This window comes from Agarivorans sp. QJM3NY_33 (genome assembly GCF_050870865.2).
GTDB lineage: Bacteria > Pseudomonadota > Gammaproteobacteria > Enterobacterales > Celerinatantimonadaceae > Agarivorans.
The window spans coordinates 3,605,041-3,662,711 of the sequence record NZ_CP194039.2; the positions used below are offsets into that span (position 1 = coordinate 3,605,041).

Below are 57,671 nucleotides of genomic sequence, written 5' to 3' on the forward strand. Positions count from 1 at the left end.
ATCTGAGCATGCACTGAAATAACAGACACAAAAAAACCTCATCTAGATGAGGCTCTTGTTTAGTAGTGGCGGAGTGGACGGGACTCGAACCCGCGACCCCCGGCGTGACAGGCCGGTATTCTAACCAACTGAACTACCACTCCGCATATACTAAAAGTCACATGGTATTACTCATTCAATGCTGGCGGAGTGGACGGGACTCGAACCCGCGACCCCCGGCGTGACAGGCCGGTATTCTAACCAACTGAACTACCACTCCTACGCATTAAATTGTTTCGTCGTTGGCGGAGTGGACGGGACTCGAACCCGCGACCCCCGGCGTGACAGGCCGGTATTCTAACCAACTGAACTACCACTCCGCAACATCGAAACATGCACACAGAAACAGACTTGGCGGAGTGGACGGGACTCGAACCCGCGACCCCCGGCGTGACAGGCCGGTATTCTAACCAACTGAACTACCACTCCGCAGAACCATCTCGTCTGGTGCGGCGCAGATAATACGGTTATGGCTATGGTGAGTCAACAAAGAATTGTCTTATTTCTTTAAAAACCCACTTAAGCGCCGATGTTTTAGCCAATGCACTCAAAAATCACTCAGAAGGTATCTTTAAATCACTTGAGTCTTCCATTTTAGGCTCTACTTCGGGTGTTGCTGGCGGCGCATCTCGCGCTTGTTTTAAGGCTGCAGCAAATGCCTTACGTTTACGCCACCAAATCACCAGGAAGATGACCCCTGCGAAAAGTGCAAAACCTAATATACCTAACAAGATAATCAACCACAAAGGCGTTGGTGGTTCAGGAATCACTACTTTTTCAACCACTGGCGGTGGCGGCGGTGGCGGCGGTGGCAAAATTACAAAATCTTCTTCCGGTAACTCAATCACCAGTTCCCGGTTTTGTAAAGTCGTTGCCAACAAAGTTCCACTGACTCGATAACGGCCCTGCGACGCAGGGGTCGGTAAATCGATGGTGAATTCGTGAGTATCGGCATAAGCCTGAAAGTCTTGCTGCCAACCAACGTTATTAAATACCTTTCCTGTAATCACCACAGTTTCTGGTCTCAGTTCATCGGCATCTATCACTAAGGCCATACGAGCCTGACGCTGCTCATCTTTAGGTGAAAGGACTCGAATCGCTACCGGGTTTGGATAAATCAACACTGATGTGGATTGGGCTCGAGTAAAAATTTGGTTTAAAGTACTGACGATCATTTGGTATTTGCCAGGCTGGGTATCTAAACTCACATAAGTCGTAAATACGCCATCATTGGCAACCTCATCATAGTTTTTACCATCATCGGCAAACTTACCCAAACTTTCCTGCCTAACCTGTAGGGTTTGATCATCCAATAGCTGTTCATGGCTTAAAGCCACATCAAGGATCGCATCTTTAAGCATCACCCCCAAATCGATCCGCTCTCCTTTATTCATTAAGCGAGAACGGATCCGTAAACGTTCACCGCGATAAAGCTGATGAGGAATGGGGTCAGTCACCATCTCTACATCACTGAGAATACGAACTCGGTTACGGCCTTTATTTTCAGCTACTGCCTGCCATGGCCCGCGCATTGGCTTTTCGATGGTGACAATGTCTAACTCATCGGTTTCTAACCAGCTCACATTGCTCGGTAATTGCCAAGCGTAAATTTTACTACCATCGGGCCGGACCAAGATCGCCGCAGGTGAGCCTGGTGAGCGATAAAGCAAAAAGGTCACCTTATCGATGCTTTCATCGAGCCGAAAACGATTATCGATTAACGGAATATCTCGATTCTCAAAAATCGTACTCGCCTGTAAGGGTAAAACTAGCCAAAGCAATAACCACAAAAATTTTTTTATCATTGAGATGAGTCGCGCCAGCGGCACTGACCTCCTTTCTTTTCGACTAAGTCTAATCGTTGTTGGTGACTCTGCAGCTCTTGTTCAGTCGCGAATACAACTTTTAAGGGCGTGCGCTCTGCGCTAATGGGCCTCACGCCCAAACCATCACCGCTCCCCTTTTGTTTCAAGTTCAGCTTATTTTGCCCACCGGTCATCTTTAAGAAGACATCGGCTAACAATTCCGCATCCAGTAAAGCGCCGTGATAAGTTCGTGACGAGCGATCGACCCCATAGTAATCACTCAAGGAATCCAAGTTCTTTCGTGATGGAAGTGGCTTATTGCCAGCTAACTGGATCTCACGTTTATTGTATTCTCCACGACGAGCCACCAACAATGAATCGGTGATAGTACAAATATCGGCACAATTTGGCAGCGCTTTAATCAAGCCTCGAGACATCATGGAAAACTCATGATCAAGGAAGCTTATATCGAAGTTTGCGTTGTGCGCCACCAACTCAGCACCGCGAATAAATTCAATAAAATCTGCAGCGATCTCGCGAAACAAAGGCTTATCGGCAACAAACTCATCAGTGATGCCGTGAACCTGAATCGCTTCAGGATCGATCAGCTGCTCAGGATTGATATAAACATGGAATGTATTTCCGGTAAATTTTCGGTCAATCACTTCCACACAACCAATTTCAATCACTCGATGGCCCTGATAAATAGGACCGCCACTATCATTCATCCCAGTGGTTTCTGTATCAAATATAACTAAGCGATGGTTCTTCGATTGGTTCACAACAGCTCCTATGCGACACTAAGCAGATATATATTCTAGTTTAACAAAGATATGGTAAAAGAAGTTCACTTGTTTACCGATGGCTCCTGCTTAGGTAATCCAGGCCCTGGCGGCTATGCCGCGCTATTGATTTATCAACAGCATCAAAAAGAATTAAGCCAAGGTTATCGGCTTACCACCAATAATCGCATGGAAATGCTCGCAGCCATTGTCGGTTTAGAAAGTCTACGGCAGAGTTGCAAGGTGATACTAACCACCGATAGCCAATATCTGCGCCAAGGCATTACACAATGGATCCATCATTGGAAAAAGCGCGGCTGGAAGACGGCAAGCCAACAAGCGGTCAAAAATGTCGACCTATGGCAACGCTTAGATAAAGTCAGCCAAATCCACCAGATAGAGTGGCGCTGGGTGAAAGGGCATGCAGGGCATATTGAAAATGAACGAGTCGACCAACTCGCGCGCAGTGCTGCCACTGCACAAACGCTACAAATAGATTGCGACTACGAACAATTACAGCCTATCCCCCCACCGACGAAGTCACCGGGATCCGTCGTTTAACTCGCCAAGCTTTTTTAATCGGTGTTAAGGGGGCCCGACGTTTTCGAGCGACAATGAAATAGGCCGATGCTGTGACACGAAAATAGCGTTTTCCCCAGCGCTCAAACCATTGCGGTGCAGGTCTGCTATTCACAAAAGAAGTATACCCAAAACGCTCATCATTAAGCACTTCAAAACCCAGTAAATTAAGCCAATCTTTTACCCTTGCTGGTGTAAACATACGGCACGACCAAGGGAGTCCTCGCCGCCTAAACGGAAAGTAACGCCTTAGCCCCAATAAGCTAAAAGGATTAAATCCACTAATAATCAGATAGCCATCGGCAGTTAAGACTCGCTCAACTTCACGTAATACTTGGTGGGGATCTTTCGAAAAATCGAGGCTGTGGGCCAACAAGCAAAGATCTAAACTGCTTTCTTGAAAAGGCAACTGTTCAGGCTCTGCCCTCAAACCAATTAAATGACCGCGTTTTGCCACATTCAGTTGATGACGGATCATCGAAGCATGACAGTTAAGTTGCGCGCTCAGATTTCCTAATTTTAGTAGATGATAGCCAAATACCGCAGGTAAATATTGATCAAGCAAACTTTGCTGTTGATCCATCAACCAATCACCTAAGGGCAGTTCCTGCCAAAAGTCGGGGCTGTCAATTACGTCACGAATTTTCGCGGGCTTCATCAATTCCTCATACCAATCTACTGCAGTTAAGGCAATAATGCGTCATCGACTTTAACGACAGAGATAGCATAATGCAAATCATCCATATTCCAGCATTCAGCGATAATTATATTTGGTTAATCAAAGAACCCAATAGTGATGCCTGTACGGTTGTCGACCCAGGCGATGCGGAACCAGTACTGCAACGTTTAGCGGAAATAAATGGCCGCCTGAGTAACATCCTCATTACCCATCATCATCATGATCATATTGGCGGCGTCAATCAACTTCTCAAGCATTACCCAGAAGCACAAGTATTTGCACCGAATAACGCCAAATATCAATTTGCTCACACCATCGTCACAGATGCCATGACAATCCACCCCACAGGCTTGTCGCAGTCATTCACGGTTGTTGCATTACCAGGCCATACTTTAGACCACGTAGCCTACCAATGTAATCAGCATATTTTTGTTGGAGACACTTTATTTTCAGCCGGTTGCGGTCGATTGTTTGAAGGCAGCGCCGAACAAATGCATCACTCACTAAATAAATTGAAAGCTTTAGATCCGCAAACCTTATTGTATGCCGCCCATGAATACACCCAAGCCAATTTGCAGTTTGCTTTAAAGGTTGAACCCGATAATAAGCGATTAATCACATACCAACAAGAAGTTAGTAAACAGCGACAAATGGGCTTACCAACCCTGCCCACAACGCTTGAACAACAACTAGCGATCAACCCTTTTCTACGCTGTGAGCAAACTAGCATTAGCAGCGCCGTAAGCTTAGCGCAGATGCAAGCACTCACCAATGAAGTGGCGGTATTTACCAGTTTAAGATCATGGAAAGATCGCTTCTGACTTGCTAATTCATCTAGACCTAAATACCATTGTCAGCTATTTGAAACGAACGGATCACTCATGAAAGCGCTCATCATTAGCCTTTTTTCTTTATTATTGGGCGCTTGCCAACTTATTACACCTAGTTCCGACAACGGTATAGCACAGCAACCAGGCGCTGATACTCGGTCCGAATCAACTTCGCAAGCGTCAGAAATTGATAGGCCTTCGAGTGAAAGCTTAATCGCACCACAAATCGCAGCAGCGGCTGAGCCAGTGGTACCGATAGTATATGATGATTTATGGCAACGAATTGAACAACAATTCGAGCTTCCACTACCACAAAAAAATAAGCGCCTACAAGCCCAGCTCAATTGGTTTTTAAAACACCCAGATTACATGGCTCGGGTATCCAAACGTGCAGCCCCTTACCTGTACTTCATTGTAGAAGAAATCGAACGCCGAGACATGCCGCTAGAATTGGCGCTATTACCCATTGTCGAGAGCGCATTTCAGCCCTTCGCATACTCGCATGGCCGCGCTTCAGGTATTTGGCAAATTATTCCCGGCACCGGGACTCGCTTTGGCCTTGAGCAAAATTGGTGGTATGACGGACGGCGAGATATTTATGCCTCAACCCGTGCCGCGCTTGATTATCTCGAGTATTTAAACAAGTTTTTTGATGGTGATTGGCTACATGCTTTAGCGGCATATAACTCCGGTGAAGGTCGAGTACAGCGGGCGATTAGAGCCAATAAAAAGAAAGGCAAACCAACCGACTTTTGGTCTTTAGACTTACCCAGAGAAACCCGTGCTTACGTTCCAAAATTATTAGCACTGAGTCAACTATTACAACATCGTATCGAGTATAAGATAGACGTGCCCGCCATCAGCAATAAACCCTACTTCAGCCAAGTCGATACCCACAGTCAAATTGATCTCGCACTCGCCGCCGAGTTAGCAGATATCAAACTGCAACAACTTCACCAACTCAATCCAGCATTTAACCGCTGGGCCACAGCACCTAATGGGCCACACTATTTATTAATACCAAAAAAGAAAGCGGCTAATTTTGAATTCGCGCTTGCCTCTTTAACCAAACAAGACCGCATGCAATGGGCTCGCTACAAGGTTAAATCTGGCGACAGTTTGAGTGTCATCGCTAAACGTTATAATACGACGAGCAAACAGATCAAAGAATTAAACAAACTCAGCAGCAATAAGATCAAAACGGGTCAGCACCTATTAGTCCCGGTATCATCACGTAAACAAAGCGCTTATACACTCAGTCAAACGCAACGCTTAGCCAGTAAACAAAAAACACCGCATGGCGATATCAAACTAAGCTATCGCGTAAAATCAGGTGACAGTTTTTGGAGTATTGCCAAAGCCCACCAAGTCAACCATCGTGACATCGCGAGCTGGAATGGTATGGCCCCTAGCGATATGCTAAAACCAGGTCAAAAACTGATAATTTGGCAAAAAACTAAACTAAATGACCAGCGGATCCAAACCATCACCTATCAAGTGCGAAACGGTGATTCCTTATCACGGATCGCCCAAAAATTTAAGGTCTCGGTATCAGACTTGCTCAAGTGGAATAAACTCAACAAAAATAATTATTTAAAGCCAGGGCAAAAACTAAAGTTATATATTAACGTAGCTGAAGTGAGTGCTTAGTAAAACTAAACTTTGCCCATAATGCGTTGTGATCAGAAGCATCGCTCACGATACTTTTACTCTGATCAAGCTTAAGCCCTCGGTAAAAGATATGATCTAAGGCCTGACCATAAAAGCGACTCCGCTGATCGGGCCTAAAGATTACTTCATTCAACTGATATTGATGCGCGAGTTGCTTCAGCAGGGTTAAACGTTCAGAACTCCAAGTATTAAAGTCTCCGGCTAAAATCATTGGCCCCTCATAGCTGGCTAACCAAATATTAAGTTGTTGTAATTGTTCACGGTAATCCTGTTCGCCCCAAGTAAAATTAATGCTATGGATATTCACTAACAGCAAATCTTTGCCCTGCCAATGATAATGCTGAATCAAAGCAGATTTCGGTACTCTTATCCATGGCTCAGCTCTCAGTACAACACAACTATCTAAGCTCGCCTGCTTGGCTAGGTTCATGACACCAAACCCATCGCCGAGCCACTCAAAGGCGATTGCCTGATAACGATACCACTGTTGCCGATCGGGCCAAAGCCTCATTTGTTTACGGCTCGCTTCCTGTAATAAGATGAAATCCGCTTGCTGACTCAGCTGACTCAGCGTAGCCAACCAGGAGTGCTGCTGCCCTTTATAACTATTCCAAACCAATAAAGAAAATGACGTTTTATTGGGAGGCCTTGGCGCAAATTCAGCGGAAGCAGCTGTATATTCTAAGCTTTGATTTTCACAGCCAGTCCATAAGGCTTGAGCTTCGATAGAGCAGAACAGCAAAATCACAGTAAAACACCGAATCATGGTAGCAAACCAGAAAGTCTTCAGTTTGTTCGGCGATTTGTGCAGCATAACTTCTTTGTTGAGTCCATCATTGGTGGTCATATAATGCCCTTGAATTCCATCAAACTTGTGGGCCTTTACGCTAAAAAGAAAGTCTAGCGATATCAGAAATATGCGACATACTTTAGCTATCATCTGCCAAGGAAGATCCGAATGCAATCAGCAAAACCGAAGATCTTAGTCCCAATATTTGCCGGAGGTGGGACTCGCTTACCCGCCCATATTGGCATTCTGGCGGCCCTAAAAGAACTGAATGTCCAGTTTTCGCATATTGTCGGAGTATCAGGCGGCAGTATCATCAGCGCCTTATTTGCCAGCGGCATGACAATTGAACAGATTAAGGCTATCGCACTAGACACCGATTTTGAACAATTTAAGGGATTCTCACTACTGAGCTTATTACGTAACGGTGGATTGTGCTCAGGAGACAAATTTGAAGCTTGGATAGATGATTTACTCGGCGGAGTCACCTTTGAGGAACTCCCCGTGAAACTACACGTGGTAGCCACCGATGTTCGTTCCGGTTCACCGGTCGTGTTCGACGCGATTCAAACTCCCAAAGAAAAAGTATCTCGAGCGGTGCGATTTTCTATGTCGATCCCCCTTATCTTCTCTTTTAAGCCCTATCGAGAACACTTAATGGTCGATGGAAGTATCCTATCCGAAGACGCTTTACATCAAGACTGGGCGACCGACGGGACGCCAGTGATCTGTTTTCGCTTACGTGGAGACAATGACATCAAACCCCTGCAAACCAACGGTATATTTCCTCTAGCGGCTTATATTTCACTGCTTATTCGAACCTTCATGACCACCATTTCCCGCGAATATGTCAATGAGAAATTTTGGCATCGAACTATCGTAGTCAATACCGGAAATACCTCACCAGTAGACTTTCACCTTACCGATGAAGCCAAACTCAAGCTATTTGATAGTGGCTATCAAACTGCAATTCAAATCGTACCGACCAAGATTTGGCATCAACAATGCCCACTCCCCCAAACCCAACATAACCACGACTAGCTCAAACTTTCCAAAAAAAATACACTTTATTAACATTCACTTAACTTTGGCTGTAATCTAAAAGCTACACTAGAATACAAAGTTGTATCAACAAAAGAGAGCAGCATTATGTCACTCACCATCAAACATCGGTTAATATTCTTAGCCCTCGCGCCAGTGCTTATCTTGGCCACCAGCATGCTCGCGTTGACCATTTCTGAAACGCAAAAACTCAGCCTCGCTCAATCGGTTGCTACTAAACAAAGTATGCTGCAAATGAAAAAAGCTGAGCTCAAGTCCTATATGGATATGAGTTATTCTGCCATCGCCGAAATATACGAAAATGGAGGAACGCTCGAACAGGCTTTACCAATCCTGAAACGCCTTGAATATAGTAACAGTGGTTATATTTTCGGCTATACCAACCAAGGTGTTCGCGTGTTCATGGGCGGGGTGGATAAAGGGATCGGGGATAACTTTTGGGATCTGCAAGACAAACAAGGACAATACTTAATTCAAGGCCTGATTAAAGCATCAAAAAAAGGCGAGTTTTATACTTACTATTTTCCCAAACCGGGAAGTGATATCGCCCAGCCCAAACTAAGCTACGCCATTTATCTTGAGCGTTGGCAATTAATGCTTGGTACCGGTTTTTATACCGATGATGTTGATGCGGTTGTTTCCCAATTACAACAACAAGCAGAACAAAGCCTAAAATCTTCCATTACTTTTATAACAATTACTGCATTGATCTTATTAGGTCTAGCGCTACTGATTGGCTATCTTGTCAATAGGAGCATCATGACCCCACTACAAGACCTCAATCACTCCTTTAAAAAACTCGCCAGTGGCGATGCCGACTTAAGTGCTCGCCTGGAAACACACTACGTGCATGAGTTTGGTCAATTAGCAACCAACTTCAACGCTTTCATGTCTTTATTACATGAAATTATTAACATGGTTGGCAAAGTCGCCCGTGATGTCGCAGGAGAAACAACCTCTATGTCCAAGCGTGCAAATTCCGTTGACCAATTGTTAACAGAGCAGCGTGAAGAAACTGAACAAGTGGCCACTGCAATGACCGAAATGACCGCTTCTGCACACGATGTCTCAGACAATGCCACCCAGGCGGCAAGCTCAGCCCATCAAGCGGATGTTAACGCAGAGCAAGCAATGAACACGGTTGGTAGTGCGGTAGTAACGGTAAAAGACCTGGCAGAAGAAATTGCCCAAGCCAGTGAGGTCATCAGTAAACTCGAAGGTGATGTACAAAATATTTCTTCAGCTTTAAGCGTAATTCAAGCGATTGCCGAACAAACCAACCTACTCGCTCTCAATGCAGCGATTGAAGCCGCGCGAGCTGGCGAACAAGGCCGAGGGTTTGCCGTTGTTGCCGATGAAGTCCGCCAGCTTGCCAGTCGCACCCAACAAAGCACCGGCGAGATCCACACCATGATCGAACGATTAAAAAATGGCTCTGATGCCGCGGTTACGGCCATGGACACGAGCCAACAACGTAGTACTGAAGCCGTCACTGGTGCCGATGCTGCCAATAATGCATTACTCTTGATTAAACAATCCATTCAACACATCATGGATATGAATGCATTGATCGCAACTGCCACCGATGAACAAAGCCACGTAGGGCAAGAAATATCACAACGCATCGTACATATCGCCGATAAATCCAGCCAGTCGACAGCACTCGCTCAAGAAAACCGCAGTGGTAGCAGCAAATTAAAACAACGAGCGGAACAATTAGAAACCTTAGTAAATCGCTTCACCTTATAAAAACTACAAACCCATATGTTTAACCCTAAAGATTGAGGAACGAAGCTAAGCACAACAGAACTAGAGACTTTCCAAGGCCAATATATCGACCTTGGAAAACTCATCTCATAAATAGCCAAATAGAGCTATGAACTCCATTTGGCTATCCATGAGATGAAAATAAACACAAGTTATCGATCCCCCCAAGAAAACTCAGAGTCATGCCATCATCTAGCAACAGTTAATTATAAAACAAACAGTAAATATATCCGTTATTTATACTACAAAAGCCTAACATAGCTGCCGATAAATCGATTATGCTGGCATTAATCCGTAATCTAAATAACTCATCATTAAAACATCAAGTTGAGAACCAGGAAGGATCCACGTATGTCTCTAACTATCCGCCAACGTTTATCGGTGTTAGCTCTAGCGCCGGTGTTACTCTTAGCTGCGAGTATGTTGCTACTCACTTATCACGAAACCCAGAAACTAAACCAATCTCAAAGCATTGAAACCGAGGCCAGCTTAATTGAGATGAAAAAGGAAGAGCTCAAAGCCTACCTCGATCTCAGCTACTCAGCAATCGTTCACATCTACGAACAGGGGGGAGCTTGGAGCAAGCCGCGCCTATCCTAAGAAATATAAAATTTGGCAAAAACGGCTACTTATTTGCCTACGATTCAAAAGGCAAGCGCTGGGTACTCGGACAGAGTGATAAAGGACTCGGTGATAACTTTTGGAACTTGCAAGATAAAAAGGGCCAATACTTCATCCAAGGTCTAATAAAAGCTGCCAGACGTGGCGAGTTCTATACCTATTACTTTCCAAAGCCTGGTAGTGATGTTGCTCAACCGAAGCTTAGCTATGCCATCTACCTTGAGCGCTGGGATCTAACCATCGGAACTGGTTTTTATACGGATGATGTGGATACGCTCATCTCAAGCTTAAAAGAACACTCCGAACAAAGCCTACAATCATCGATGTTATTTATCAGCTTAATCGGCCTGGCCTTGCTGATCGTTGCCACAGTAATTGGGTATGTAATCAACCAAAGTATCATGGCACCTTTACAAGCCTTAAATCAGTCCTTCGCTAAGTTAGCCAGTGGTGACGCCGACCTAAGTGCTCGCCTAGAAACCGATTACGTCCACGAATTTGGTCAATTGGCAACGAACTTCAATTCCTTTATCGCGTTATTGCATGAGATTATCGGCATGGTTGGAAAGGTCGCGCATGATGTCGCCACAGAGACCGCCTCAATGTCTCAACGAGCCAGCTCAGTTGACCAACTACTGGTTGAACAGCGTGAAGAAACCGAACAAGTCGCTACCGCGATGACCGAAATGACAGCCTCAGCCCATGATGTCTCCGATAACGCAAACCAAGCGGCACACTCAGCTCAAGAAGTCGACAGCAATGCCGAACAGGCGATGAACACCGTTGGTAGTGCCGTCACCACCGTACAGTCACTCGCCGATGAAATCGCCCAAGCCAGTGAGGTGATTAGTAAACTCGAAGGTGATGTACAAAATATTTCTTCGGCCTTAAGCGTAATTCAAGGGATCGCCGAACAAACCAACTTACTCGCCTTAAATGCAGCGATTGAAGCCGCGCGAGCCGGTGAGCAAGGCCGAGGATTTGCGGTGGTTGCCGATGAAGTCCGCCAGCTTGCCAGCCGCACTCAACAAAGCACTGGCGAGATCCACACCATGATCGAACGTTTAAAAAATGGCTCCGATGCCGCAGTTTCTGCCATGGACAGTAGCCAACAACGCAGTACTGAAGCGGTGAGTGGTGCCAATGCTGCCAGCGATGCACTGCAATTAATTAAACAATCGATCCAGCACATCATGGATATGAATGCACTTATCGCAACCGCCACCGATCAACAGAGTCATGTCGGACACGAAATATCACAACGGGTCGTGCAAATTGCCGACCAATCCAGCGAGTCTGCTACTTTGGCCCAAGAAAATCGCAGCAGCGGTCTCAACCTGAAACAACGCGCCGAAGAACTCGAAGCACTCGTGAAACGCTTTACTTTATAAGCCACTCGCTTAAGGCAAGCCAATCGCGACATAAAAAAGCCACCTTACGGTGGCTATTTTATCAACGAGCGCTTTAACCTACGTTAACCCGTGCGTTGCGGAAGATCCGCATCCAAGGACTATCTTCACGCCAATCATCCGGGTGCCAGGAGTTGGCAACCGTCCGGAACACCCGCTCTGGGTGAGGCATCATAATCGTCACTCGACCATCGGCAGTAGACAGCCCGGTAATACCTAAAGGCGAACCATTCGGGTTGGCTGGGTATTGCATGGTCGCATCACCATAGTTGTCCACATAACGCAGTGCAACCGTACCACTTTGCGCCAGTGCGTCGAGGTGAGCTTGGTCACGCACTTCCATCCGCCCTTCACCATGCGATACAGCGATGGGCATTTGTGAACCCGCCATCCCATTCAAAAAGATTGATGGCGATTGCTGAACTTCCACTAGACTAAAGCGAGCCTCAAAACGCTCTGATTCGTTGCGCACGAAACGTGGCCACAAATCAGCGCCTGGAATTAATTCACTTAGATTAGACAGCATTTGACAGCCGTTACAAACCCCCAAAGCGAAGGAATCATTGCGTTGGAAGAATTGACTAAATTGCTCACGAGCCCGCGAATTAAACAGGATGGACTTCGCCCAACCTTCACCCGCGCCCAAAACATCACCATAAGAAAAACCGCCACAGGCCACTAAACCTGCAAATTTATCTAAGCTGACGCGCCCTGCCAGTATGTCACTCATGTGCACATCCACCGCAGCGAAGCCCGCCCGGTCAAAGGCGGCGGCCATTTCGTGATGCGAGTTCACTCCTTGCTCACGCAAGATAGCCATTTCTGGTTTTAAACCTTTAAGGATATAAGGCGCAGCAACGTCTTCATGGATGTCGAAGCTTAAGCCCACATTTAAACCAGGGTCGGCAGCATCTAGCTTGGCATCAAATTCTTGCTTGGCACACTCAGGGTTGTCACGTAAGGCTTGCATCTGATGGGTGGTTTCCGCCCAAATGCTCCGATAATGAGTGCGAGTATTGGCAAGCACCACTTCCCCATTGCGAGTAAAGCGGATCGCATCATCGCTATTGAGTGAGCCAATCACATGACTACAGCTGGCTAAACCATGACCAGCCAAGATATTAAGTACCGCTTCTTTGTGTTCAGTTTTCACCTGAATCAAAGCGCCTAACTCTTCACTAAATAATACATCAACCACTTCACCTGCTAACAAATCAAGCGCGATATCCACGCCACAGTGACCAGCAAAAGCCATCTCTGCAACCGTGGTAAACAAGCCACCATCACTCCGGTCATGATAGGCTAGCAATTTCTGTTCTGCGGTTAATACCTGAATCGCATTAAAGAAACCTTTTAATAACTCTGGCGAATCCACATCAGGAACTTGATTACCCAGCTGCTTATAAACCTGAGCCAAACAGGATGCGCCCATGCGGTTTTTACCCTGACCTAAATCAATCAAGATCAAGTCGCTATCGCCTTGGTCATTACGCAACTGCGGCGTGACCGTTAAACGAATATCGTCAACTTTAGCAAAAGCACTAATAATCAGTGAAAGTGGTGCCGTAACCGACTTCTCTTGGCCATCTTCTTGCCAAGCAGTCTTCATCGACATCGAGTCTTTGCCCACCGGAATAGTAAGCCCTAGCGCTGGACATAACTCTTCGCCCACCGCTTTGACTGCTGCATAAAGTCCCGCGTCTTCGCCGGGGTGGCCAGCAGCCGACATCCAGTTAGCCGATAACTTGATATGATTCAGTGAACCAATGTTTGTAGCTGCAATATTGGTTAAGGCTTCGGCGACCGCTAAACGCGCCGAGGCGGCATGATCAATCAAGGCCGCAGGGGTACGCTCGCCCACAGACATCGCTTCACCATGATAGCTATCGTAACTGGCGGCCGTTACGGCGCAGTTGGCAACCGGCACCTGCCAAGGGCCAACCATTTGATCTCGCGCCACCAGTCCAGTTACACTGCGATCACCAATGGTAATCAGAAAGGTTTTCTCAGCAATCGTTGGCAAACGCAATAAGCGTTCAGCCGCTTCACCTAGCTCAATTTTTGCGGTATCAAAAGCGGGACCGTTAAAGCGAGCGCTTTGCACATCGCGATGCATCTTCGGCGCTTTACCCAGTAAAACTTCCAAGGGCATACGGATCGGATCATTAGCAAAGTGCGAATCATGCAAAACAAGGTCACGCTCTTCGGTCGCCACGCCAATCACTGCGTAAAGTGCCCGCTCACGCTTACAAATCGCGTCAAATACCTCGAGGTGTTCCGGAGCAACCGCTAACATATAGCGCTCTTGTGATTCGTTACACCATATCTCTAAAGGTGACATGCCAGGCTCATCATTCGGAACCGCGCGCAGATCAAACACACCGCCACGGCCACCGTCATCGACCAGCTCAGGACAAGCATTGGATAGGCCACCAGCACCAATATCGTGAATGAAGGCAATGGGATTATCGTCCCCCATTTGCCAACAACGATCGATCACTTCCTGACAACGGCGTTCCATTTCTGGATTTTCTCGTTGCACCGAAGCAAAATCGAGATCTTCGCTGGATTGGCCAGAGGCCATCGAAGAGGCTGCACCGCCGCCAAGTCCAATATTCATAGCTGGGCCACCCAGCACGATGATTTTGGCTCCGACTGGAATTTCGCCTTTTTCTACGTGATCTTCGCGAATATTCCCCAAACCACCAGCCAACATAATGGGCTTGTGATAACCGCGAACTTCTTGGCCGTTAAAACTTTCCACTTGTTCTTCGTAAGTACGGAAGTAACCTAAAATATTCGGTCGACCGAACTCATTGTTAAAGGCCGCGCCACCTAATGGCCCTTCAATCATAATTTCTAAGGCGTCAACGATGCGGCTTGGCTTACCAAAATCACTTTCCCAGGCTTGTTCAAAACCAGGAATACGCAGATTACTGACGGTAAAACCAACCATACCAGATTTAGGTTTTGACCCTCTGCCAGTTGCCCCTTCATCACGAATTTCACCACCAGAACCGGTTGCGGCACCAGGATAGGGAGAAATCGCCGTGGGATGGTTATGAGTTTCAACCTTCATCAAAATATGGATTGCTTCTTGATGGTAGTTATATTGTTTAGTTTCACTATTCGGGAAAAAACGCCCAGCCACCGAACCAGTCATTACCGCGGCGTTATCTTTGTAGGCAGATAACACATAATCACTATTCAACTCATAGGTATTTTTGATCATTTTGAACAAAGACTTAGGCTGTTTCACCCCGTCAATCGTCCAATCTGCATTAAAGATCTTATGGCGACAGTGTTCCGAGTTTGCTTGCGCAAACATCATCAACTCGACGTCATTCGGATTACGCTTCATCTTCTCGAAATTTTCCACTAAGTAGTCAATCTCGTCATCCGCAAGCGCCAAGCCCAAGGCTTGGTTGGCTTGCTCTAAAGCAGCCTTACCGCCACCAAGAATATCGACCGATGCAAAAGGCGCTGGGCTAGCATGTTCAAATAAAGCCGCCACCGACTCCATTTCAGCAAATACAACTTCCATCATGCGATCATGAATTAAAGCCTTCACTTGGCTCAACTGAGCTTCGTTTAAAGTCTCAGTTGACTCAATATAATAAGCTATCCCGCGTTCTAAACGTTGCACATTGCTTAAACCACAATTGTGCGCAATATCGCTCGCTTTTGAGGACCAAGGAGAAATAGTGCCTGGGCGAGGAGTGACTAATAGTAATTGCCCTGCAGGTTGATGTTCCGCAATAGTCGGACCATAGGTCAACAGCTTATCCAATATTTGCTGCTCGACATCGCTTAAATCATTAGCAATATCAGCAAAATGCATAAACTCAGCATAAATAGAACTAATGTTCAGATCTTGCTCTGCGCAACGTTTTAGCAATTGCGCAACTCGAAACTCAGACAGTGCAGGTGCACCACGTAGTACCAACATATTAATGTGCTCGCTTTTCCAGATGGAGGTGGGAGGGGGAAAATTGCGCGTATTATAGATAAAAACCGCCACAATGGTAAACAAAACGTTAGCTTAACGAGGAAAAGCAAGCTTAATGCTAGACAGCTAGCCAGATATCCATAAAATCAAAGCTAATTATAGAAATAGGAAGCACATTAGATGATGAAACAGCAGCGCTCAGCAATCTTATTAGCGTTGCTTGCCTTATTGTTTTTACAAGGCTGTGACCCAAAACCCTTTAGTTCTGAGCTGGAGCAGATCCGTCAACGTGGTAAACTGCGAGTCGGCACCTTATATAATCAGCAGGTATTTTATTACGACCAGCATGAACAACCTGCTGGTATGGAATATGAGCTGCTGGAAGGTTTTGCTACCTACTTAGGTGTCGAGTTACAGATGGTGCCACTCTATAATCAAACCGAACTGTATCGTGGATTACAGCATCAACAGGTCGACTTACTGGGCGCTGCGCTTTCCCCAACACCGGCACTCGCCGAAAACTTTCGCTTCTCACCAGAAATTTACCAAGTAGATGCCAAGGTGGTTTATAAAAAGAACACCTTTAGACCACGAGATATTAGCCAGGTGGATGCGCCCATATGGATCACCGCGGGAAGTTACCATCAACCCTTGTTAAACGCTTATAAAAAGGACAATCCCGAACTAGAAATTGAAGTCACTGATCGTCTGGATAGCAGCGAATTACTAAAAAGCATCGTCGATGAAGAGATCCGTTTTGCCTTGGTCGACAATACGACCCTCTCCCTACATCAACGCTTTTATCCGGATTTAGCCGAAGCCTTTACCCTTCATCAGGGCGCTCCCGTGGTATGGATGGTGAAACGCTTCAGTGATGACAGCCTCTATAGCGCGTTAATCGAATACATCGGTCAAAAGCACGCAAACGGCGATATTACTCAACTCTATGAACGCTATTTAGGCCATATTCAGCGATTTGACTATGTCGATACCCGAGCCTTTTTACGAGCAACAGCATCTCGCCTACCTAAATATAATAATTGGTTTAAACAATATGCGGGACAGCTAGATTGGCGTTTGTTAGCCTCTGTCTCCTATCAAGAGTCTCATTGGCGACCTCAGGCTAAATCATTTACCGGCGTGCGTGGTATGATGATGCTCACCCTCCCCACAGCAAAATCGGTGGGTGTGACCAATCGACTCGACCCCGAACAAAGTATTCGCGGAGGTGCGCAATACTTAGAAAAGCTGATTGAAAAAGTTCCCGATAGTGTTCATAACGAAGATCGGATCTGGTTTGCTTTAGTGGCCTATAATATTGGTTTTGGTCATATGCTGGATGCCCGCAGAATCACTCGCATCCAAGGGGGCGACCCAAATGCGTGGGTAGATGTCAAAGAAAGTCTACCCTTGTTAATGCGCAAGAAGTGGTACCAACAAACCCGCTACGGCTATGCACGAGGACAAGAAGCCTATAACTACGTGAATAATATTCGGCAATATTACCAAAGCTTGTTATGGCTAGAAGCGCAGAAAAAAGAAGAACAGCGCCAACAGCAATTAATACAAAATATGCAGCCCCCCTTAGACGATAACTTCGAAGATGAGCATAATATTCCGAACAAAATAGAGGTAAGCACCAAAGATTAGAGAATCATCTTGACGAAATGTCATAATTTTGTCATGTTTTACACTTAATCTTGCTTAAGATTAAAATGTAAAAGCGTCCTAGAGAGGATAGTATGATAAGAAGAAAACGTGTTACCCTTCATTCGCCACGTCGCCGTATTCAATTGGCTCGTCAGCATCGTAAGGTTTTATTAAGACAACGCTCTTATGCCTTGTCAGAGATGGAGTTCGTCAGTTACGCTGAATAACTCACTTTAACTGTTGTTTTTTTCGCAACTTATGTTGTTCACGACGACCGCGAAAAAAACGACTAAGTTTCTCACTACAACACTCCGCTAATATCCCTCTTTCAATCTCAACACGATGATTTAACTGTTCTGTGTCGACAATATTAAACACACTACCAGCAGCCCCCGTTTTTAAATCCTGAGCACCAAATACCAGGCGTTTTATTCGGGCATGAACCATTGCACCAGCACACATCGTACAAGGCTCGAGAGTGACGTACAGGGTTGTATCAAGCAGCCGGTAATTCCCAATTTTTTTTCCCGCTTCACGTAGCGCCAATATTTCAGCGTGAGCCGTGGCATCATTCAGAGTAATGGTTTGATTCCAACCCTCTCCAACCACTTTCCCTTGATGCACGACCACAGCCCCCACTGGCACTTCACCTTGTTGTTCAGCTCTATCGGCTAAAGCCAAGGCATGCTTCATCCAGTCTATATCTGTCGTATCCAAAGGCTTTCTCAGCTTCAACAAAATCGGGTCGCTATTGTAAACCTGAACCACTATAAGTTGAAAGACACTCTGCCCTTTGTTTTTATAACAGGAGATTAATATCAATTTGATGAATAATATGATCAACTTATTGCACAGAATAAATCGGCCAGCCACGAGGTATAAAGTGCTGTCATTGGTCGCTCTAATTACAAGGCGTATAACGCTACTACGGCGATTTAGGCCCGTAAAAATGAACAGATAATTCGTCATACCGAAAGCCATTAAAGCTCAACGAACAGCGCATCCTCATGCCAACTAGGCACACTTACTCTATAACTTGATTTTTTGGCAATAAAAAAGCCGACCAAGGTCGGCTTTTTTCGTTCAGTAAACCCGCTTATTCAGCAGGGGTTTCCACGGCGGCTTCAGCTGGTGCTGCAGCTTCTTTAATGCTCAAGCGAACGCGACCCTGGCGGTCTACTTCCAACACCTTAACTTTAACGATATCGCCAACAGTCAAGTGGTCCGAAACGTTAGCAACTCGCTCTTGAGAAATTTGCGAGATGTGAACTAAACCATCTTTACCTGGAAGAATTTCAACGAATGCACCGAAGTCTGCAAGACGAACCACTTTACCTTCGTAGAATTGACCCGCTTCAACTTCTGCGGTGAGCTGCTGAATACGCTTAATCGCTTCTTGCGCTTGCGCGTTGTCAGTTGCGGCAACTTTCACGGTACCGTCATCTTCAATTTCAATAGTGGTGCCAGTTTCATCGGTCAATGCACGAATAGTTGCACCGCCTTTACCGATCACATCTTTGATCTTCTCTGGGCTGATCTTAATGGTGTGAATACGTGGTGCAAATTCTGAGATCTCTTCACGAGAAGTACCAATCGCTTGGTCCATCACACCCAAAATATGTAAACGCGCGCCTTGTGCTTGACGTAGGGCGATTTCCATAATTTCTTTGGTGATACCTTCAATTTTGATATCCATCTGCAATGCAGAGATACCTTCAGAAGAACCCGCTACTTTAAAGTCCATGTCGCCTAGGTGATCTTCATCACCTAAAATGTCAGAAAGCACAACAAAGTTATCGCCTTCTTTCACCAGACCCATTGCGATACCCGCAACCGAAGCTTTAATTGGAACACCAGCATCCATCAATGCCAATGAGCTACCACAAACCGAAGCCATTGAGCTTGAACCGTTTGATTCAGTAATTTCTGAAACTACACGTACTGTATACGGAAACTCCTCAGAACTTGGCATTACCGCAGCAACACCACGTTTTGCCAGACGACCATGACCAATTTCACGACGTTTAGGTGAGCCAATAAAGCCAGTTTCACCAACACAGTAAGGAGGGAAGTTGTAGTGCAACATAAAGCGAGAGGTTTGCAAGCCAGCCAATGAATCAATCATCTGAGCATCACGTTCGGTACCTAAAGTACAAGTCACTAAGGCCTGAGTTTCACCACGAGTAAAGACCGCACTACCGTGAGTCCGCGGTAATACACCAGTCATCACGTCCAGTGCGCGGATCATATCAGGTTCGCGACCATCGATACGAGGCTCGCCAGCAATAATGCGTGAACGCACTACATTTTTCTCTAATTTACCGAGTTCATCGCCAATATCTTGTGAGTCAAGTTCAACATCTTCGGCACTAATGGCTTCGATTACTTCTTTCTTGATTTCGCCAACTTTCGCATAACGCTCAGCTTTATCGGTAATTTGATAAGCGGCAGTTAATTTTGCTTCAGCAAGTACCGCGACTTTATCTTTAAGTTCAACGTTAACTGCCGGCGCTTGCCAATCCCATGCGGGTTTAGCTGCTTCTTCACATAGTTCTTTAATCGCAGTAATGACTGCATTCGATTGCTCATGACCGTAGACTACCGCGCCTAACATCACTTCTTCAGATAATAGCTCAGCTTCAGACTCAACCATCAATACTGCACTTTCAGTACCCGCAACAACTAAATCTAGTTTGCTTTCTGGTAGTTCTTCGGTGGTTGGGTTAAGAATGTAATTACCATCAATGTAACCCACTCGAGCCGCGCCAATCGGGCCATTGAATGGAATACCAGAAAGGCTTAACGCTGCAGAAGTACCAATCAAAGCCACAATATCAGGCTGCACTTGTGGGTTGACAGACACCACGGTCGCAACAACTTGAACTTCGTTGACGAAGCCTTCAGGGAACAGTGGACGAATTGGACGGTCAATCAAACGTGCGATTAAGGTTTCATCTTCTGAAGGGCGACCTTCGCGTTTGAAGAAACCGCCAGGAATTTTACCTGCTGCGTAAGTACGTTCTTGGTAGTTCACAGTCAACGGGAAGAAATCTTGGCCAGGCGTAGCGGTTTTCTTACCCACTACCGATACAAATACTGTTGTATCATCCATAGTTACCATTACAGCAGCGGTTGCTTGACGAGCGATTGCGCCAGTTTCGATGGTGACTGTATTCTCACCGTATTTAAACGTTTTTACGATAGGATTCACGTGAATTTCCTTTAATTTATGTGCTCTTTTAATTCGCGCTAAAGTATAAAACAATGCTATGCCAAAAGATAACTTTATCCTTACTAAAACCGTTGTTATCGGGCTGGTTTTATGAATTTTATTAAGCGAACGAAAAAGGGAGCCATTAGGCTCCCTTTAGATATTCTGTTTTGCTAAGGTCTATGATTAGCGACGTAGACCTAATTTAGCGATCAATTCAACATAGCTCGCTTGATTTTTACGCTTCAAATAGTCAAGCAATTTACGACGTTGGCTAACCATACGTAGTAGACCACGACGACTGTGGTGATCGTGAATGTGCTTCTTGAAGTGACCTTGCAAATGGTTGATTTGTGCAGTTAACAAAGCAACTTGAACTTCAGAAGAACCAGTGTCTCCTGCTTCACGCGCGTATTCTGCAACGATTGCTGCTTTTTCTGTGCTACTTAGTGACATACTAACTCCTAAAAATTTAAATTTACTCATCGCCAATCACTAACTCAGCGATGAAGGACGCGCATTATATAGCGCTAAATTTGTAGTTGCAAGCGAAACACTTAACTATCGACGCTCTGAATTAAGCGCTTCGGTGCGACCAAACCATCATCATTCAGCTGGCCTATTCCCACAAAACGAGCAGGCTCACCAATGGTGATTCTAAATACATCATTCAGCGGCGCACCGGTAACTTGTAGTGCTTGTCCCTGCATTAAGTAGCCGCCTAAGTCTTCAGGAATGTTTACCTCAGCTAAATGCGCAACCGCCGAATCCATCGGCAACAATAGCGGGTCTAACAACTCTTTAGGTGCAATCTCGCTTTGATTCGCTTGCTCTAACAGCGCATCAAGCTGCTCGGGAGTCACCATCCGCTCACTTGGGTAATCAGCCACCTGTGAGCGATGTAATTTCACCACATGCGCACCACAGCCAAGCATCTCACCTAAATCATCAATAATGGTACGAATATAGGTACCTTTACTGCAATGAACATCCAGAGTCAGCATATCCCCATCAAGCGCAATTAAATTATTCTCGTAAACCGTAATCGGTCGAGCCTCGCGCTCAATCGTGATCCCTTCCCGGGCATAACTATATAAAGGCTTACCATTATGTTTTAGGGCTGAAAACATCGATGGGACCTGATTAATGGGTCCGCGAAATGAAGCTAAAGCCTGCTCAATTTGAGTTTTAGTCACCTGAACTGGGCGCGTGTCGACCACTTCACCATCCGAGTCTGAAGTATTGGTTCGAACACCTAACTGAGCCGTCACCTGATAACGCTTATCTGAATCGAGTAAAAACTGAGAAAATTTAGTCGCTTCACCTAAGCAAATCGGTAACATACCGGTAGCCAGTGGATCAAGTGCGCCAGTGTGTCCAGCCTTCTGGGCGAAATAAATACGCTTCACTCGCTGAAGGATACCGTTTGAGGAGACCCCCGTCGGTTTGTTTAGCAGTAAGATGCCATCAATCGCACGGCCCTTTTTTCTGCGCCCTTGCCCCATTACTCGCCCTCTTTCGCTTGCTCATCTGATTGTTCTTCTTCAAGAGTACGACCCGATGCAGCGGCTTTCTGCTGATCATTTTTCACTGCGCTACTCGCCAGCTCAGTCATCCTCAAACCTTCACGTAAAGAACCATCATATTGGAAACGTAGTTCCGGCACTGCACGTAGACGCATTGCTTTGGCTAACAAGTGGCGAACATAGGGTTGATGTTCACTTAACGCTTCCAAGCTAGCTTTAACCGCTTCTTCACTGTCGTCTAAGAAAGTGACAAACACTTTGGCATAGGATAAATCACGGGTCACATCAACGGCAGACACCGTGACCAGACTTAAACGGGAATCACGTACTTCGCGTTGTAATATCACCGCGACTTCTTTCTGAATTTGTTGGGCCACCCGGTCTGGACGGCTAAATTCTCTAGGCATCATTATTCTCCTGATACCACTCCCATAGGGAGCGTAGAAACAACAATGGGGGCGCAAGCCCCCATTTAAGAGATATCGTTAAACCTTACACCTAAAGTGTACGTTGAACTTCAACAATCTCAAATACTTCAATTTGGTCGCCAGCACGAACATCATTATAGTTCTTCACGCCGATACCACATTCCATACCGTTACGAACTTCGTTCACATCATCTTTAAAGCGACGTAATGATTCAAGCTCGCCTTCATAGATAACAATATTATCACGTAATACACGAATAGGATTTGAGCGCTTCACGCTACCTTCCAGAACCATACAACCAGCAATTGCACCCAGTTTTGGTGACTTAAATACGTCACGAACTTCAGCTAAGCCCATAATTTGTTGTTTGAATTCTGGCGCTAATAGGCCGGTCATTGCGCTCTTCACTTCATCGATCAGATCGTAAATTACACTGTAGTAATGTAAGTCAACATTTTCTGATTCGATAATACGGCGAGCGGTCGCATCGGCACGAACGTTAAAGCCAAGCACAATCGCATTTGAAGCGGCAGCTAAAGTCGCATCAGTTTCGGTAATACCACCAACACCACGGCCAATGATACTAACTTTGACTTCATCAGTAGACAATTTTTGCAATGAATCCGAAATCGCTTCTAGTGAACCTTGTACATCAGACTTCAAGACAATATTTAATTCTTGAACTTCACCTTCTTCCATGTTGGCAAACATGTTTTCTAGTTTAGATTTTTGCTGACGCGCTAGTTTCACATCACGGAATTTACCTTGGCGATACAAGGCAACTTCACGCGCTTTTTTCTCATCACGAACAACCGTTGCTTCATCACCCGCTTGCGGAACACCAGAGAGACCAAGAATCTCTACAGGAATAGACGGTCCGGCACCTTCGATGTCTTTACCATTTTCATCTTTCATGGCGCGAATACGTCCGTACTCTAAACCACAAAGTATAATGTCACCACGTTTCAATTGGCCATGTTGAACCAAGATTGAAGCTATCGGGCCGCGGCCTTTATCAAGACGAGATTCGATGACCACACCCGATGCAGCACCGACATGACTCGCTGTAAGCTCTAATACATCAGACTGCAATACAATGGCTTCTAAAAGCTCATCGATCCCTTCACCACTTTTCGCCGAGACGTGAACAAACTGAACATCACCACCCCAGTCTTCTGGGATAACTTCGTGTTGAGAAAGCTCATTTTTGACCCGATCCGGATCAGCGCCTTCTTTATCCATCTTGTTCACAGCAACCACTAACGGAACGCCAGCTGCGCGAGCGTGCTGGACGGCCTCTACAGTCTGTGGCATCACACCGTCATCAGCAGCAACGACTAATACCACGATATCAGTCGACTTAGCACCACGAGCACGCATAGAGGTAAACGCCGCGTGTCCAGGAGTATCTAAGAAGGTGATCATGTTACCATTAGTTTCTACATGGTAAGCACCAATGTGCTGGGTGATACCGCCAGCTTCACCATCGGCAACTTTAGCGCGACGAATATAGTCAAGTAAGGATGTTTTACCGTGGTCAACGTGGCCCATGATGGTCACAACTGGCGCACGGGTTGTTTTCTCACCCGTCGATTCAGCTTCTTGCATCACTTGTTCTTCAAGCGCGTTTTCTTTAACCAGCACCACTTTATGACCAAGCTCTTCAGCAACCAAAGTTGCAGTTTCTTGATCGATGACTTGGTTAATGGTTGCCATTGCACCCATCTTCATCATCGCTTTAATGACTTCGGTCGCTTTTACCGCCATTTTAGAGGCTAGCTCGCCGACAGAAATGGTTTCACCAATGCGCACTTCACGTTCTACTGGTTGAGCTGGTTTGTTAAAACCATGCTGCATTGCTGTAGGCGTAGCCACTTGACGTTTGTTTCCTTTGCGGCCACCACGACGAGAGTTGTTATCGTCGTTTTGCTTCGCTTTACGCTTCTTACGACGAGGAGCTTCGGCTTTTTGCTCTTGCTCATCTTCAGCAGCACGCGCATAAGTAGACGTTGTTACATGGTAATCAGCTGACTCTTCTCGCTTCTTACGTAGTTTTTCTTCTTCAGCCCAGCGCGCAGCGTTTTCAATCGCTAGCTTTTTAGCTTCTTCTGCTTTTTTCTCAGCTTCAGCTTCAGCTTTAGCCACTGCAGCTTCTTCTTGCTTGCGTAAAATATCAGCCGCTTCTTTCTCTGCAGCTAATTGCTCTGGTGATTTTGCTGCATCGGCCTGTTGCTTCTCAGCTTCCTTCGCTTTAGCGGCTTTCGCTGCAGCGGCAGCTTTTTCTTCGCGTTTCACTTTTTCTTCAGCTTCGCGCTTAGCATTTTCTTCAGCCGCTTTCTTAGCCGCTTCAGCTGCAACTAAACGTGCTTGTTCTTCCGCTTCAAGACGCGCTTTTTCTTCGGCTTCTTGTTTCGCTTGCTCTTCTACGGTGCTACGTTTGACATAAGTGCGTTTTTTACGCACTTCAACTTGCACTGCGCGCTTACCGCCGCTACCCGCGACACTCAAGGTGCTCTTGGTGGTGCGTTTAAGTGTCATACGGCTTGGAGAGCTCTCTTCGCCGTGCTGTTGTTTTAGATGCTCAAGAAGCTTAGCTTTCTCTTCTTGAGTCACCGAGTCCGTTAAAGATTTCTGAATGCCTGCATCTGCAAATTGCTGAATTAGCTTATCTTCGTTTGTTCCCACGTCGGTCGCGAGTTGTTTAATTGAAACTTCTGTCATCGGGCTATTATCCTCCGTCGACCTTATTCTTCGTCGCCAAACCAGCAAATCTGTCTGGCAGCCATAATTAGTTCGCCGGCTTTTTCGTCCGACAATTCTTCAATATCTTCTAGCTCATCAATCCCTTGTTCTGCGAGATCTTCAAGGGTCACAATCCCCTTACTTGCCATAACAAATGCCAAGTGTCGCTCCATTCCCTCGAGAGCGAGTAATTCTTCGCTAGGCTCAGCATTATCCAAAGACTCTTCTTTCGCTAAAGCTTCGGTCACCAATGCCGCCTTGGCTCGTTCACGCAAGGCATTAACCGTGTCTTCATCAAGACCATCAATACTTAACAGCTCATTCACTGGTACGTAAGCGATCTCTTCTAAAGTGGTAAAACCTTCATCAGCCAGTACCGTTGAAAACTCTTCATCAATATCAAGGTATTGAATAAAAGTATCGATGGCTTTTTGTGCTTCCGCTTGATGCTTGTTATTTGCCTCTTCAACTGTCATTACGTTCAGTTCCCAGCCAGTAAGCTGTGAAGCCAAACGAACATTCTGACCGTTGCGGCCAATTGCTTGAGCTAGATTATCTTGTTCAACGGCGATATCCATAGAATGGCTATCTTCGTCGACAATGATAGAAGCAACTTCCGCTGGAGCCATTGCGTTAATCGCAAACTGTGCGGCGTTGTCATCCCATAATACAATATCAACACGCTCATTATCCAACTCACCCGAGACGGCTTGAACACGTGCACCACGCATACCAACACAAGCACCCACAGGGTCAATGCGTCGGTCATTACTCTTCACCGCAATTTTTGCACGAGAACCAGGATCACGAGCAGCCGCGACGAGATCGATCATCTCTTCAGCGATTTCTGGAACTTCAATGCGGAATAACTCAATCAACATTTCCGGACGAGTACGGCTCATAAATAACTGAGCACCGCGAGCTTCCGGCTTCACTTCGTATAGCAAACCGCGTACTCGGTCACCGGGGCGAAACGCTTCACGCGGTAGCGATTCTTCGCGATGGATAACCGCTTCTGCATTGTTGCCTAAATCAACAATGATATTTTCGCGGCTTACTTTTTTAACAATACCGGTTACTAATTCATTCACTTGATCAAAGTACTGTTCGACCACTTGAGCACGTTCTGCTTCACGTACTTTTTGAACAATAACTTGCTTAGCTGTTTGCGTGGTAATCCGGTCAAATACAACCGACTCAATTTGTTCCTCAACGTAATCACCAAGTTCGATGCTAGGCTCTTCATATTGAGCCGCATCTAGGGTGATTTCACGATATGGATTTTCAATGGCTTCTTGATTTTCTACCACTCGCCAGCGACGGAACGTTTCAAAACTACCGTCTTTTCGGTCAATATCGACACGAACTTCGATATCACCTTCGTATTTTTTCTTGGTTGCTGTAGCTAAAGCCACTTCCATAGCTTCAAAAATCTTCTCGCGCGGCAATGCTTTTTCATTCGATACCGCGTCAACAACCAACAAGACTTCTTTGTTCATTCCTCACCCTCTTCAATCAAATTGGGGAACTAGATGCGCTTTTTGCACGTTGCCTAGCGCTATCCGATGTTGTTCTGATGCAACTGCGAGCACGACGGTGTCGTCTTCAACAGCAATGATTTCGCCCTGCCATTTTCGACGGTTACTCACTGGCATACGTAATTGAATAAATACAATTTCGCCAATAAAACGTTGATAATGCTCTGCTTTAAACAGAGGACGCTCTAAACCAGGAGATGACACCTCAAGGTTATATTCTGTACTAATTGGATCTTCTACATCCAATATGGCGCTAGCTTGTCGACTAACATCCGCGCAATTGTCTACATTAATCCCATCTTCATGATCGATGAAAAGACGAACAATAGAATGCTTGCCAGCACTTACGTATTCGATGCCTAACAACTCAAACCCTAGCGCTTCAACCGCTGGTGTAAGCATGTCAGTGAGTCTTTGTTCTACAGTTGCCAAGGTTTCCCTCCAGAAACAAAAAAAGGGCGTAATAGCCCAGTTCTAGCACCTAAGGTGCGGCGAAAAAATAACAAAAAGCCCCGATGAAGCGGGGCTTTTAAATTTCTGAGCCTTTAAAAACTATTCACACCAGGTGTTGAATAGTTGGTTGCGGGAGCCGGATTTGAACCGACGACCTTCGGGTTATGAGCCCGACGAGCTACCAGACTGCTCCATCCCGCGTCCGAATTGCCGAAGATTATACCAATCACTCGTCAAGGATGCAAAAATAACTATTGGTGCCGAGAGCGGGACTTGAACCCGCACGTCCATAGGACACTACCCCCTCAAGGTAGCGTGTCTACCAATTCCACCACCTCGGCAGTTTAAACTAGTTTGGAACGTCACTACCTGGTGTAGCCGGCAATGCTGGTACATCACCTTCAGGTACTACTTGCTCAGCAACTGGCTGAGACAAATCGCTCCACTCATCAACTTGTTTACTTTGTTTGGCTGAAAGGTTGCCTAACGCCAAGCTGATAAGAATAAATAACATTGCACAAATAGCGGTTGAACGAGTTAGGAAGTTACCTGAACCAGAAGAACCAAATACTGTGTTAGATGCACCGGAACCAAAAGATGCACCCATATCAGCGCCTTTGCCTTGTTGGATCAATACGAGACCAATCAACGACAATGCCACTAACAAATAAACTACTAATAAAATTTCGTACATTCTCTTTCACCTAAGTGTGGGTCGGTCATTATTCCGACCGTCAATTAGTGAAACACAAGTCACCAAAGCGGGCGAGATATTAGCGAACCTATGCGTTTAATACAAGCAACAACTTAAAAAAAGTCACATTCTTCGTTCAACCGTTTAAATATCGTGCACTTCAAACAAATATTAAGCACATGCGGCGCGCACGGCTTCGGCAATATCATTGGCACATTGTTCAACCAGAGCTGAATCAGCCCCTTCGACCATCACTCTTAATAACGGCTCGGTTCCAGACTTGCGCAATAAAACTCGACCACTATCGGCCAATTGTTGTTCAGCTTTCGCCTGCGCTAATTTAACCAGTTCACTATTTAAGGGATCCGACTCACCTTTAAAACGAACATTCACCAATAACTGAGGATAAAGAGTGAGCTCAGCCAACAAACCACGTAGGCTTTGCTTTTGAGCCAACATCGCCGCTAATACTTGTAAGGCGGCAACAATACCATCACCGGTGGTGGTATGTCCTAAACAAATAATATGTCCTGAGTTTTCTCCACCGAAAGACCAACCTTTCTCTGAGAGCTGCTCCATTACATAGCGGTCACCAACTTTGGCTCGACTAAACGGAATATCCATGCCCAAAAAGGCTTGCTCAAGCGCCAAATTACTCATCAGAGTCCCCACAACACCACCGCTTAGGCGCTGACCTAACTGGGCATCTTTGGCTAAAATATAAAGGATCTCATCACCATCAACTTCGACACCATATTGGTCAATCATCATGACGCGGTCACCATCACCATCGAGGGCAATTCCTAAATCTGCTTGATGCTCTAATACTTGCTCCGCCAATAAACGGGTATCGGTCGCACCACACTTGTCATTGATGTTTAATCCATTGGGTTGGTTACCAATAGCGACAACCTCGGCACCCAGTTCACTGAAGACCTTCGGCGCAATGTGGTAAGTCGCACCATGCGCACAGTCAACCACAATTTTTAAGCCCGCGAGACTAAATTTGTTAGGAAACGTACTCTTGCAAAATTCGATATAACGACCAGCTGCATCTTCAATACGTCTGGCCTTCCCCAAGCTGGCTGAATCGACACAAGTCATGGGATTGTCCAACTCTGCCTCAATCGCCAGTTCAACATCGTCAGGTAACTTGGTTCCACCCGCAGAGAAAAATTTAATGCCGTTATCGTAGTAAGGATTATGTGAAGCGCTAATCACAATGCCAGCTTCGGCTCTAAAGGTGCGTGTTAGATAAGCCACCGCAGGAGTGGGCATAGGCCCCACAAAACTGGCTTGAACACCGGCTGCGGATAAACCTGCTTCTAGGGCCGATTCCAACATATAACCAGAAATCCGCGTGTCTTTGCCAATTAATACTTTTCGAGTGCCAGTACTCGACAATACCTTCCCTGCAGCCCAACCCAATTTTAATGCAAATTCTGGGGTAATTGGGTAATCACCCACCTTACCGCGGACACCATCCGTGCCAAAATATTTTCTTGTCATTATTTACTCATCTGTACCATAGAAAAAACCTTTAAAGCGTCAGCCGTGGCTTGCACATCATGCACACGAAAGATCTGCGCCCCTTGTTCAGCAGCCAGCATAACGCCGGCAATACTCGCAGCCAACAACTGTTCCGTCGGCCGATCCAGCAACTTACCAAACATGCTTTTACGAGACATACCGGCCAACACTGGCAGTTGCAACTGTTGACACTCGGCTAAGCGCGCTAACAGTTGATAATTATGCTGTACGCTCTTACCAAAACCAAAGCCAGGATCAACAATTATATTAGAACGAACGATTCCTGCTGCTACACAGTTCTCAACTCGCATTTTTAGATAATCAATCACCTCTGTAACAACATCCTTATATTCTGGATTCGCCTGCATGGTTCTTGGTTGCCCTTGCATATGCATTAAGCAAACGGGTACCGCTAGCTCTGCCGCGACTTCCAATGCTTGAGGCTGACTCAGTGCACAAATGTCATTAATCATGTCAGCGCCATTTAATACCGTTTGACGCATCACTTCAGCCTTGCTGGTATCGATAGATACCAGGCATGAAAAGCGCTGTTTAATCGCCGCAACTAAGTCTACGGTGCGGGCTAATTCGTCTTCTAGGCTCACCGCTGGCGCGCCAGGGCGAGTTGATTCCCCGCCAATATCGATAATGTCGGCACCCTCAGCCAACATTTGTTCAACTCGCTGCAATGCCCGCTGCTTAGAGAGGTACTGACCACCATCTGAAAATGAATCAGGGGTAACATTAAGAATGCCCATGATAACTGGACGAGTGAATTGGTGAGGGCCAATTTGAAAGGATTGTGTCATATCATTTTACTTATAAAAAAGCCCTGTAAGTAACTTACAGGGCTAATAGCTCAATGAGCAATTACTGTGCTGGATCTTCGCCCATAGACTTAGGCTGATCTACCGAATCAGACGAGTTGTCATCTGGCTTAATATCCGCTTTAGAAGGAGTGTCTCCATCATCCCAATCCGCTGGTGGACGAGGCGTTTTACGCATCATCAAATCATCAATCTGTTTCGCATCAATCGTCTCGTATTTCATCAAGGTGTCTTTCATAGCATGCAAAATATCTATATTTTCTGCAAGCAAGGATTCAGCACGGTGATAATTACGATCAATGACCGAGCGAATTTCAAGATCAATGGCTTTCGCAGTATCGTCGGACATATGCTTGGTTTTCGCTGCAGTACGCCCTAAGAACACTTCACCTTCTTCATCAGCGTACAACAATGGCCCCATCGATTCCGACAGGCCCCACTGAGTCACCATTTTACGAGCAATTTCAGTGGCGCGTTCGATATCATTACTGGCACCTGTGGAAACTTTCTCATCACCATAAATAATCCGCTCCGCGAGGCGTCCGCCATACAAACTCGAGATCATGCTCTCAAGATGCTGTTTACTATGGCTCACCCGATCCTGCTCAGGCAGGTACATGGTTACCCCCAGTGCGCGGCCACGTGGTATAATACTCACCTTATAAACTGGATCATGCTCTGGCACCAAGCGGCCAACAATCGCATGACCCGCTTCGTGATAGGCTGTCATTTCTTTTTCGCTTTCAGTCATCACCATTGACTTGCGCTCAGCACCCATCATGATTTTGTCTTTGGCTTTTTCAAACTCTTCCATGGCGACCACTCGCTTACTACCACGAGCAGCGAATAATGCGGCTTCATTGACCAGGTTAGCCAAATCGGCACCAGAAAAACCAGGCGTTCCACGAGCAATGACACTTGGATCGACGCCATCGCCTAAAGGCACTTTACGCATATGGACTTTAAGGATCTGCTCACGACCGCGAATATCTGGTAAACCAACAGTGACCTGACGGTCAAATCGACCAGGACGTAACAAAGCGGGGTCAAGTACATCGGGGCGGTTGGTTGCCGCAATCACAATAATCCCTTCGTTACCTTCAAAACCATCCATTTCGACTAACATTTGGTTTAAAGTCTGTTCACGCTCATCATGTCCGCCGCCGAGACCAGCTCCACGCTGGCGACCAACTGCATCGATTTCATCGATGAAAATAATACAGGGCGCTGACTTTTTAGCTTGTTCAAACATGTCTCGTACCCGTGAGGCACCCACACCAACAAACATTTCAACGAAGTCTGAACCAGAAATGGTAAAGAAAGGTACTTTTGCTTCACCAGCAATCGCTTTGGCGAGTAGCGTTTTACCTGTACCAGGAGGACCTACCATCAAAATACCAGTGGGAATTTTTCCGCCCAGTTTTTGGAATTTAGTTGGGTCACGCAAGTAATCGACTAACTCAGCAACTTCTTCTTTTGCTTCATCACAACCAGCTACGTCAGCAAAATTAGTCTTAATTTGATCTTCGCTCATCAAGCGTGCTTTGCTTTTACCAAAAGACATTGCCCCTTTACCACCGCCGCCTTGCATTTGACGCATGAAGAATATCCATACCCCAATCAGCAGTAACATAGGGAACCACGAGATGAAGATCTGCGCCAACATGCCTTGCTCTTCTGGCTGCTCGCCCAACACTTTCACATTATGATTAATCAAATCATTTAGTAAGTCTTTGTCGTGTAAAGGAATAATGGTGGTAAACTGCTCGCCAGTACGCTTAGTACCTTTAATATCTTGCCCACTAATTCTCACTTCACGGATCTGCTCTTGATTCACATCCTTAACAAAGGTTGAGTAATCCATTTGCCGACCATTGTTTGAATCAGGACTAAAGCTTTGAAATACGGACATCAATACAACCGCAATCACTAGCCACAGAATCAGATTTTTTGCCATGTCACTCAAGACGAAAACCTCATCGGTTATTTAAATACGAATTATTACCTAGCGTACTATAGTTTAAAGCCACTAGCTACTATATAGACCTCTCTAGAGCGAGCCCTAGAGGAATCTGGTTTGCGCGTTTTTACACTACTGAACATAGAACGCACATTTTGCAGATATCGATCAAAGCCTTCACCTTGAAACACCTTCACCACAAAGCAGCCTTTGGGGGCTAATACTTCCCGGCACATCTCTAAAGCTAACTCAACCAGATACATCGCTCGTGATTGGTCAACATTACTATTACCACTCATATTCGGTGCCATATCAGAAAGCACCACATCTACTTTCTTCTCACCGACTCGTTCGAGCAGAGCATTTAACACGTCTTCTTCACGAAAATCTCCGCATAAGAAATCAACGCCAGCAATCGGGTCCATTGGTAAGATATCGCAAGCAATTACATGCCCATTCAAGCCCAGTTGCTCAACACAATATTGCGACCAACCGCCAGGAGCGGCACCTAAATCAACCACCGTCATACCAGGTTTTAATAACTTATCTTTATTTTGGATCTCTTCTATCTTAAACACTGCGCGAGAACGCAGCCCAAGTTTCTGAGCTTTTTGAACATAATGATCATCAAAATGTTCGGTTAACCAGCGTTTGGAGCTCGCCGTATGTTTTTTATTGGTCACAGATAGTTTCCACTATAGTTACAAAACCACACCGTATAGTGATTATAAAATAGTATTCATCCATAGATGGCGCTAGAATGTGCCTTTTTCAACCCCGAGTAAGCAGAAAGTTTCATGCGACTGACTAACAAACAAAAACAGCACCTAAAATCCTTGGCTCATAACCTTAAGCCAGTTGTGATGCTTGGGTCGAATGGACTCACCGAAGGAATTCTAGCAGAAATTGATATCGCCTTGGCGCATCACGAGCTGATTAAGGTGAAAATTGCAACCGACGACAGAGAAATGAAACAATTAATTGCCGATACCATCGTCAGCAAGGCGGAAGCGGTCAAGGTCCAAGTGATTGGTCACATTTTAATTCTTTACCGCCCGAGTGAAGCGCAAAAAATAGAATTACCTAAGAAATAAAAAAAGCGGCAATAGCCGCTTTTTTATACTGCAAATTTCAGTACTTGAGAAAACGCTGAGCTTGGATGCTGGCTAGCACCCTATTTTGCATGAAATTAACCAACTCTGATGGCGGTTACTGCAGCAAGTCATCAATGATGCGAGAAACAACGCGTTAGTTTAAGAGCAACACCCAGCTTTTTTCGCGGGTATGCTCCCATCGATTGCCAACTAAAACACCTCTTTGCCCCGACTCGACGAGCAGCCGTTTTACCGATAAATTTCGAGCGATTACCGAGTATATAAAGGCTCATGGCGCTGAGTAACTATCTCTATATGCCTTAGCCAACGAAGCGAAATCGTCAACGAGTATCACCACCTGATACAACAAACGCTCGCATTTATTTAACCTGCGGCAACAAACTCAGCCAAACTAAAATCTTTCACTAGCACACAATCCATTTTCGCATTTTGTGCGGCCTGTAAGCCAAAAGGAGTATCTTCAAACACCAAACAGCGTTTGGCAGGCACATTCAACCGCCTTGCGGCTTCAAGAAAGGTATCAGGTTCGGGCTTATGCGCATTCACATCATCGGCACTGACCAAAGCCGAAAAATGTCCAGTTAAATTTAAATTATCCATAATACGCTGCATATTAACTCGCTCGGCTCCTGTTCCCAATGCAAAGCGCTTATGCCCTTTAAAGCGATCCAAGAGTTGGCAAGTCACTTCTATCTTATTTACCTGTTCCCAGTGGCCTTCAAAGCAGGCTCGCTTATCCATCAATAACTGCTGAGCATCGAGTGTGAGCTGAAAATGCTGCTGATATTGTTGGGCAATTTTTAAGGTCGGCATACCGCCTCGTTGGCCGATAAAGTCGATATATGCGGGTAAATTTTGCTTTGCCAAGGCCTGTTCCCAAGCCGCTAAATGCGCAGGCATCGAATCAACTAAAGTCCCATCCATATCAAAAATTAAAGCATCGTATTTCGAGTAATCAATATCTAACACTGCGCATCTCCAACAAAAAACGCAGCAAATTGCTGCGTTTAAGTGAATCAAATAACTAGGTTATTTATATTCAACATTAACAATTTCGTATTCAACTTCACCGCCAGGGGTAATCACATTGACACAGTCATCCATTTCTTTACCGATCAACGCTCTGGCAATTGGTGAATTAACTGAAATAAGATTCTTTTTAAAATCAGCCTCATCATCACCCACAATACCATAGGTAACTTCTTTATCGGTCTCAACATTTAACAAGGTGACCGTGGCACCAAAAATCACTTTACCAGCATTCACTATCTTCGTAACGTCAATCACCTGAACATTACTCAACTTGCCTTCAATATCTTGAATTCGGCCTTCACAAAAACCTTGCTGCTCGCGAGCCGCATGATATTCAGCATTTTCTTTTAAATCACCATGCTCACGAGCAGTGGCAATATCTTCAATAATTCTAGGGCGAACAACCGTTTTCAGATGTTCTAACTCTTCACGTAATTGCGTCGCTCCGCGCACCGTCATTGGAACAGGTTTCATATTCACTAACTCAATCAAACAAGAAAAACAGAAAAAAATTGGCTGTCGATGACAGCCAATTTACTTTTATTTATAGGTGCAGTGTAACGCGATTTTAAGCTGCGGTGAAGTGATTCACCGCCAAAGTCATCGCGATTACTAATGATTACACTATACGTTTATGCAAATCTTGGAGGGAAGTCACAGTACCACGGTCATCGGCATTATGTGCTAAACAAGTTGCAAAGGCCCCGTTTAAGGTAGTGGTATAGTTTATTTTTTGCACCAAAGCAGCCCGCCGCAATTGACGAGAATCTTCGATAGATTGACGCCCTTCAGTGGTATTGATGACATAACTGTACTCACCATTTTTTAAACGGTCCAAAATGTGTGGCCGACCTTCGTGTACCTTATTCACCAAACGAGGATTAATACCCGCTTCGCCAAGCGCCACAGCTGTACCGTGAGTAGCATCGAGTTGATAACCCAACTCGACCAGCTTAGCCGCAAGCTCTGCCACACGCTTCTTATCGGAATTACGCACCGACAACAACACACGACCACTCTTCGGTCCGTCATTGCCAATCCCTAGCTCAGCTTTAGCGTAGGCTTCAGCGAAAGTATCACCTACCCCCATCACTTCACCCGTAGAACGCATTTCAGGGCCTAAGATAGGGTCAACACCGTGGAATTTGTTAAACGGCAATACCACTTCTTTAACAGAATAAAAAGGTGGGATCACTTCTCTGGTAATGCCCTGCTCAGCTAAGGATTTACCAGCCATAACCCGAGCAGCCACTTTAGCAATTGGAACCCCAGTTGCCTTAGAAACAAATGGCACGGTGCGCGCAGCACGAGGGTTGACTTCGATTAAGTAAATTTCGTCATCTTTCACTGCAAACTGGGTATTCATTAAGCCAATCACACCCAGCTCTAAAGCTAAGGCTTTCACCTGTTCACGCATTCGGTCTTGAATTTGTGGGCTTAAGGTATAAGCAGGCAATGAACAGGCAGAATCACCCGAGTGAACTCCCGCTTGCTCAATGTGCTCCATAATGCCGCCAATCACCACATCTTTACCGTCACAAATGGCATCAATATCGATTTCAATGGCATCATTTAGGAAGCTATCAAGCAGTACCGGCGAGTCATTCGATACACTAACAGCTTCTTTGAAGTAGCGACGTAAATCGATTTCGTCATAAACAATTTCCATGGCTCGTCCGCCTAACACATAAGAAGGACGTACCACTAAGGGGTAACCAATACGCTCTGCAGAAATAAGGGCATCTTCCGTCGTGGTTACCGTATCATTCTCAGGCTGTTTCAGCTTCAAACGATCGACAGCTAGTTGGAAACGCTCACGATCTTCGGCGCGGTCAATCGCGTCAGGCGAAGTACCAATAATCGGCACGCCAGCCGCTTCTAGCTCACGTGCGAGCTTAAGCGGCGTTTGGCCACCATACTGCACAATCACCCCAGTTGGCTGCTCAACACGAACAATTTCCAGTACGTCTTCTAAGGTGACCGGCTCAAAGTACAAGCGGTCAGAAGTATCATAATCGGTCGATACCGTTTCTGGGTTACAGTTCACCATAATGGTTTCGTAACCATCTTCTCGCATCGCAAGCGCTGCATGAACACAACAGTAGTCGAATTCAATACCTTGACCAATACGGTTAGGACCGCCACCTAAAACCATGATTTTTTTATTGTTCGTAGGATTGGCTTCACATTCTTCATCATAAGTTGAATACATGTACGCAGTATCAGTAGCAAATTCTGCGGCACAAGTATCAACCCGTTTGTAAACCGGTAGCACTTCTAAACGGTGACGTAGTTTACGAATTTCTTTCTCAGACACCCCAGTAAGCTTTGCCAAACGCGCATCGGCAAAGCCCTTGCGTTTGAGTTTGCGCATCGTCGCCTCATCTAGGCTAGCAACGCCTGCTTTGGCAACTTGATTTTCCAGCAGTATAATGTCTTCAATTTGTACCAAGAACCAACGGTCAATATTGGTCAGGCCAAAGATATCTTCAACGCTCATTCCGGCACGGAATGCGTCTGCGATATACCAGATACGGTCACAGCCTACGTTTTGCAATTCGTGACGAATAGTTTCCATGGCATCAGGCGCATTTAAATCAACAATCGGGTCAAAACCATCCACCCCAACTTCTAGGCCGCGTAGCGCTTTTTGCAGTGACTCTTGTTGGTTACGACCAATCGCCATCACCTCACCCACCGACTTCATTTGGGTGGTTAAGCGGTCGTTAGCACCAGCAAACTTCTCAAAGTTAAAGCGAGGGATTTTAGTGACTACATAGTCAATGGAAGGCTCAAACGACGCAGGTGTCTGACCACCGGTAATATCGTTTTGCAGCTCATCAAGGGTAAAGCCTACGGCTAACTTAGCTGCAATTTTTGCGATGGGGAAACCAGTTGCTTTAGACGCGAGTGCAGATGAGCGCGATACCCGCGGGTTCATCTCAATAATCACCATACGGCCAGTGTTTGGACAAATCCCAAACTGAACGTTAGATCCACCCGTTTCTACGCCAATTTCGCGTAAAACCGCTAACGAGGCATTACGCATCAATTGGTATTCTTTGTCAGAAAGCGTTTGTGCAGGAGCAACCGTGATTGAGTCACCGGTGTGTACGCCCATTGGGTCGAAGTTTTCAATAGCACAGACAATGATACAGTTGTCGTTTTTATCACGAACCACTTCCATCTCGTACTCTTTCCAACCAATTAAACTTTCGTCAATCAATAACTCACTGGTTGGAGAAAGGTCTAAGCCTCGAGTACAAATTTCATCGAATTCTTCTTTGTTATAAGCGATACCGCCACCGGTACCCCCCATGGTGAAAGAGGGTCGAATAATACAAGGGAAGCCGACTTCGTCTAAGACCTTGTAAGCCTCTTCCATAGAATGAGCAATACCAGCATTTGGACAAGCTAAACCAATACTTTTCATAGCCTTGTCGAAACGGCTGCGATCTTCTGCTTTATCAATCGCGTCCGCTGTAGCACCAATCATTTCAACATTGTATTTTTCGAGTACGCCTTTGCTCTCAAGCTCTAGCGCACAGTTCAATGCGGTTTGACCACCCATCGTCGGCAGAACTGCATCCGGACGTTCTTTGGCGATAATTCGTTCTACAACTTCCCAATGAATCGGTTCGATGTAGGTGGCATCAGCCATCTCCGGGTCAGTCATAATGGTCGCGGGGTTAGAGTTAACCAAAATGACTCGGTAACCCTCTTCACGCAAGGCCTTACAAGCCTGGGCACCAGAGTAGTCAAACTCACAGGCCTGACCGATAACAATCGGGCCTGCGCCCAATATCAAAATGCTTTTTATATCATTACGTTTTGGCATAAGTTCTGCTGCTCTCTACCTACGCTTGGCCGTTAAGGCGCTGCTCAATTAATTCAATGAAATGGTCAAACAATGGCGCTGCATCATGCGGACCAGGGCTCGCTTCAGGATGACCCTGAAAACTAAACGCAGGCTTATCGGTGCGATGAATCCCCTGTAAGCTTTGGTCAAACAGTGAGAAGTGGGTCATTGTTAGCGTATCTGGCAAGGTTTTTTCGTCAACGGCAAAACCGTGGTTTTGTGCGGTAATCATGACTCGATTCTGCTCAATGTCTTTCACCGGATGGTTCCCACCATGATGACCAAATTTCATCTTCACGGTTTTAGCGCCACTGGCTAAAGCAAGAATTTGATGACCTAAACAGATCCCAAATACGGGGATATCTGTTTCGAGGAAGCGTTGAACCGCCGCAATGGCATAATCACATGGCTCTGGATCACCGGGGCCGTTTGATAAGAAGATGCCATCGGGATTCAGTGCTAAAACCTCTGCTGCAGAAGTTTGCGCTGGCACCACCGTAAGCCGACAACCCCGATCTACTAACATACGTAAGATATTACGCTTCACGCCAAAGTCGTAAGCAACCACATGAAATTTACTATCTTCACTGTCTGCCGGTAAGCCATTGACTAAGTCCCAACTGCCTTGCGCCCAGGAATAAGACTCCAAAGTTGTTACTTCTTTAGCCAAATCCATGCCCTTTAGACCCGGGAAAGCTTTCGCGTCCGCTAGAGCTTTTGCTTGGTCCAGATCTTCCCCAGCCACAATACAACCCGCCTGAGCACCTTTCTCTCGTAAAATACGGGTTAACTTACGGGTATCAATGTCAGCGATCCCCACCACATTACGAGACTCTAAATATTCACTCAAACTTTGCTGGCTGCGGAAATTGCTCGCTAACAAAGGTAAATCACGAATCACTAAACCACAGGCATGAATACTCGAAGACTCTTCATCTTCAGGTGTTGTTCCGTAGTTTCCAATATGGGGGTAAGTGAGGGTGACTATTTGGCGAGCGTATGAAGGGTCAGTTAAAATTTCTTGATATCCGGTCATCGAAGTATTAAAAACAACTTCTCCAACGGCACTTCCATTGGCTCCGATTGCAGTACCACGGAACACGGTACCGTCTTCTAATACCAGCAGCGCTGATTTGCTCAAGGCAACCTCCTAACAAAGAATTGTCGATACGACAAAGTTGAACTAAAGCCTAACTTTAGCCCAACACAATAAAAATTTGGCAAATTCCGCGGATTATAGAAGAGATAAGGCAAGAGATCTATTGTTTTTTATACAAACTTATGAAAATAAGTTATTTAGCTGAAAATACGACTTTAATAGCGATAAATACAATTTTCCCACTCCAATTGAAAACTTAAAATGATAAAAACAATAATATAAGAATGCTAATTATCCACATAAATATTCTAACAACTTTTACTAAACAAAAAGCGGATTTTCACCTACAACGTTCTGACACAAGCTTATCAATTCAGTCTTGGGCCTGTACTTCATTCATCAAATAACAATAAATGTAATAACTATGTAAACCAACTGAAATTTATTGCGCATAAAAAAGCCGACCTTAAGGGTCGGCAATTAATCAGTTTAAGAAATTTTGTTATTGGCTCACAGTTAACACTGGTGCATCCGCATTAGCGGTATTAAGTGTGAAAGTATAACTCCCCGCTTCCGTAACCGAGAACTTCATATTGGCACTTGCGCTACCGCCATCTAAAGTCACTGGTGAGTCTAGAGCGACGCTAGTATCTGCCCCAAAATTAACAGCTGCGGTCCACGCTGCATCTGCAATCTTCATCTCGTAATCTCCAACCGTAAGGTCCAAGGTCAAACGATAAGTATTAGTAGCAGTGTAAGCAAATTTGGCACTTGAATCCTCTGCAGGCGTATCCCAAGTGGTAATGGTTCCGCGCAAGAAAATATCGGAGCTATAAGTTGGAGTTAAGCTTTGCTCAGATTTTGTTACTGAAACAATCGCTTTATCATCCTCACTGTCAGTTTGTACATATTTCGCATCTAAAGTGAACTTATACAGACCGTCTTCGCTTACTGGCAATTTACAGTTTTCCGCATCACCTAAACTAATTGAAGTTTCGGCCTGAGTCGCCCAATCACAGCCAATATTTGGGCTCGACCAAGATGAATCAGCAAACTTAAACTCATAACCATCATTGGCATTCAAACTAACCGTCAACTCATAGATGCCATCCCCTTTAAAGGTCATGGCATAGTCATCGTTATCGGCCCAGTCATTCATACTACCTTTCACATAAACGGTCTGGTTAAATGGCGGTATTGTGGTTAAGTCTTTATTACTGGTATTCACTGGTAAACCGGCACCTTGCGCGCCATCTTGCGGTTGTACAAATACCGCGGTGGTGCGTGCTGGCACAGTAAAGCTTGCGTTAGCGAAACTTGCGCCTTGCACAACATCATCAGCAGAATTTTTCTGAACGGGGTGTAACTCAAAACCGCTAGCACCCGCTATTTCAAAGCTTTGCTCCTCATCTGTAGCATTCAGTACCACAACAATCGCATCATTGTTTGCATCCAAGTCTGAGCCAGCACTCGTGCCATCATCAATCGACATCACGATCAGGCCTTGCACCTGTTCTTTACCAACGTTGCGGAAATCAACCCTCGCTTTAACCGCATCCGCATCTTTCAATCTAAATAGTTCACTCCCTGAGCGTATTTTTAATAACTCAAGGAACTGCTCTTTAGTTAATGCGATATCAGCAGGCTTAACTTGCGTCGTCTGGTCGGCGATAATCTTCTTGATTAAGTCCCAGTTTGCCTCATCTTTATCGGCTCTCGGTAGGCCTACATTCCAGTTATTGCTTTGACCTGAGAAGTCGACTCGGTTAAACCAATCACCCGAATCATAACTATCTCGTTGCATCGACTTAGAACGCAGTAATTCAGATCCCATGTGAATAAATGGGATCCCTTGACCTAACATCACCGTCGATAAACTTACCGTTTGCATCCGGGCACGATCCGCGGGGGAAGTTCCAGTGGTCGCTTTATAGGCATTGTTATCCCAAAGCGTTTGGTTATCGTGCTTAGAAACATAGGAGATATTTTCCGAAGGACTCAGTGTATAACCCGCTTTTGCGCCGTTATAATCGACATCTTCACCGCGCTTGGTATTCCCCTCTGCATCCAACAACACAAATTTCTGTAAGTTGCCAGCCATTCCCAAACGAATTAAGTCTTGATTGTGGAGTGCATCAGCACGGAAGCTATCCGCATCGGAATTGAGATCGTTCAGCGTGTCCGCATTACCAAAGCCTTGAGTTTTACGAATGCCATCACCACTATCAAATGGACTCCCTCCACGTACCGCGTCGCGTAAACGATCGGAGAAGGTACCAATACCAGTGCCGGCCATATTCCATTGGGTTGATTGCTCGAAACGAGCGTTATTAGAGACTTCACCGAAGTCCCAGCCTTCCCCATAGAAATAAGTATCATCATCCACTTTTCTAACTGCAGCCAAAGAATCAACCATTAAATCTTTCGGCTGATGCCCCATCAAATCAAAACGGAAACCATCAATTTTATACTCTTTAGCCCAAGTCACTAATGAGTCGGTCATGAGTTTACCCATCATCAGATTTTCGGTAGCAGTGTTGTCACAACAGGTTGAGGTTTCCACATCGCCAGTATTAGGGTTTCGACGATGATAGTATCCGGGGACAATTTTATCGAGTACCGACTTATCCTCTACTCCCGAAGCATTGGTATGGTTATACACTACATCCATAACAACCTGCAGTCCCATATCGTGAGTAGCCTTCACCATTTCTCGGAACTCTTTGATCCGAGTCGTGCCTTCTGCATCTGTTGCGTAACTACCTTCAGGCACGGTGTAATGATAAGGGTCATAACCCCAGTTAAAACTATCTAAAGCACGTAAATCCCCCATCAGTGCTTGTGCGTCACCCGTGGTTGGGTCGTAAGAATCTAATAGATCTTCAATAACTTTGCCTTTATCGGCAGTCTCACAAACTTGAGCACTGGGTTTTAAGTCACATAGCTTAGCCACAGTATCGGTGATGTTCACCACCTTATCGGGGTCTTCATCTACTGTTGCAATATCAAAGGCAGGCATAATATGTAAGGTGGTTAATCCAGCTTGTTGCAACTCTTTAAGATGAACTACCGAATCCCGTTCAGCTTCCGTCAAAGCTAAGTACTTACCATTGTATGCCTTGGTACCAAGACTATCACTGGCGCTAAAATCACGCAGATGAGATTCATAGAGTACATGGTCAATATCTTTGGCTAGCTTGGGTACTTCATCACTGTCCCAACCCGTAGGTTTTAAATCCGTAGACTCTAAATCAACCACTTGAGAATAAGCGGAATTAGCCGACAAACTTAAGGAGTAAGGGTCGGTCACCATACGCGTTTCAATGTTACTGGTTGTAGGATGATAAACCGTCACTTCATAGCGATAGTATTTACCAACGACGTCCGATTGCTGAGCCGACCACACGCCGTTTGCAGCTTGAGTCATCACAACAGGCTGACCAAAAGCCTTCAGTTGGTCGTCATACAGATACAGTTTTAGATTTTGCGCCGTAGGTGCCCACACCTTAAAGGTCACACCATCATCGCTCACAATAGCACCGAGCTCTTCCGACAGAGCACCTTTGTCACCCTGTACAAACACAGCGTCAATCACCCCCGCTTTTTGCACTTGAGTGGCTGCGGTCGCTTTCCCTTCGGCATTTTTTGCCACCACCACAATTTGGCTCTTCAAAATAGTTTTAAGCGTTGCATCATCAACGTCAATACTGGCCGCGGCTAAACTCGCTAAATGTGGAAAACGCTTTTTAACTGCATCACTCAAGGTTCCTTCACTCAAAGTAACTGCGGTACCACCGCTAACTTCTTTGGTTTCTGGATCCATTGCGATTTTATTTTCAAGATCATAGCGTAGCTCTAAAGAACTCGCGCTACCAACAGATTCCCAGGCGATGGTTTTTGCATCCACCCAGTGCGCTTTAGCACCATCAATTGCCACCGGGCGTTCGGCAATCGGCGCATAGAAAATCTCGCTACTGCCATGAAAACCGAATAAACCTTGAGACTCACCCAATTTTGTTAATTCTACTTTTGAATTTGCACTTCCAAATGCCTTGTCATCTCCATTATGCAGAATAAAATTCATACACTGATATGGGTCATTAGCATCGGGATCAACTTTTAATACATAATAGGCACCGTAAGTTTCACTAATACCCGTAGCAAGATAAGGTGAAGACCAATCCGTTCCCGCTTCGGCGACACCCATCGCTTCCAAATCAGTACTGGTACAGCCCTCACCATTCCACAAATGCAGCCCCCAACCTGCATAGGCTGATTCATTAACCTTTGCCTGTGCATCATCGCGCTTATAATAGATAACGACTTCATTTTCAGCGGCAGAGTACAGCCCATCAATCACTCCACTATTACCTGAACCACTCGATTCATCACTACTCCCACAACCCATCATTGCTACTGCCGCAATAAATGGTATGGTGAGCTTTGCTAGCTTCGTTATTTTTATGTCCATGTTAACCTTCCTTTCCTCATTGCTAATCCAATCTTCAACAACTCTGTTTAGATTTTTTTGGTTCTCGCCTTCCATTGGACGAGATGACAATAAGGTAGAATTTCAACAAAAAAAGGACTGTGACTTCAGCGTAACTTTATGTAACACAGCGTAAGTTACCTGTATTTTTTATAACCTTTGTGAGGCCGATCAAGCACATAATTCTTGAAAGCGATTTCAAAACATTCGTTGATAACGCTTTCAAATGTCATTTTAGTATATTATATCGATAGTTAAATTCAGCTCCAAAAAAAAACGCCGCAAAGCGGCGTTCTAAAATCCAATAAGAAAACCTTAATCGTTTAAATTTAATACATCACGCATATTAAACAATCCCGACGGTTTATCTTGTAACCACACAGCAGCCCTTACAGCGCCATTGGCGAAGGTCATTCGACTAGATGCTTTATGAGTTATTTCAACTCGCTCACCAATATCGGCAAACATCACGGTATGTTCTCCCACTAAATCTCCAGCACGAATGGTTGCAAAACCAATCGTCTCTCGATCACGCTCGCCAGTGATCCCTTCTCGACCGTAAACGGCTACTTTTTTCAGGTCTCTGCCCAAGGTGTCAGCGATCACCTCACCCATCCCTAAAGCCGTTCCCGAAGGCGCATCTACTTTATGTCGATGGTGACCTTCGATGATTTCAATGTCGGTGTAATCTCCCATCACTTGGGCTGCGATTTCCAACAACTTAAAGACTAAGTTCACACCAACACTCATATTCGGCGCAAACATAATGGCAATATCGTCAGCCGCTTCTTCTAGCTGTTGTTTTTGTTCATCGCTAAAACCAGTGGTGCCAATCACCATCTTTTTGTGGTTAGCCCGAGCCCATTCAATATGAGATAAGGTAACGGCTGGGGCGGTAAAATCAATAATCACATCGATGTCATCTTTCACTCGTTCCAAGTTCTCGACAATCGCTATATTCAGCTTGCCAAAACCCGCTAAGTCACCCACATCAATCCCAATTAAACTGGAACCGGGTCGTTCTGTTGCGGCCCCCAAGATCGCAGCATCACTATGATTCACAGCCTCCAGTAAATTTTTCCCCATTCGTCCATTGCATCCAACAATCGCTACTCTCACTTGCGACATTTTAACTCTCCTTTTCGAATCAGACTCTGCGACCGCAATTTGGAGTCGACTATAGCAAAGCAGATAAGATAAAACGAGGCTTCGCAATGATTTGAAACCACCTCAGCTAAAGCCACGAAGAGTAATCTTCTCCCCCAAAATTAGCAGTAACAGCAAATCTAATACCAATCTGATTCGCTATATAATCAACTTATTGCGCAGAATAAATCTGCCGTTAACGAGGCAGTAAGTGCCGTAACTAGCGGCTAAAATTACAAGATGCATAACGCAGTGAGCGATGATGTAGTCCAATAAGAATCAACTGATAATGAGTTAGATTGATATAAACAGTGGGTCAAGCAAATACCAAACATCGCAGGATGCCACGCAAGCCATTCCTATTGCGCCGGGATCGCAGGCACAAAAAAACCGGCTATAAAGCCGGTTTATCAACAGAAGGGGCGATTAACCAAGAATGGCTAATAACTCAACTTCAAATACCAAAGCTGCAAACGGAGGGATGGCTGCGCCAGCACCTTGAGAGCCATAAGCAAGTTCTTGCGGGATATATAGCTTCCACTTATCACCCACTTTCATGCGCTGTAGGGCTTCAGTCCAACCTTTAATAACACCATTCACAGGAAACTCCGCAGGCTGGCCTCGTTTTACCGAGCTGTCGAACACTTCACCAGAAATTAAAGTACCTTCATAATGAACCTGTACTTTACTGCTTGCGCTCGGCGTTTCACCATCACCTTCAACCAAGACTTCATATTGAAGGCCTGTTTCGGTTTTATTGATTTCTGGGCGTTGGCCATTTTCCATTAAGAAATTTTCGCCTTCTGCCATTGCATCTTTATGTTGCTCGGCTTTCTTGGCTTCGATTTCTTTGGTTATTTCTTGGAATGCTGCGGCAATTAAAGCCTCTTCAACTTGCGGCTCCGCACCTTGCATGACGTCACGGATCCCATCTAGCATTGCGTTTACTTCTAAACCATCGAATGCGGCACGCCCAATTTGCTCACCAATTTGTAGGCCGTAGCCATAACTTGCTTGCGCAGCAGCGCCTTGATATTTATCGCTCATTTGCTCTCTTAAATCTACTTGCTAAAAACCACAAAGGTTAACATAAAGTTACTATAAAAACCGCGATTAGCGGACTAATTGCGCCTTTTTTTGAATAAAATGACTACCACAAAAATTAAATTCTCGTCGCTCATCACTAAATTCAAAACCAAGGTGTTGGTAAAACCCTTGCGCATGGTGGTTGTCTTCCATCACCCAACAATATAGTGCTTTAGATTTTACTTCACGGCAGGCATGCTCGAACAACAGCCTTCCCCAACCCTGACCAATCGCATCGGGGTCCAAATACAGGGCAGCAAGTTCGAGCTCCTGATCCACTTGCTCTAACATCAACAAACCTGAAACAAGCGGGGTATTCACTGTCCATGTACTACAATCTGTTGAGGCTATACGCTGCATCCACAACCGTTGATGTAATGAGACTGGTAAAGCCTGCAACATATTTTCTATCAACTGATGGTCATAAACGTGTTGCCAACTTCGTCGCTGCACCAAACAAATAGCGGCAGCATCGGCAGCCTGTGCTAACTGGATTTTCATTCGTTCAGCTAGGCTTAGCAGGCCGAACGCACTGCGGATTTTTCCCTTGCGCAAGAGCTTGCTTAGTCAATTGTTCCGCCCGCGGGAGCCGAGTTTCTAAATCACCAATTCGGGTCGTATTTGAGGGATGAGTAGAAAGAAATTCAGGAACCGAAGCTCCGCCAGCTTTTGCCATATTCTGCCACAAAGTCACGCTAGCCTTTGGGTCAAAACCAGCGCTCGCCATTAAATCTAAACCCATCAAATCGGCTTCGCTCTCTTGAGTTCGGCCATAGGGCAACATCACCCCATATTGTACGCCTAAGCCAAGAGCCGCCATCGCCAAGCCTTTATTATCGATGCTGTCACTCACCCCAATAGCCACCGCAGCCACCGCAGTTCCAACACCAACAATTTGTCCGCGAGATAAGCGCTCATTACTATGTTCAGCTAAAACGTGAGAAATTTCATGGCCGATCACTGTCGCCAATTGATCCGGTGTTTCAGCAAGCTCAATTAAGCCCGTGTAAACACCAATATGCCCTCCAGGTAAAGCGAAAGCGTTCACTTGTTCTGAATCGAAAACCACAACTTCCCATTGTTGTTGACCATAGTCACCTGGGATCTCAGCGGTCACGGCATTCGCCACGCAACTCACATAGGCATTGGTCGCCGGATCGTGAAAGATTTTCTCTTGTTTTTTGATCTCATCAAAAGATTGGGCTCCCAATGAACTCATTTCCGAGTCATCATAAAGCAATACCCGCTTTCGCCCTGTTGGTGAGGAAGAGCAGCTAAGTAAAACTAACAATGAGCTGGTTAACAGCCCCAATTTAAGCGATTTATTCATGAAATAATTCCATATTTGACAGTGCAGCAAGCCACCCAGATATCAATATCCTCAGTCTAGTCCACCATTTGAGCCAACGATAAGACCAAGCCACTAAAGCCATTGCTCTGGTCACGAACAAAAGGGGGGTACTCTGCCATCAACCACAAGTCGTGTCCTCGACTCGCCTATAAATAAGTATGCTCTAGTCGCCGCCCTCGCCACACAAAGCACCCGTTGCCAAAATCATAACATAGACCAATATCAGCTGAGTATTCGATTTAAGATTTCCGGCCCTAAAATGAAGACATAAAAAAAGCGGCTATCGCCGCTTATTCATCTATAACTCGTTAGCTAGTGAGGTCATCAAAGAACTTTTTTACCCCATCAAAAAAGCCTTCAGCCTTAGGCTTATGTTTACTGCTGGCAGAGCCTCCACAGCTATCTTCAAGGTCTCGAAGCAATTGTTTTTGAGTCTCATTAAGCTTCACTGGCGTCTCAACTATCACCTTACAGATCAAATCACCAATTGGACCACCACGAACCGACTTCACTCCTTTACCACGCATTCTGAACATCCGTCCGCTTTGCGTTTCGTTCGGCACTTTTAAGCTCACTCGACCGTCTAAAGTCGGAACCTCTATTTCTCCACCGAGAGCCGCTAGGGTAAAGCTAATAGGGACTTCACAATAAAGGTTATTTTGCTCACGTTGGAAAATAGGGTGTTCTTTCACATGAACTTGAACATACAAGTCACCCGCTGGAGCACCATTTTCGCCCGCTTCACCTTCACCGGATAAACGAACTCGGTCACCCGTATCAACGCCTGCAGGAATACTAACCGACAAAGTTTTAGAGCGCTCATAACGACCTTCGCCATGACACTTATGGCATGGGTCAGAAATAATCGAACCTTTACCTTTACAGGTTGGACAGGCTTGTTGCACCGCAAAAAAACCTTGGCGCATTTGCACCTGGCCCTGACCATGACAAGTACCACAGGTTTTTGGCTGAGAACCTTTCTTCGCACCACTCCCGTTACACTGTTCACAGTGAACTAAGGTTGGCACCTTAATCTCTTTCTTAATACCTTTAACGGCTTGTTCTAAGGTTAACTCTAAGTTGTAACGTAAGTCTGAGCCACGTTGCGGTTGGCGACGTCCACCACCACCGGCACGGCCGCCACCAAAGATATCACCAAAGATATCACCAAATGCGTCGCCAAAATCACCTTGTCCGCCGCCAAAGCCACCCGCACCACGGTTCGGATCAACCCCCGCATGACCATAATGATCATAGGCCTCTTTTTTATTGGCATTGCTAAGCACTTCATAGGCTTCTTTCACTTCTTTAAATTTTTCTTCAGAAGCTTTATCCCCCTTAGTGCGGTCAGGGTGGAATTTCATCGCCAAACGTTTGTAGGCTTTTTTAATGTCTCGTTCAGTGGCATCTTTGCCTAGACCAAGAACTTCGTAATAATCGCGTTTTGACATAGTTGGTGTTCTACTTTCTCGCTACCGCAAGTATTGGCTGTGATAGATGATAGAGATACGGGCGTTGCTCACACAACGCCCGTTATTTAGTTCATTTGAATCCAGATTTAAGAATTACTTCTTATCGTCTTTTACTTCTTCAAATTCGGCGTCCACAACATCATCTTGAGTCTCAGCAGTTGGTTCAGCATCTGCATCACCCGCATTCGCTTGTGCTTGTTGCTGAGCAACTTCCATAAGTTTTTGAGAGGCTTCGATCAGCGCTTGAGTTTTCGCTTCAATTGCAGCTTTATCTTCACCTTTACGCGCGGTCTCTAACTCTTCAATAGCTGCTTCGATTTTCTCTTTCTCGTCAGTCGGAAGCGCTTCACCCGCTTCTTCCACTTGTTTACGAGTACCGTGAACTAAAGCATCGGCTTGGTTACGAGCCTGAACTAACTCTTCGAATTTTTTATCTTCTTCAGCGTTAGCTTCTGCATCATTCACCATTTTACTGATTTCGTCATCGGATAAACCAGAAGAGGCTTGAATGGTGATTTTTTGCTCTTTAGCCGTATCTTTATCTTTCGCTGATACGTGTAAGATACCATCGGCATCCAAATCAAAAGTCACTTCAATTTGTGGTACACCACGTTGTGCAGGGCGAATACCTTCTAAGTTGAATTGGCCTAGAGATTTGTTATCTGCGGCGCGCTTACGCTCACCTTGAATCACGTGTACAGTTACTGCGCTTTGATTATCATCTGCAGTTGAGAACACCTGTGACCCTTTGGTTGGGATAGTGGTGTTTTTCTCAACAACACGCGTCATCACGCCGCCCATAGTTTCGATACCCAAAGATAGAGGCGTTACATCAAGTAGCAATACGTCGGTTTTATCACCAGACAATACCGCACCTTGAATCGCTGCGCCCATAGCTACCGCTTCATCAGGGTTAACGTCTTTACGCGGTTCTTGACCAAAGAACTCAGTGACCGCTTTTTGTACCATTGGCATGCGAGTTTGACCGCCAACCAAGATAACATCGTTAATATCGCCAACTGAAAGATCCGCATCTTTCAAAGCAATTCGTAGTGGCTCTAGTGAACGTTGTACTAATTCTTCAACCAAAGATTCTAACTTAGAACGAGTCACTTTGATGTTCAGGTGTTTAGGACCCGAAGCGTCAGCAGTGATGTATGGTAAGTTAACATCAGTTTGTTGTGCTGAAGACAATTCACATTTAGCTTTCTCTGCCGCTTCTTTTAAGCGTTGCATCGCTAGTGGGTCTTGCTTCAAGTCAAAACCTTGATCTTTCTTAAACTCATCAACTAAGTAGTTGATCAAACGGTTATCAAAATCTTCACCACCAAGGTGAGTATCACCATTAGTCGCTAATACTTCGAAGGTTTTTTCGCCATCTACTTCATCAATTTCGATGATAGAGATATCGAAAGTACCACCACCTAAATCGTATACCGCAACAACATTGTCGCCTTTAGAGTTATTCACACCGTAAGCAAATGCAGCAGCCGTTGGTTCATTAATAATGCGTTTAACGTCTAGACCAGCGATTCGGCCAGCATCTTTAGTCGCTTGGCGCTGTGAATCGTTGAAGTATGCAGGAACCGTAATAACCGCTTCGGTTACGGCTTCACCTAGGTAATCTTCTGCAGTTTTTTTCATTTTTTTCAAAACTTCTGCAGAAATTTGTGGCGGCGCTTTCTTCTCACCTTTCGCTTCTACCCACGCGTCACCATTATCAGCGGCAACAATGTTAAAAGGCATAATTTGAATATCACGTTGCACTTCATCATCAGTAAAACGACGACCAATTAAGCGTTTAATCGCAAACAAGGTATTTTTAGGGTTAGTGACTGCCTGACGTTTGGCTGGCTGACCAACAAGGGTTTCGCCATCATCTGTATAAGCAATAATCGACGGCGTAGTACGATCGCCTTCGGCATTTTCAATAACTTTAGGGGTATCGCCATCTAAAATTGCAACACAAGAGTTAGTGGTTCCCAAATCGATACCAATAATTCGACCCATGGTGGTGTTCTCCAAATTCTGTTTATTACTAATATTCTTTGTTGGATCATAAGTTGGGGGCGTCATTTTTCTTTTCAAGGGAAAAATCAAAAAAAATAAGCAAAATTTACTATCTCGTTATTTTCTTTCAGCACACTTCCACTCACCAACAAACATCATTGGCAGTTAAATAAACCAACCAACCTATAGGATTAAGCAGCTAAAATGGATTTTCTTATAACCTGTGGTACTATGCGCCAAACTTAAAGCTATATGCAGGCCAAAATCCTGCATAAAAATAGAGAAAAGAAATGATGAATACCTCTAAATTAAGTCTGACTCATAAGATATTAATTGGGATGATTACCGGCATCGCGCTTGGTGTGTTCTTGCAAACTTTTTTTGCTGAATCGACCTTTGTAAAAAGCTATATCGTGGATGGGATCCTCAACATTACGGGCTCTATATTTGTTGCCAGCTTAAAAATGTTAGTGGTTCCCTTGGTCTTTGTCTCGTTGGTGTGTGGTGTTGCCTCCATGAAAGACACCGCGCGTCTTGGACGATTAGGTGGCAAAACGGTGCTGCTTTATCTAGCCACTACCGCCATCGCCATTTCTTTAGCGATGGGCGTGGCTCTATTAGTACGCCCTGGTTCAGGTCTAGAAATGGTAAGCGATGCCGCTTTTCATGCCAAACAAGCGCCGAGCCTAAGCCAGGTGATCATCGACATGTTTCCGAATAATCCAATTGCCTCTATGGCAAAGGGCAACATGTTGCAAATCATTGTGTTTGCATTGTTATTTGGGGTCGCTATCGCGATTTCCGGCGAATCAGGTAAGCGTATTGCGAGCCATTTTGAAGATTTAAATGTCGTGATTATGAAATTAGTCACGATCCTGATGAACTTAGCGCCCTATGGCGTATTTGCCCTACTAGCCAAATTGTTCTTCGAGATAGGCTTTAGCGCAATTGCTAGCCTCATGAGTTACTTTATGGTGGTATTAGTTGTGCTACTGCTTCACTCATTGGTGATCTATCCAGTACTCCTTAAAGTGCTAACGGGTCTAAATCCGTTTTTGTTTATCAAAAAAATGCGGGAAGCCATTGTATTTGCGTTTAGTACCGCATCTTCAAATGCGACTATTCCAGTCACCATGGAAACCGCAACCCATAAGTTGGGGGTACGTAACTCAACCGCTTCCTTCACCATTCCTTTAGGTGCAACGATTAACATGGATGGCACCTCTATTATGCAGGGCGTGGCAACCATCTTTATCGCAACAGTTTACAGTATCGATTTAAGTGCTGGTGATTTCATGCTGGTGATTGTGACCGCAACCTTAGCTTCGGTAGGTACTGCAGGAGTCCCCGGCGTCGGCCTGATTACTCTCGCCATGGTGTTACAGCAAGTGGGACTGCCGGTAGAAGGGATCGCCTTAATTATTGGCGTTGACCGCTTATTAGACATGGTTAGAACCGCAGTGAATATTACCGGAGATAGCATGGTAACCGTTGCAGTTGCTAAGTCTGAGGGGGACTTAAACTTAGAGACCTACAACAACCCTCTCGCGGGTTTATCAGAAGAAGAGGTGCGCCTGCCTCACGAATTAGCAAATGATATGCCGCGCGACATAGAAAAAGCCTAAAGCCGAACCAATAAAAAATGCGGTCCAATGACCGCATTTTTTATGCCGCAAAACTTAGCTTTGCTCCAAGCCACTTTGAGTGATATTTAAATTATTTAAAATGCCATTTTGAATCGAATAAATACAGCCGTGTACCGCCAAGAGTTGGCCCTTCTCCCAAGCATTTTGCACGATGGTGGTTTGGCAAACATTCTTTACTTGCTCAATCACGTTTAGTTCACATAGTCGATCGCCACGTTTGGTTTTATCTTCAATTGCATCCAATTCTGCTTGGTGAAAACGGTAAACATCTTTGATGTGACGTAACCAATTATCGATCAAGCCTTTCTGTTCATCTTCCATCGAAGCCAATACGCCCCCACAACCATAATGGCCGGTGACAATAATATGCTTCACCTTCAATACATCAACCGCATATTGAATCACCGAGAGACAGTTTAAATCGGTGTGCACAACCACGTTGGCAATATTACGATGAACAAAAACTTCCCCTGGCGGTAATCGCGCTAACTGATTGGCCGGAACCCGACTATCGCTGCAGCCAATCCATAAAAATTCAGGTGATTGTTGTTCGGATAGGTCGGTAAAAAAGGAGGGATTCTGCTCTTTTATATCTTTTGCCCAACTACGATTATTGTTTATTAGCAGATCTAAACTATTCATTAACACCTCAATTACACTTACCTCGTTAATATTGGCCATTATATTGCCCGATGCAGCAGTTCACCGCTACTGTTTAAGCACAATTAAAAAGGAAACTCAGTTTGACCGGTGCCACTTTGTTGTTTTGCCTGCTCAGCAAGTAATTGACGTTGTTTTCGAATATAACGCTGCCGACGTTGTTTACTTAAGCGCAAAATGTTTTGTTGCTGGGAACTATCCAAAGTTTGCCAAGCAAATCGCTCTTGACGACTACGAAAGCACCCCAAACACAAACCACGACTATTGGTCTGGCAAATACCACGACAAGGATTGGGGATATCAAAAATCTCAAGCTGTTCCATCTAGCGAAGCCCTACGCCTACGACCAACAATACGAACAATTTCTATTTAGTTATTAACCATGGCATAGCTTACCCGATCAGGTCAAAAAAACATCGAAAATGCGGCTCAAGATAAGTCGTGGCAGCAGGTAATACCAATCTGATTAATTATATACTCAACTTATTGCGCAGAATAAATCTATCGACAACCAGCCATAAAGTGCAGTAAGCATTGGCTCCAATTACAAGATGCATCAGGCAGTTAGCGCTGATTTAGGCCAGCAAGAATCAACGGATAATGAGTTAGATTGGTACAAAATGAAGATAACTTTCTGACCCAATAAGGCCCACAAAAAAGGGACCATACTCGGTCCCTTTCATCAATCATCAACAAATCCAGCTTAGGCGTTGGTATCGACCGATGCAGCTTTGGAGATCATCACCATCGCGGGGCGTAACAAGCGACCATTTAGCTCATAGCCTTTTTGCAATACCGCAACCACAGTATTGGGTGCGACACCTTCAACCTCTTGCATGCCCATTGCCTGATGTTTCGCAGGATCAAAGGTATGATCCTGTGGAGAAATTACTTCGATTCCGAATTTCTTCACTGCATCCAATAAAGCTTTCAGGGTTAATTCAACCCCCTCAATCATTGCAGCAAGCGCATCATCCTCATGATTGGCATGTTGCAGGGCCATCTCCATATTATCGATAACTGGCAGTAATTCATTGGCAAACTTTTCCAAAGCAAATTTACGCGCCTTATCCACTTCCTGAGCGGAACGACGACGAATATTATCTACTTCGGCTTTGGCTCGCACAACGCTGTCTTTTTGATCGGCAACGGTCTGCTCTGCTGTCGCTAAACGCTCCAATAACTCTGCAATACTAATTTCTTCAGCCGCCGACTCATTTTCTTCTGCGCTTTCTGGCTCGACAAGTTCTGCCTCAACGGCATCAACGACTTGTTCGTTGTCATTTTCTAGCGGCACGTCTTCAGTCTGTGGTTTGTTTTGCTCACTGCTCATGCAGGGTCTCCGTAATTCTTCACAAATAACACTAATCTGATGCATATTATGGGGATCAAAGCCGTTGTTTCAAGTGATAGTCACGATAAAACTAGCTGAGTTTGATTTACCCGCGTTATAATCGTCAGTAACACAACGTTAAATCAACAAGTTATGACTCAATCTTTCAACACTATTGGTTTGATCGGAAAACCTCACCACGAGGGAGCCAATAACACCCTAACCGCACTTTATCAGTGGTTAAAAAAGCAATCTTTTACAGTACTGGTAGAAGAAATTACCGGTGCCCAACTGGCAATTAGTGACTTACCTTTAGTCAGTATTACCAATTTGGGAGAACAGGCCGACCTAGCAATCGTGGTAGGCGGCGACGGCAATATGTTAGGCGCAGCTCGAGTATTGGCCGACTACGACATTGCGGTGATTGGCGTGAATCGTGGCAACCTTGGTTTTCTAACCGATTTAGATCCAGATAACTTCGAACAACCCTTACAACAGGTACTGAATGGTCAATTTGTTACCGAGAAACGTTTCCTATTAGAAGCACAAGTGCTTAGACATAACACGGTAAAAAGCAGTAATAGCGCGGTCAATGAAGTGGTATTACACCTCGACAAAGTTGCCACCATGCTTGAGTTTGAAGTTTACATCGACCAACACTTTATCTTAAGTCAACGTGCTGACGGAATTATTGTTACCACTCCCACTGGATCAACCGCCTATTCACTCTCCGCTGGCGGACCAATTTTAACCCCAAATTTAGATGCCATTGCTTTAGTTCCGATGTTTCCTCACACCTTAAGTTCACGCCCCATCGTGGTGAACAGTGAAAGTGAAGTAAAATTAAAATTGTCACATGACAACAGTGAACACATGCATATCAGCTGTGACAGCCATATCTCTTTGCCAGTGTTGCCAGGCGATGAAGTCATTATTCGCAAACAAGCTAATCCGCTGCGCTTAGTTCACCCAACCAACTACGACTATTTTAAGATTTTGCAAACTAAATTGGGCTGGGGAAGCCGACTTTTCTAATAACAACAGCAGCAGCTACAAAGGATTTGAGAATTTGACAAATACCGCCACGCCAATTGTTAAGAATCGCCAACAAGTGGTTGAGATCATGCGCCACCTCAAGTTTAGCGACATTTTAGACGTACAGTTTGTCAAACAAGGGAATGTGCGTATCAAGTGTAAATTGCTTGGTCTCGATGATACTAACTTTCTAATGTTTGCCATTCCTCGCTATGCGCAACAGGGTCACAATGATGTACTCGTCGAAGGCATGGACTGCATTGTACGCTCCATTATAGAAGGAGAAGCGGGCCAATGTATTGCCTTTCGCAGTGTAATTACCGACATCATCAAATCCCCCAAGCACCTAATTTTTGTAAAATACCCCAACGAAATAGAACATTTCAGCCTACGTAAGCAACAGCGGGTAGCGATTCGCCTCCCAGCCACAATTAGCCACCGCTCCTCGGTGAGCGACCAACAAGTAGAACATGATTTAAATTTTGAAGGGATTATTTTGGATCTGTCCGCTGGAGGCTGCCGCTTCAAACTGGAATGGCCAGAAAGTTACGGTCCATTTTTATTAGAAAACATCTTTGTTTATATCCGCTTCCCCACTCAAATGGACAATAATGTGGTGATCGAAGGGAGCGTAAAAAGCCAAAGCCGAGATGGTTTAAATCATCTCGCCGTTGGCATCAAGTTCGAAGGGAAAGTCGCGCTAGATAACATTTTCAAGCATCTAGCGCTCGACATATAAAGGCAAAGCAAGGCTTTATCCTTAAGTGCTAATGGTAATAAAACTATCGCAATAAAACTAAGCGACTTCGGCTTTCTGCGGATGATCAAACAACCGAATTACAATTAAGCTAACCAAGGCCACCAATAAAAAACCAAGTACAATCGGGTAACAGGTAAAATTAAAGCTAAAACCGATTAAACTGCCGATTGGGATCCCCACCAGAGTTGATATAAAAGCAACAAAAGCTGAGCCCATCCCCGCGATAGCCCCTAAAGGCTCCATCGCCAAAGAATTCAAATTACCAAATAAAATACCAATACAAAAGAATGCCGGCATCATATAAACCATCAATAAAAAGAGCGACGGGACGCCATTGGTACTGATGAGTACACCAACAAACAAAACACTTAAACTCAGTAGGCACCACAACGCAATGTGGATCATTTTACGCATCCCAATACGGATCACCCAACGACCATTCACCAGCGATGCGACCCCAATCGAGCCAGCGGCCAACGCAAACAGTAAAGCAAAATTACTACCCTGATGGTAGAGTTGAATAAATAGCAGTGGCGCACTGTTCAAGTACCCCATAAATGCCCCAAATATCAAGCCAGAGACAAAGGTATAGGCCAAAGCAGCTCGCTCATTCATCAGTACTTTTAAACTATCCACAAAACTATTAAGCGTCAGCGGTCGACGCTTTTCTGGCACTAAAGTTTCTTCTTGAAAAAAGCCGAACCATAGAGCCGTCACAACCGCCATCAGTAGCAAGACGCCAAAAATCCAACGCCAATGAGCAATGCTCATCACTAACTGACCAAGTGCCGGCGCAATAATAGGAACCACAATAAATACCGAAAATACCACCGACATCACGCGCGCCATCGCCGCGCCTTTAAGCTGATCCCTCACCAAAGCCATGGTGATCACCCTTGGTGCCGCAGCCCCCATGCCTTGTAGCACCCGTCCAGCGATGAACCAAACAAATGAATCGGCCACAATGCACAAAATACTCCCCAAGATAAACAAACCAAAGCCTAAATAAATAGGGCGCTTACGGCCCACCGCATCCGA

At 45.2% G+C, this 57,671-nt stretch carries 46 protein-coding genes and 6 tRNA genes (1 of these 52 running past the window's edge); 13 read left to right on the forward strand and 39 right to left on the reverse strand.

Annotation, left to right across the window (positions count from 1 at the left end; translation table 11 throughout):
* Window positions 1–66 precede the first annotated feature (66 nt).
* The 6 genes from ACRRSY_RS16300 to dnaQ all read right to left on the reverse strand — a co-directional run bounded on the left by ACRRSY_RS16300 (window position 67) and on the right by dnaQ (window position 2,572).
* A tRNA-Asp gene (locus tag ACRRSY_RS16300) sits at window positions 67–143 on the reverse strand.
* A 39-nt stretch (window positions 144–182) separates the two neighbouring features.
* Window positions 183–259, reverse strand: a tRNA-Asp gene (locus ACRRSY_RS16305).
* A 23-nt stretch (window positions 260–282) separates the two neighbouring features.
* A tRNA-Asp gene (locus tag ACRRSY_RS16310) sits at window positions 283–359 on the reverse strand.
* A gap of 32 nt (window positions 360–391) precedes the next feature.
* Window positions 392–468: transfer RNA gene (locus ACRRSY_RS16315), tRNA-Asp, on the reverse strand.
* Between the two features lie 125 nt (window positions 469–593).
* Window positions 594–1,844 carry a TIGR03503 family protein gene (locus ACRRSY_RS16320; RefSeq protein ID WP_432452196.1) on the reverse strand — a complete coding sequence of 417 codons (1,251 nt, stop codon included), beginning with the start codon at window positions 1,842–1,844 and terminating at the stop codon, window positions 594–596.
* Window positions 1,841–2,572, reverse strand: a complete 732-nt coding sequence (gene dnaQ / locus ACRRSY_RS16325; protein ID WP_432456154.1) for a DNA polymerase III subunit epsilon — start codon at window positions 2,570–2,572, stop codon at window positions 1,841–1,843. The genes ACRRSY_RS16320 and dnaQ overlap by 4 nt, the downstream gene beginning before the upstream one ends.
* Window positions 2,573–2,677: 105 nt before the next feature.
* Here dnaQ and rnhA point away from each other — a divergent pair, with 105 nt between their 5' ends.
* Window positions 2,678–3,187: a ribonuclease HI gene (gene rnhA / locus ACRRSY_RS16330; RefSeq protein ID WP_432463641.1), complete on the forward strand. Its 510-nt coding sequence runs from the start codon at window positions 2,678–2,680 to the stop codon at window positions 3,185–3,187.
* Here the strand turns inward: rnhA and ACRRSY_RS16335 are convergent.
* Window positions 3,147–3,863 (reverse strand): class I SAM-dependent methyltransferase, encoded by a 717-nt coding sequence (locus tag ACRRSY_RS16335; RefSeq protein ID WP_432463643.1) that lies wholly within the window; start codon window positions 3,861–3,863, stop codon window positions 3,147–3,149. The genes rnhA and ACRRSY_RS16335 overlap by 41 nt on opposite strands.
* Before the next feature lie 71 nt (window positions 3,864–3,934).
* Here ACRRSY_RS16335 and gloB point away from each other — a divergent pair, with 71 nt between their 5' ends.
* Both gloB and ACRRSY_RS16345 read left to right on the forward strand, forming a co-directional pair.
* Window positions 3,935–4,705, forward strand: a complete 771-nt coding sequence (gene gloB, locus ACRRSY_RS16340; protein ID WP_432459859.1) for a hydroxyacylglutathione hydrolase — start codon at window positions 3,935–3,937, stop codon at window positions 4,703–4,705.
* A 60-nt stretch (window positions 4,706–4,765) separates the two neighbouring features.
* Window positions 4,766–6,364 (forward strand): LysM peptidoglycan-binding domain-containing protein, encoded by a 1,599-nt coding sequence (locus tag ACRRSY_RS16345; protein WP_432459860.1) that lies wholly within the window; start codon window positions 4,766–4,768, stop codon window positions 6,362–6,364.
* On the opposite strand, the gene ACRRSY_RS16350 is transcribed toward ACRRSY_RS16345, so the two are convergent.
* The gene (locus tag ACRRSY_RS16350) at window positions 6,339–7,232 is read right to left on the reverse strand and encodes an endonuclease/exonuclease/phosphatase family protein (RefSeq protein WP_432463644.1); all 894 of its coding nucleotides are present in this window, start codon (window positions 7,230–7,232) and stop codon (window positions 6,339–6,341) included. The two genes, ACRRSY_RS16345 and ACRRSY_RS16350, sit on opposite strands and share 26 nt — an antisense overlap.
* Window positions 7,233–7,343: 111 nt before the next feature.
* On the opposite strand from ACRRSY_RS16350, the gene ACRRSY_RS16355 reads away from it, so the two are divergent.
* The 4 genes from ACRRSY_RS16355 to ACRRSY_RS16370 all read left to right on the forward strand — a co-directional run bounded on the left by ACRRSY_RS16355 (window position 7,344) and on the right by ACRRSY_RS16370 (window position 12,013).
* The gene (locus tag ACRRSY_RS16355; protein WP_432452190.1) at window positions 7,344–8,213 is read left to right on the forward strand and encodes a patatin-like phospholipase family protein; all 870 of its coding nucleotides are present in this window, start codon (window positions 7,344–7,346) and stop codon (window positions 8,211–8,213) included.
* A 108-nt stretch (window positions 8,214–8,321) separates the two neighbouring features.
* Window positions 8,322–9,983 carry a methyl-accepting chemotaxis protein gene (locus ACRRSY_RS16360; RefSeq protein ID WP_432452189.1) on the forward strand — a complete coding sequence of 554 codons (1,662 nt, stop codon included), beginning with the start codon at window positions 8,322–8,324 and terminating at the stop codon, window positions 9,981–9,983.
* Between the two features lie 369 nt (window positions 9,984–10,352).
* Window positions 10,353–10,601 (forward strand): hypothetical protein, encoded by a 249-nt coding sequence (locus tag ACRRSY_RS16365; RefSeq protein ID WP_432463645.1) that lies wholly within the window; start codon window positions 10,353–10,355, stop codon window positions 10,599–10,601.
* Window positions 10,577–12,013, forward strand: coding sequence for a methyl-accepting chemotaxis protein (locus ACRRSY_RS16370; RefSeq protein WP_432463647.1), 1,437 nt, complete (start codon window positions 10,577–10,579; stop codon window positions 12,011–12,013). Before ACRRSY_RS16365 ends, ACRRSY_RS16370 begins: the two co-directional genes overlap by 25 nt.
* Before the next feature lie 73 nt (window positions 12,014–12,086).
* Here the strand turns inward: ACRRSY_RS16370 and purL are convergent, their stop codons facing one another.
* A complete protein-coding gene (gene purL, locus ACRRSY_RS16375) occupies window positions 12,087–15,980 on the reverse strand; it encodes a phosphoribosylformylglycinamidine synthase (protein ID WP_432452187.1) in 3,894 nt (1,297 codons plus the stop codon).
* Window positions 15,981–16,160: 180 nt separating this feature from the next.
* Here purL and mltF point away from each other — a divergent pair, with 180 nt between their 5' ends.
* Window positions 16,161–17,630: a membrane-bound lytic murein transglycosylase MltF gene (gene mltF, locus ACRRSY_RS16380; protein ID WP_432452186.1), complete on the forward strand. Its 1,470-nt coding sequence runs from the start codon at window positions 16,161–16,163 to the stop codon at window positions 17,628–17,630.
* 92 nt (window positions 17,631–17,722) lie between these two features.
* Window positions 17,723–17,857 (forward strand): hypothetical protein, encoded by a 135-nt coding sequence (locus tag ACRRSY_RS16385; protein ID WP_432452185.1) that lies wholly within the window; start codon window positions 17,723–17,725, stop codon window positions 17,855–17,857.
* Window position 17,858: 1 nt separating this feature from the next.
* Here the strand turns inward: ACRRSY_RS16385 and tadA are convergent, their stop codons facing one another.
* From tadA to rlmE, 15 genes are all read right to left on the reverse strand, one after another.
* The gene (gene tadA / locus ACRRSY_RS16390; RefSeq protein WP_432452184.1) at window positions 17,859–18,347 is read right to left on the reverse strand and encodes a tRNA adenosine(34) deaminase TadA; all 489 of its coding nucleotides are present in this window, start codon (window positions 18,345–18,347) and stop codon (window positions 17,859–17,861) included.
* Window positions 18,348–18,726: 379 nt separating this feature from the next.
* Window positions 18,727–20,841 carry a polyribonucleotide nucleotidyltransferase gene (pnp, locus tag ACRRSY_RS16395; protein ID WP_432452183.1) on the reverse strand — a complete coding sequence of 705 codons (2,115 nt, stop codon included), beginning with the start codon at window positions 20,839–20,841 and terminating at the stop codon, window positions 18,727–18,729.
* 186 nt (window positions 20,842–21,027) lie between these two features.
* Window positions 21,028–21,297 carry a 30S ribosomal protein S15 gene (gene rpsO / locus ACRRSY_RS16400; RefSeq protein ID WP_432452182.1) on the reverse strand — a complete coding sequence of 90 codons (270 nt, stop codon included), beginning with the start codon at window positions 21,295–21,297 and terminating at the stop codon, window positions 21,028–21,030.
* Between the two features lie 101 nt (window positions 21,298–21,398).
* Window positions 21,399–22,346 carry a tRNA pseudouridine(55) synthase TruB gene (truB, locus tag ACRRSY_RS16405; RefSeq protein WP_432463648.1) on the reverse strand — a complete coding sequence of 316 codons (948 nt, stop codon included), beginning with the start codon at window positions 22,344–22,346 and terminating at the stop codon, window positions 21,399–21,401.
* Window positions 22,346–22,774: a 30S ribosome-binding factor RbfA gene (rbfA, locus tag ACRRSY_RS16410; RefSeq protein ID WP_432464730.1), complete on the reverse strand. Its 429-nt coding sequence runs from the start codon at window positions 22,772–22,774 to the stop codon at window positions 22,346–22,348. Before rbfA ends, truB begins: the two co-directional genes overlap by 1 nt.
* Window positions 22,775–22,865: 91 nt before the next feature.
* Window positions 22,866–25,517 (reverse strand): translation initiation factor IF-2, encoded by a 2,652-nt coding sequence (infB, locus tag ACRRSY_RS16415; protein WP_432452180.1) that lies wholly within the window; start codon window positions 25,515–25,517, stop codon window positions 22,866–22,868.
* 23 nt (window positions 25,518–25,540) lie between these two features.
* Window positions 25,541–27,037: a transcription termination factor NusA gene (gene nusA, locus ACRRSY_RS16420; protein WP_432452179.1), complete on the reverse strand. Its 1,497-nt coding sequence runs from the start codon at window positions 27,035–27,037 to the stop codon at window positions 25,541–25,543.
* A gap of 12 nt (window positions 27,038–27,049) precedes the next feature.
* Window positions 27,050–27,508 (reverse strand): ribosome maturation factor RimP, encoded by a 459-nt coding sequence (rimP, locus tag ACRRSY_RS16425; RefSeq protein ID WP_432452178.1) that lies wholly within the window; start codon window positions 27,506–27,508, stop codon window positions 27,050–27,052.
* A 145-nt stretch (window positions 27,509–27,653) separates the two neighbouring features.
* Window positions 27,654–27,730: transfer RNA gene (locus ACRRSY_RS16430), tRNA-Met, on the reverse strand.
* A 54-nt stretch (window positions 27,731–27,784) separates the two neighbouring features.
* Window positions 27,785–27,870 (reverse strand) — tRNA-Leu (locus ACRRSY_RS16435).
* Window positions 27,871–27,878: 8 nt separating this feature from the next.
* Complete coding sequence (gene secG / locus ACRRSY_RS16440) at window positions 27,879–28,223, reverse strand: preprotein translocase subunit SecG (protein WP_432452177.1); 345 nt, start codon at window positions 28,221–28,223, stop codon at window positions 27,879–27,881.
* 171 nt (window positions 28,224–28,394) lie between these two features.
* Entirely contained in the window at window positions 28,395–29,732 is a 1,338-nt protein-coding gene (gene glmM, locus ACRRSY_RS16445) for a phosphoglucosamine mutase (RefSeq protein WP_432452176.1), read from the reverse strand.
* Entirely contained in the window at window positions 29,732–30,562 is an 831-nt protein-coding gene (gene folP, locus ACRRSY_RS16450) for a dihydropteroate synthase (RefSeq protein ID WP_432463649.1), read from the reverse strand. Before folP ends, glmM begins: the two co-directional genes overlap by 1 nt.
* Window positions 30,563–30,623: 61 nt before the next feature.
* Complete coding sequence (gene ftsH, locus ACRRSY_RS16455) at window positions 30,624–32,546, reverse strand: ATP-dependent zinc metalloprotease FtsH (protein ID WP_432452174.1); 1,923 nt, start codon at window positions 32,544–32,546, stop codon at window positions 30,624–30,626.
* A 47-nt stretch (window positions 32,547–32,593) separates the two neighbouring features.
* On the reverse strand, window positions 32,594–33,223 hold the full coding sequence (gene rlmE / locus ACRRSY_RS16460) for a 23S rRNA (uridine(2552)-2'-O)-methyltransferase RlmE (RefSeq protein WP_432463650.1): 630 nt from the start codon (window positions 33,221–33,223) through the stop codon (window positions 32,594–32,596).
* Window positions 33,224–33,337: 114 nt separating this feature from the next.
* On the opposite strand from rlmE, the gene yhbY reads away from it, so the two are divergent.
* Window positions 33,338–33,634 (forward strand): ribosome assembly RNA-binding protein YhbY, encoded by a 297-nt coding sequence (yhbY, locus tag ACRRSY_RS16465; RefSeq protein WP_432452172.1) that lies wholly within the window; start codon window positions 33,338–33,340, stop codon window positions 33,632–33,634.
* A 384-nt stretch (window positions 33,635–34,018) separates the two neighbouring features.
* Here the strand turns inward: yhbY and ACRRSY_RS16470 are convergent, their stop codons facing one another.
* From ACRRSY_RS16470 to dnaK, 11 genes are all read right to left on the reverse strand, one after another.
* The gene (locus tag ACRRSY_RS16470) at window positions 34,019–34,624 is read right to left on the reverse strand and encodes an HAD family hydrolase (protein ID WP_432452171.1); all 606 of its coding nucleotides are present in this window, start codon (window positions 34,622–34,624) and stop codon (window positions 34,019–34,021) included.
* A 60-nt stretch (window positions 34,625–34,684) separates the two neighbouring features.
* Entirely contained in the window at window positions 34,685–35,161 is a 477-nt protein-coding gene (greA, locus tag ACRRSY_RS16475) for a transcription elongation factor GreA (protein ID WP_432452170.1), read from the reverse strand.
* A gap of 145 nt (window positions 35,162–35,306) precedes the next feature.
* Complete coding sequence (carB, locus tag ACRRSY_RS16480) at window positions 35,307–38,525, reverse strand: carbamoyl-phosphate synthase large subunit (RefSeq protein WP_432463651.1); 3,219 nt, start codon at window positions 38,523–38,525, stop codon at window positions 35,307–35,309.
* 19 nt (window positions 38,526–38,544) lie between these two features.
* Window positions 38,545–39,687: a glutamine-hydrolyzing carbamoyl-phosphate synthase small subunit gene (gene carA, locus ACRRSY_RS16485; RefSeq protein ID WP_432452168.1), complete on the reverse strand. Its 1,143-nt coding sequence runs from the start codon at window positions 39,685–39,687 to the stop codon at window positions 38,545–38,547.
* Between the two features lie 460 nt (window positions 39,688–40,147).
* Window positions 40,148–44,116 carry a pullulanase-type alpha-1,6-glucosidase gene (gene pulA / locus ACRRSY_RS16490; RefSeq protein ID WP_432463652.1) on the reverse strand — a complete coding sequence of 1,323 codons (3,969 nt, stop codon included), beginning with the start codon at window positions 44,114–44,116 and terminating at the stop codon, window positions 40,148–40,150.
* Between the two features lie 333 nt (window positions 44,117–44,449).
* On the reverse strand, window positions 44,450–45,262 hold the full coding sequence (gene dapB, locus ACRRSY_RS16495) for a 4-hydroxy-tetrahydrodipicolinate reductase (protein WP_432452166.1): 813 nt from the start codon (window positions 45,260–45,262) through the stop codon (window positions 44,450–44,452).
* 444 nt (window positions 45,263–45,706) lie between these two features.
* Window positions 45,707–46,327 carry an FKBP-type peptidyl-prolyl cis-trans isomerase gene (locus ACRRSY_RS16500; protein ID WP_432452165.1) on the reverse strand — a complete coding sequence of 207 codons (621 nt, stop codon included), beginning with the start codon at window positions 46,325–46,327 and terminating at the stop codon, window positions 45,707–45,709.
* 66 nt (window positions 46,328–46,393) lie between these two features.
* The gene (locus tag ACRRSY_RS16505; protein WP_432452164.1) at window positions 46,394–46,867 is read right to left on the reverse strand and encodes a GNAT family N-acetyltransferase; all 474 of its coding nucleotides are present in this window, start codon (window positions 46,865–46,867) and stop codon (window positions 46,394–46,396) included.
* 4 nt (window positions 46,868–46,871) lie between these two features.
* Window positions 46,872–47,696: a M48 family metallopeptidase gene (locus ACRRSY_RS16510; RefSeq protein ID WP_432452163.1), complete on the reverse strand. Its 825-nt coding sequence runs from the start codon at window positions 47,694–47,696 to the stop codon at window positions 46,872–46,874.
* Window positions 47,697–48,025: 329 nt separating this feature from the next.
* A complete protein-coding gene (gene dnaJ, locus ACRRSY_RS16515) occupies window positions 48,026–49,168 on the reverse strand; it encodes a molecular chaperone DnaJ (RefSeq protein ID WP_432452162.1) in 1,143 nt (380 codons plus the stop codon).
* Window positions 49,169–49,282: 114 nt separating this feature from the next.
* Window positions 49,283–51,199, reverse strand: coding sequence for a molecular chaperone DnaK (gene dnaK, locus ACRRSY_RS16520; protein ID WP_432452161.1), 1,917 nt, complete (start codon window positions 51,197–51,199; stop codon window positions 49,283–49,285).
* Window positions 51,200–51,489: 290 nt separating this feature from the next.
* Here dnaK and ACRRSY_RS16525 point away from each other — a divergent pair, with 290 nt between their 5' ends.
* Window positions 51,490–52,824: a dicarboxylate/amino acid:cation symporter gene (locus ACRRSY_RS16525; protein WP_432452160.1), complete on the forward strand. Its 1,335-nt coding sequence runs from the start codon at window positions 51,490–51,492 to the stop codon at window positions 52,822–52,824.
* Between the two features lie 54 nt (window positions 52,825–52,878).
* Here ACRRSY_RS16525 and can read toward each other — a convergent pair whose 3' ends face one another.
* From can to grpE, 3 genes are all read right to left on the reverse strand, one after another.
* The gene (gene can / locus ACRRSY_RS16530; RefSeq protein WP_432452159.1) at window positions 52,879–53,487 is read right to left on the reverse strand and encodes a carbonate dehydratase; all 609 of its coding nucleotides are present in this window, start codon (window positions 53,485–53,487) and stop codon (window positions 52,879–52,881) included.
* An 83-nt stretch (window positions 53,488–53,570) separates the two neighbouring features.
* Window positions 53,571–53,828, reverse strand: coding sequence for a DUF1289 domain-containing protein (locus ACRRSY_RS16535; protein WP_432452158.1), 258 nt, complete (start codon window positions 53,826–53,828; stop codon window positions 53,571–53,573).
* Between the two features lie 380 nt (window positions 53,829–54,208).
* Window positions 54,209–54,838 carry a nucleotide exchange factor GrpE gene (grpE, locus tag ACRRSY_RS16540; protein WP_432452157.1) on the reverse strand — a complete coding sequence of 210 codons (630 nt, stop codon included), beginning with the start codon at window positions 54,836–54,838 and terminating at the stop codon, window positions 54,209–54,211.
* Between the two features lie 153 nt (window positions 54,839–54,991).
* Here grpE and nadK point away from each other — a divergent pair, with 153 nt between their 5' ends.
* Both nadK and ACRRSY_RS16550 read left to right on the forward strand, forming a co-directional pair.
* Window positions 54,992–55,873, forward strand: a complete 882-nt coding sequence (gene nadK, locus ACRRSY_RS16545; RefSeq protein WP_432452156.1) for an NAD(+) kinase — start codon at window positions 54,992–54,994, stop codon at window positions 55,871–55,873.
* A 34-nt stretch (window positions 55,874–55,907) separates the two neighbouring features.
* Window positions 55,908–56,612: a flagellar brake domain-containing protein gene (locus tag ACRRSY_RS16550; protein ID WP_432452155.1), complete on the forward strand. Its 705-nt coding sequence runs from the start codon at window positions 55,908–55,910 to the stop codon at window positions 56,610–56,612.
* Between the two features lie 57 nt (window positions 56,613–56,669).
* Here the strand turns inward: ACRRSY_RS16550 and ACRRSY_RS16555 are convergent, their stop codons facing one another.
* Window positions 56,670–57,671 carry the 3' portion of a multidrug effflux MFS transporter gene (locus ACRRSY_RS16555; protein WP_432463653.1) on the reverse strand. It continues 207 nt past the right edge of the window, so only the last 1,002 of its 1,209 coding nucleotides appear in the window; the start codon falls outside the window, past its right edge — the gene reads right to left on this strand; its stop codon occupies window positions 56,670–56,672.

What these genes read in the sequence shown, in the direction of transcription:
- ACRRSY_RS16320 (WP_432452196.1), bottom strand. Translation starts at nt 1,844, where the DNA reads ATGATAAAAAAATTTTTGTGGTTATTGCTTTGGCTAGTTTTACCCTTA.
- dnaQ (WP_432456154.1), bottom strand. Translation starts at nt 2,572, where the DNA reads ATGAATGATAGTGGCGGTCCTATTTATCAGGGCCATCGAGTGATTGAA.
- rnhA (WP_432463641.1), top strand. Translation starts at nt 2,678, where the DNA reads ATGGTAAAAGAAGTTCACTTGTTTACCGATGGCTCCTGCTTAGGTAAT.
- ACRRSY_RS16335 (WP_432463643.1), bottom strand. Translation starts at nt 3,863, where the DNA reads ATGAAGCCCGCGAAAATTCGTGACGTAATTGACAGCCCCGACTTTTGG.
- gloB (WP_432459859.1), top strand. Translation starts at nt 3,935, where the DNA reads ATGCAAATCATCCATATTCCAGCATTCAGCGATAATTATATTTGGTTA.
- ACRRSY_RS16345 (WP_432459860.1), top strand. Translation starts at nt 4,766, where the DNA reads ATGAAAGCGCTCATCATTAGCCTTTTTTCTTTATTATTGGGCGCTTGC.
- ACRRSY_RS16350 (WP_432463644.1), bottom strand. Translation starts at nt 7,232, where the DNA reads ATGACCACCAATGATGGACTCAACAAAGAAGTTATGCTGCACAAATCG.
- ACRRSY_RS16355 (WP_432452190.1), top strand. Translation starts at nt 7,344, where the DNA reads ATGCAATCAGCAAAACCGAAGATCTTAGTCCCAATATTTGCCGGAGGT.
- ACRRSY_RS16360 (WP_432452189.1), top strand. Translation starts at nt 8,322, where the DNA reads ATGTCACTCACCATCAAACATCGGTTAATATTCTTAGCCCTCGCGCCA.
- ACRRSY_RS16365 (WP_432463645.1), top strand. Translation starts at nt 10,353, where the DNA reads ATGTCTCTAACTATCCGCCAACGTTTATCGGTGTTAGCTCTAGCGCCG.
- purL (WP_432452187.1), bottom strand. Translation starts at nt 15,980, where the DNA reads ATGTTGGTACTACGTGGTGCACCTGCACTGTCTGAGTTTCGAGTTGCG.
- mltF (WP_432452186.1), top strand. Translation starts at nt 16,161, where the DNA reads ATGATGAAACAGCAGCGCTCAGCAATCTTATTAGCGTTGCTTGCCTTA.
- ACRRSY_RS16385 (WP_432452185.1), top strand. Translation starts at nt 17,723, where the DNA reads ATGATAAGAAGAAAACGTGTTACCCTTCATTCGCCACGTCGCCGTATT.
- rpsO (WP_432452182.1), bottom strand. Translation starts at nt 21,297, where the DNA reads ATGTCACTAAGTAGCACAGAAAAAGCAGCAATCGTTGCAGAATACGCG.
- truB (WP_432463648.1), bottom strand. Translation starts at nt 22,346, where the DNA reads ATGGGGCAAGGGCGCAGAAAAAAGGGCCGTGCGATTGATGGCATCTTA.
- rbfA (WP_432464730.1), bottom strand. Translation starts at nt 22,774, where the DNA reads ATGCCTAGAGAATTTAGCCGTCCAGACCGGGTGGCCCAACAAATTCAG.
- infB (WP_432452180.1), bottom strand. Translation starts at nt 25,517, where the DNA reads ATGACAGAAGTTTCAATTAAACAACTCGCGACCGACGTGGGAACAAAC.
- nusA (WP_432452179.1), bottom strand. Translation starts at nt 27,037, where the DNA reads ATGAACAAAGAAGTCTTGTTGGTTGTTGACGCGGTATCGAATGAAAAA.
- secG (WP_432452177.1), bottom strand. Translation starts at nt 28,223, where the DNA reads ATGTACGAAATTTTATTAGTAGTTTATTTGTTAGTGGCATTGTCGTTG.
- glmM (WP_432452176.1), bottom strand. Translation starts at nt 29,732, where the DNA reads ATGACAAGAAAATATTTTGGCACGGATGGTGTCCGCGGTAAGGTGGGT.
- folP (WP_432463649.1), bottom strand. Translation starts at nt 30,562, where the DNA reads ATGACACAATCCTTTCAAATTGGCCCTCACCAATTCACTCGTCCAGTT.
- yhbY (WP_432452172.1), top strand. Translation starts at nt 33,338, where the DNA reads ATGCGACTGACTAACAAACAAAAACAGCACCTAAAATCCTTGGCTCAT.
- greA (WP_432452170.1), bottom strand. Translation starts at nt 35,161, where the DNA reads ATGAAACCTGTTCCAATGACGGTGCGCGGAGCGACGCAATTACGTGAA.
- carB (WP_432463651.1), bottom strand. Translation starts at nt 38,525, where the DNA reads ATGCCAAAACGTAATGATATAAAAAGCATTTTGATATTGGGCGCAGGC.
- pulA (WP_432463652.1), bottom strand. Translation starts at nt 44,116, where the DNA reads ATGGACATAAAAATAACGAAGCTAGCAAAGCTCACCATACCATTTATT.
- dapB (WP_432452166.1), bottom strand. Translation starts at nt 45,262, where the DNA reads ATGTCGCAAGTGAGAGTAGCGATTGTTGGATGCAATGGACGAATGGGG.
- ACRRSY_RS16500 (WP_432452165.1), bottom strand. Translation starts at nt 46,327, where the DNA reads ATGAGCGATAAATATCAAGGCGCTGCTGCGCAAGCAAGTTATGGCTAC.
- ACRRSY_RS16505 (WP_432452164.1), bottom strand. Translation starts at nt 46,867, where the DNA reads ATGAAAATCCAGTTAGCACAGGCTGCCGATGCTGCCGCTATTTGTTTG.
- ACRRSY_RS16510 (WP_432452163.1), bottom strand. Translation starts at nt 47,696, where the DNA reads ATGAATAAATCGCTTAAATTGGGGCTGTTAACCAGCTCATTGTTAGTT.
- dnaJ (WP_432452162.1), bottom strand. Translation starts at nt 49,168, where the DNA reads ATGTCAAAACGCGATTATTACGAAGTTCTTGGTCTAGGCAAAGATGCC.
- dnaK (WP_432452161.1), bottom strand. Translation starts at nt 51,199, where the DNA reads ATGGGTCGAATTATTGGTATCGATTTGGGAACCACTAACTCTTGTGTT.
- ACRRSY_RS16525 (WP_432452160.1), top strand. Translation starts at nt 51,490, where the DNA reads ATGATGAATACCTCTAAATTAAGTCTGACTCATAAGATATTAATTGGG.
- can (WP_432452159.1), bottom strand. Translation starts at nt 53,487, where the DNA reads ATGAATAGTTTAGATCTGCTAATAAACAATAATCGTAGTTGGGCAAAA.
- ACRRSY_RS16535 (WP_432452158.1), bottom strand. Translation starts at nt 53,828, where the DNA reads ATGGAACAGCTTGAGATTTTTGATATCCCCAATCCTTGTCGTGGTATT.
- grpE (WP_432452157.1), bottom strand. Translation starts at nt 54,838, where the DNA reads ATGAGCAGTGAGCAAAACAAACCACAGACTGAAGACGTGCCGCTAGAA.
- nadK (WP_432452156.1), top strand. Translation starts at nt 54,992, where the DNA reads ATGACTCAATCTTTCAACACTATTGGTTTGATCGGAAAACCTCACCAC.